General features: G+C 71.0%; 53 protein-coding genes and 1 pseudogene (1 of these 54 only partly in view). 32 read left to right on the top strand and 22 right to left on the bottom strand.

Annotation, left to right across the window (positions count from 1 at the left end):
- The 3 genes in view from ACH45E_RS34630 to ACH45E_RS34620 are tightly spaced (at most 7 nt apart) and all read right to left on the bottom strand, a layout consistent with a single transcriptional unit that may run on beyond the window.
- On the bottom strand, window positions 1-907 hold the 5' portion of the coding sequence (locus tag ACH45E_RS34630; protein ID WP_361447723.1) for an ABC transporter permease. 5 nt of this gene lie to the left of the window's left edge; the window shows 907 of its 912 coding nt (coding positions 1-907); it begins with the start codon at window positions 905-907; its stop codon lies off the left edge, out of view.
- The gene (locus ACH45E_RS34625; protein ID WP_361447725.1) at window positions 904-1,935 is read right to left on the bottom strand and encodes an ABC transporter permease; all 1,032 of its coding nucleotides are present in this window, start codon (window positions 1,933-1,935) and stop codon (window positions 904-906) included. Before ACH45E_RS34625 ends, ACH45E_RS34630 begins: the two co-directional genes overlap by 4 nt.
- A gap of 7 nt (window positions 1,936-1,942) precedes the next feature.
- The gene (locus tag ACH45E_RS34620) at window positions 1,943-3,814 is read right to left on the bottom strand and encodes an ABC transporter substrate-binding protein (protein ID WP_361447727.1); all 1,872 of its coding nucleotides are present in this window, start codon (window positions 3,812-3,814) and stop codon (window positions 1,943-1,945) included.
- Window positions 3,815-4,292: 478 nt separating this feature from the next.
- Here ACH45E_RS34620 and ACH45E_RS34615 point away from each other — a divergent pair, with 478 nt between their 5' ends.
- The 5 genes from ACH45E_RS34615 to ACH45E_RS34595 all read left to right on the top strand — a co-directional run bounded on the left by ACH45E_RS34615 (window position 4,293) and on the right by ACH45E_RS34595 (window position 10,045).
- Window positions 4,293-5,930 (top strand): ABC transporter substrate-binding protein, encoded by a 1,638-nt coding sequence (locus ACH45E_RS34615; protein ID WP_361447729.1) that lies wholly within the window; start codon window positions 4,293-4,295, stop codon window positions 5,928-5,930.
- Window positions 5,931-5,936: 6 nt separating this feature from the next.
- Window positions 5,937-6,860, top strand: a complete 924-nt coding sequence (locus tag ACH45E_RS34610; RefSeq protein WP_361447731.1) for an ABC transporter permease — start codon at window positions 5,937-5,939, stop codon at window positions 6,858-6,860.
- Complete coding sequence (locus ACH45E_RS34605) at window positions 6,853-7,836, top strand: ABC transporter permease (protein ID WP_361447733.1); 984 nt, start codon at window positions 6,853-6,855, stop codon at window positions 7,834-7,836. Before ACH45E_RS34610 ends, ACH45E_RS34605 begins: the two co-directional genes overlap by 8 nt.
- Before the next feature lie 147 nt (window positions 7,837-7,983).
- Window positions 7,984-8,970: an ABC transporter ATP-binding protein gene (locus ACH45E_RS34600; RefSeq protein WP_361447735.1), complete on the top strand. Its 987-nt coding sequence runs from the start codon at window positions 7,984-7,986 to the stop codon at window positions 8,968-8,970.
- The gene (locus ACH45E_RS34595) at window positions 8,951-10,045 is read left to right on the top strand and encodes a dipeptide ABC transporter ATP-binding protein (protein ID WP_361447738.1); all 1,095 of its coding nucleotides are present in this window, start codon (window positions 8,951-8,953) and stop codon (window positions 10,043-10,045) included. Before ACH45E_RS34600 ends, ACH45E_RS34595 begins: the two co-directional genes overlap by 20 nt.
- A 128-nt stretch (window positions 10,046-10,173) precedes the next feature.
- Here ACH45E_RS34595 and ACH45E_RS34590 read toward each other — a convergent pair whose 3' ends face one another.
- The gene (locus ACH45E_RS34590) at window positions 10,174-12,333 is read right to left on the bottom strand and encodes a prolyl oligopeptidase family serine peptidase (protein ID WP_361447741.1); all 2,160 of its coding nucleotides are present in this window, start codon (window positions 12,331-12,333) and stop codon (window positions 10,174-10,176) included.
- A 192-nt stretch (window positions 12,334-12,525) separates the two neighbouring features.
- Between ACH45E_RS34590 and ACH45E_RS34585 the strand changes: the two genes are divergently transcribed.
- Entirely contained in the window at window positions 12,526-12,720 is a 195-nt protein-coding gene (locus ACH45E_RS34585) for a hypothetical protein (protein ID WP_361447744.1), read from the top strand.
- A gap of 2,008 nt (window positions 12,721-14,728) precedes the next feature.
- Here the strand turns inward: ACH45E_RS34585 and ACH45E_RS34580 are convergent.
- The 3 genes and pseudogenes from ACH45E_RS34580 to ACH45E_RS34570 all read right to left on the bottom strand — a co-directional run bounded on the left by ACH45E_RS34580 (window position 14,729) and on the right by ACH45E_RS34570 (window position 15,365).
- Window positions 14,729-14,929 (bottom strand): DUF397 domain-containing protein, encoded by a 201-nt coding sequence (locus tag ACH45E_RS34580; RefSeq protein WP_399042219.1) that lies wholly within the window; start codon window positions 14,927-14,929, stop codon window positions 14,729-14,731.
- Between the two features lie 173 nt (window positions 14,930-15,102).
- Window positions 15,103-15,213, bottom strand: a pseudogene (locus tag ACH45E_RS34575) (transcriptional regulator); the annotation flags it as partial.
- 8 nt (window positions 15,214-15,221) lie between these two features.
- Window positions 15,222-15,365: a hypothetical protein gene (locus ACH45E_RS34570; protein WP_399042158.1), complete on the bottom strand. Its 144-nt coding sequence runs from the start codon at window positions 15,363-15,365 to the stop codon at window positions 15,222-15,224.
- Window positions 15,366-15,409: 44 nt separating this feature from the next.
- Between ACH45E_RS34570 and mshB the strand changes: the two genes are divergently transcribed.
- The 7 genes from mshB to ACH45E_RS34535 all read left to right on the top strand — a co-directional run bounded on the left by mshB (window position 15,410) and on the right by ACH45E_RS34535 (window position 22,873).
- Window positions 15,410-16,294 (top strand): N-acetyl-1-D-myo-inositol-2-amino-2-deoxy-alpha-D-glucopyranoside deacetylase, encoded by an 885-nt coding sequence (gene mshB, locus ACH45E_RS34565; RefSeq protein WP_361447747.1) that lies wholly within the window; start codon window positions 15,410-15,412, stop codon window positions 16,292-16,294.
- On the top strand, window positions 16,291-16,707 hold the full coding sequence (locus tag ACH45E_RS34560) for a DUF6113 family protein (protein ID WP_361447750.1): 417 nt from the start codon (window positions 16,291-16,293) through the stop codon (window positions 16,705-16,707). The genes mshB and ACH45E_RS34560 overlap by 4 nt, the downstream gene beginning before the upstream one ends.
- A gap of 158 nt (window positions 16,708-16,865) precedes the next feature.
- Window positions 16,866-19,244 carry a hypothetical protein gene (locus ACH45E_RS34555; protein ID WP_361447753.1) on the top strand — a complete coding sequence of 793 codons (2,379 nt, stop codon included), beginning with the start codon at window positions 16,866-16,868 and terminating at the stop codon, window positions 19,242-19,244.
- A 143-nt stretch (window positions 19,245-19,387) separates the two neighbouring features.
- Entirely contained in the window at window positions 19,388-20,323 is a 936-nt protein-coding gene (locus ACH45E_RS34550; RefSeq protein WP_361447755.1) for an ABC transporter ATP-binding protein, read from the top strand.
- Window positions 20,320-21,060: an ABC transporter permease gene (locus ACH45E_RS34545; protein WP_361447758.1), complete on the top strand. Its 741-nt coding sequence runs from the start codon at window positions 20,320-20,322 to the stop codon at window positions 21,058-21,060. The genes ACH45E_RS34550 and ACH45E_RS34545 overlap by 4 nt, the downstream gene beginning before the upstream one ends.
- 5 nt (window positions 21,061-21,065) lie before the next feature.
- Entirely contained in the window at window positions 21,066-22,262 is a 1,197-nt protein-coding gene (locus ACH45E_RS34540; RefSeq protein ID WP_361447812.1) for a histidine kinase, read from the top strand.
- Window positions 22,259-22,873 carry a response regulator transcription factor gene (locus tag ACH45E_RS34535; protein WP_361447761.1) on the top strand — a complete coding sequence of 205 codons (615 nt, stop codon included), beginning with the start codon at window positions 22,259-22,261 and terminating at the stop codon, window positions 22,871-22,873. The genes ACH45E_RS34540 and ACH45E_RS34535 overlap by 4 nt, the downstream gene beginning before the upstream one ends.
- 18 nt (window positions 22,874-22,891) lie before the next feature.
- Here ACH45E_RS34535 and ACH45E_RS34530 read toward each other — a convergent pair whose 3' ends face one another.
- Complete coding sequence (locus tag ACH45E_RS34530; RefSeq protein WP_361447815.1) at window positions 22,892-23,743, bottom strand: transglutaminase-like domain-containing protein; 852 nt, start codon at window positions 23,741-23,743, stop codon at window positions 22,892-22,894.
- Window positions 23,744-23,760: 17 nt separating this feature from the next.
- Window positions 23,761-24,867 (bottom strand): GNAT family N-acetyltransferase, encoded by a 1,107-nt coding sequence (locus ACH45E_RS34525; RefSeq protein ID WP_361447764.1) that lies wholly within the window; start codon window positions 24,865-24,867, stop codon window positions 23,761-23,763.
- A 140-nt stretch (window positions 24,868-25,007) separates the two neighbouring features.
- Between ACH45E_RS34525 and fdxA the strand changes: the two genes are divergently transcribed.
- Window positions 25,008-25,328: a ferredoxin gene (gene fdxA, locus ACH45E_RS34520; RefSeq protein ID WP_018561461.1), complete on the top strand. Its 321-nt coding sequence runs from the start codon at window positions 25,008-25,010 to the stop codon at window positions 25,326-25,328.
- Window positions 25,329-25,447: 119 nt separating this feature from the next.
- Window positions 25,448-26,569: a bifunctional succinyldiaminopimelate transaminase/glutamate-prephenate aminotransferase gene (locus ACH45E_RS34515; RefSeq protein WP_361447767.1), complete on the top strand. Its 1,122-nt coding sequence runs from the start codon at window positions 25,448-25,450 to the stop codon at window positions 26,567-26,569.
- 240 nt (window positions 26,570-26,809) lie between these two features.
- Here the strand turns inward: ACH45E_RS34515 and ACH45E_RS34510 are convergent, their stop codons facing one another.
- Both ACH45E_RS34510 and ACH45E_RS34505 read right to left on the bottom strand, forming a co-directional pair.
- The gene (locus ACH45E_RS34510; protein WP_361447770.1) at window positions 26,810-27,328 is read right to left on the bottom strand and encodes an ATP-binding protein; all 519 of its coding nucleotides are present in this window, start codon (window positions 27,326-27,328) and stop codon (window positions 26,810-26,812) included.
- 289 nt (window positions 27,329-27,617) lie between these two features.
- A complete protein-coding gene (locus ACH45E_RS34505) occupies window positions 27,618-28,619 on the bottom strand; it encodes a heavy metal transporter (protein WP_361447773.1) in 1,002 nt (333 codons plus the stop codon).
- 69 nt (window positions 28,620-28,688) lie between these two features.
- On the opposite strand from ACH45E_RS34505, the gene dapE reads away from it, so the two are divergent.
- Window positions 28,689-29,768, top strand: a complete 1,080-nt coding sequence (gene dapE, locus ACH45E_RS34500; RefSeq protein WP_361447776.1) for a succinyl-diaminopimelate desuccinylase — start codon at window positions 28,689-28,691, stop codon at window positions 29,766-29,768.
- A gap of 104 nt (window positions 29,769-29,872) precedes the next feature.
- Entirely contained in the window at window positions 29,873-30,631 is a 759-nt protein-coding gene (locus ACH45E_RS34495; protein WP_361447779.1) for a TIGR00730 family Rossman fold protein, read from the top strand.
- A gap of 272 nt (window positions 30,632-30,903) precedes the next feature.
- Here ACH45E_RS34495 and folP read toward each other — a convergent pair whose 3' ends face one another.
- The gene (gene folP, locus ACH45E_RS34490) at window positions 30,904-31,764 is read right to left on the bottom strand and encodes a dihydropteroate synthase (RefSeq protein ID WP_361457738.1); all 861 of its coding nucleotides are present in this window, start codon (window positions 31,762-31,764) and stop codon (window positions 30,904-30,906) included.
- Window positions 31,765-31,922: 158 nt separating this feature from the next.
- Between folP and ACH45E_RS34485 the strand changes: the two genes are divergently transcribed.
- A complete protein-coding gene (locus tag ACH45E_RS34485; protein ID WP_361457741.1) occupies window positions 31,923-32,273 on the top strand; it encodes a DivIVA domain-containing protein in 351 nt (116 codons plus the stop codon).
- On the top strand, window positions 32,270-32,854 hold the full coding sequence (locus tag ACH45E_RS34480; protein WP_361457744.1) for a DNA-3-methyladenine glycosylase I: 585 nt from the start codon (window positions 32,270-32,272) through the stop codon (window positions 32,852-32,854). Before ACH45E_RS34485 ends, ACH45E_RS34480 begins: the two co-directional genes overlap by 4 nt.
- 46 nt (window positions 32,855-32,900) lie before the next feature.
- Here ACH45E_RS34480 and ACH45E_RS34475 read toward each other — a convergent pair whose 3' ends face one another.
- Window positions 32,901-33,704: an enoyl-CoA hydratase-related protein gene (locus tag ACH45E_RS34475; RefSeq protein WP_361457747.1), complete on the bottom strand. Its 804-nt coding sequence runs from the start codon at window positions 33,702-33,704 to the stop codon at window positions 32,901-32,903.
- Window positions 33,705-34,079: 375 nt separating this feature from the next.
- Here ACH45E_RS34475 and ACH45E_RS34470 point away from each other — a divergent pair, with 375 nt between their 5' ends.
- Complete coding sequence (locus tag ACH45E_RS34470) at window positions 34,080-34,247, top strand: DUF3117 domain-containing protein (RefSeq protein ID WP_018544333.1); 168 nt, start codon at window positions 34,080-34,082, stop codon at window positions 34,245-34,247.
- Between the two features lie 186 nt (window positions 34,248-34,433).
- On the opposite strand, the gene ACH45E_RS34465 is transcribed toward ACH45E_RS34470, so the two are convergent.
- A complete protein-coding gene (locus ACH45E_RS34465) occupies window positions 34,434-35,051 on the bottom strand; it encodes an O-methyltransferase (RefSeq protein ID WP_361457802.1) in 618 nt (205 codons plus the stop codon).
- A gap of 313 nt (window positions 35,052-35,364) precedes the next feature.
- Between ACH45E_RS34465 and sigE the strand changes: the two genes are divergently transcribed.
- From sigE to ACH45E_RS34440, 5 genes are all read left to right on the top strand, one after another.
- Window positions 35,365-36,069 carry an RNA polymerase sigma factor SigE gene (sigE, locus tag ACH45E_RS34460; protein WP_361457805.1) on the top strand — a complete coding sequence of 235 codons (705 nt, stop codon included), beginning with the start codon at window positions 35,365-35,367 and terminating at the stop codon, window positions 36,067-36,069.
- Window positions 36,066-37,055: an anti-sigma factor gene (locus ACH45E_RS34455; protein WP_361457750.1), complete on the top strand. Its 990-nt coding sequence runs from the start codon at window positions 36,066-36,068 to the stop codon at window positions 37,053-37,055. Before sigE ends, ACH45E_RS34455 begins: the two co-directional genes overlap by 4 nt.
- A gap of 134 nt (window positions 37,056-37,189) precedes the next feature.
- Window positions 37,190-38,863 (top strand): trypsin-like peptidase domain-containing protein, encoded by a 1,674-nt coding sequence (locus tag ACH45E_RS34450; protein ID WP_361457753.1) that lies wholly within the window; start codon window positions 37,190-37,192, stop codon window positions 38,861-38,863.
- 203 nt (window positions 38,864-39,066) lie between these two features.
- Window positions 39,067-39,516, top strand: coding sequence for a sec-independent translocase (locus ACH45E_RS34445; protein ID WP_361457756.1), 450 nt, complete (start codon window positions 39,067-39,069; stop codon window positions 39,514-39,516).
- 216 nt (window positions 39,517-39,732) lie between these two features.
- Complete coding sequence (locus tag ACH45E_RS34440) at window positions 39,733-40,404, top strand: hypothetical protein (RefSeq protein WP_361457759.1); 672 nt, start codon at window positions 39,733-39,735, stop codon at window positions 40,402-40,404.
- Window positions 40,405-40,463: 59 nt separating this feature from the next.
- On the opposite strand, the gene ACH45E_RS34435 is transcribed toward ACH45E_RS34440, so the two are convergent.
- Window positions 40,464-43,040 (bottom strand): DUF6185 family protein, encoded by a 2,577-nt coding sequence (locus tag ACH45E_RS34435; protein WP_361457762.1) that lies wholly within the window; start codon window positions 43,038-43,040, stop codon window positions 40,464-40,466.
- Window positions 43,041-43,223: 183 nt separating this feature from the next.
- Between ACH45E_RS34435 and ACH45E_RS34430 the strand changes: the two genes are divergently transcribed.
- Entirely contained in the window at window positions 43,224-43,625 is a 402-nt protein-coding gene (locus tag ACH45E_RS34430; protein ID WP_361457765.1) for a hypothetical protein, read from the top strand.
- Window positions 43,626-43,710: 85 nt separating this feature from the next.
- On the opposite strand, the gene ACH45E_RS34425 is transcribed toward ACH45E_RS34430, so the two are convergent.
- From ACH45E_RS34425 to ACH45E_RS34415, 3 genes are read right to left on the bottom strand one after another with little or no spacing between them, the layout of a single operon-like run.
- Entirely contained in the window at window positions 43,711-44,844 is a 1,134-nt protein-coding gene (locus ACH45E_RS34425; protein WP_361457768.1) for an Mrp/NBP35 family ATP-binding protein, read from the bottom strand.
- A 42-nt stretch (window positions 44,845-44,886) separates the two neighbouring features.
- Entirely contained in the window at window positions 44,887-45,492 is a 606-nt protein-coding gene (locus ACH45E_RS34420; protein WP_361457771.1) for a DUF1003 domain-containing protein, read from the bottom strand.
- Entirely contained in the window at window positions 45,476-46,771 is a 1,296-nt protein-coding gene (locus tag ACH45E_RS34415; protein ID WP_361457774.1) for a magnesium transporter MgtE N-terminal domain-containing protein, read from the bottom strand. Before ACH45E_RS34415 ends, ACH45E_RS34420 begins: the two co-directional genes overlap by 17 nt.
- Window positions 46,772-47,147: 376 nt before the next feature.
- Here ACH45E_RS34415 and ACH45E_RS34410 point away from each other — a divergent pair, with 376 nt between their 5' ends.
- The gene (locus ACH45E_RS34410) at window positions 47,148-47,897 is read left to right on the top strand and encodes a hypothetical protein (protein ID WP_361457777.1); all 750 of its coding nucleotides are present in this window, start codon (window positions 47,148-47,150) and stop codon (window positions 47,895-47,897) included.
- A 285-nt stretch (window positions 47,898-48,182) separates the two neighbouring features.
- On the opposite strand, the gene ACH45E_RS34405 is transcribed toward ACH45E_RS34410, so the two are convergent.
- Both ACH45E_RS34405 and ACH45E_RS34400 read right to left on the bottom strand, forming a co-directional pair.
- Window positions 48,183-48,701: a hypothetical protein gene (locus tag ACH45E_RS34405; protein WP_361457780.1), complete on the bottom strand. Its 519-nt coding sequence runs from the start codon at window positions 48,699-48,701 to the stop codon at window positions 48,183-48,185.
- A 24-nt stretch (window positions 48,702-48,725) separates the two neighbouring features.
- Entirely contained in the window at window positions 48,726-49,844 is a 1,119-nt protein-coding gene (locus ACH45E_RS34400) for a magnesium and cobalt transport protein CorA (RefSeq protein WP_361457783.1), read from the bottom strand.
- Between the two features lie 480 nt (window positions 49,845-50,324).
- Between ACH45E_RS34400 and ACH45E_RS34395 the strand changes: the two genes are divergently transcribed.
- A complete protein-coding gene (locus ACH45E_RS34395; protein ID WP_361457786.1) occupies window positions 50,325-50,909 on the top strand; it encodes a suppressor of fused domain protein in 585 nt (194 codons plus the stop codon).
- A 30-nt stretch (window positions 50,910-50,939) separates the two neighbouring features.
- Here the strand turns inward: ACH45E_RS34395 and ACH45E_RS34390 are convergent, their stop codons facing one another.
- Window positions 50,940-52,163, bottom strand: a complete 1,224-nt coding sequence (locus ACH45E_RS34390; protein ID WP_361457789.1) for an MFS transporter — start codon at window positions 52,161-52,163, stop codon at window positions 50,940-50,942.
- 158 nt (window positions 52,164-52,321) lie between these two features.
- Between ACH45E_RS34390 and ACH45E_RS34385 the strand changes: the two genes are divergently transcribed.
- The 3 genes from ACH45E_RS34385 (at window position 52,322) to ACH45E_RS34375 (ending at window position 54,604) form a co-directional block, all read left to right on the top strand.
- A complete protein-coding gene (locus tag ACH45E_RS34385; protein ID WP_361457792.1) occupies window positions 52,322-52,963 on the top strand; it encodes a DUF6758 family protein in 642 nt (213 codons plus the stop codon).
- A 109-nt stretch (window positions 52,964-53,072) separates the two neighbouring features.
- Window positions 53,073-53,930: a PHP domain-containing protein gene (locus tag ACH45E_RS34380; RefSeq protein ID WP_361457795.1), complete on the top strand. Its 858-nt coding sequence runs from the start codon at window positions 53,073-53,075 to the stop codon at window positions 53,928-53,930.
- Window positions 53,931-53,998: 68 nt separating this feature from the next.
- The gene (locus tag ACH45E_RS34375; protein WP_361457798.1) at window positions 53,999-54,604 is read left to right on the top strand and encodes a MarC family protein; all 606 of its coding nucleotides are present in this window, start codon (window positions 53,999-54,001) and stop codon (window positions 54,602-54,604) included.
- A 103-nt stretch (window positions 54,605-54,707) separates the two neighbouring features.
- On the opposite strand, the gene ACH45E_RS34370 is transcribed toward ACH45E_RS34375, so the two are convergent.
- The gene (locus ACH45E_RS34370; RefSeq protein ID WP_355935990.1) at window positions 54,708-54,860 is read right to left on the bottom strand and encodes a hypothetical protein; all 153 of its coding nucleotides are present in this window, start codon (window positions 54,858-54,860) and stop codon (window positions 54,708-54,710) included.
- Window positions 54,861-55,053: 193 nt separating this feature from the next.
- On the opposite strand from ACH45E_RS34370, the gene ACH45E_RS34365 reads away from it, so the two are divergent.
- Entirely contained in the window at window positions 55,054-55,959 is a 906-nt protein-coding gene (locus tag ACH45E_RS34365; RefSeq protein WP_361457808.1) for an NYN domain-containing protein, read from the top strand.
- The last annotated feature ends 120 nt before the right edge of the window (window positions 55,960-56,079 follow it).

Raw genomic sequence — 56,079 nt, 5'->3', positions numbered from 1 at the left:
GGGCCACCCCCAGCCTGGGATCGAGCACGGACTCCACCGCCCGCCCGCACAGCGTGAACGCCAGCGCGACCAGGGCGATCGCGATGCCGGGCGGCACCAGGTACCACCAGTCGCCGGCGCTCACCGCGCCCGCCTCGCGCGCGTCCTGGAGCAGCCCGCCCCAGGAGACGACCGTCGGATCGCCGAGCCCGAGGAAGGCCAGCGTCGCCTCGGCGAGGACGGACGAGGAGATCATCAGGGTCGTCTGGGCGAGCACCAGCGGCATCACGTTGGGCAGCACGTGCCGGGTCATGACGTGCCAGTGCCCGCCGCCGAGGGCCTTGGCCCGTTCGATGTACGGCCGCGATTCCACCGCCAGCGTCTGGGCGCGCACCAGCCGGGCCGTCGTCGGCCACGAGGTCACGCCGATCGCGAGGATCACCGTGCCGAGGGAACGGGACATCACGGTGGCCAGCGCGATGGCGAGCACCAGCGTCGGCATCACCAGGAACCAGTCCGTGATCCGCATCAGCACGGTCGCGTACACGCCCTTGAAGTGCCCGGCGGTGACGCCCACGACGGCACCGATCGCCACCGACAGCACGGCCGCGAGCAGCCCGACCAGCAGCGAGACCCGCGAACCCCACACCACCAGGCCGAGCACGCTGCGCCCGAACCGGTCGGTGCCCAGCGGGAACTCACCGCTGGGCGCCTGGAGCGGATCGCCCGGGGCGTCGGTCACACCGGTCACGCCGGAGCCGGCCGTCAGCGGTGCGGTCAGCGCCACCAGCGCGAACAGCACGAGCGCGGCCAGGCCGACCAGCCCGGCGCGGTGGGCGCGGTAGCTCCGCCAGAACCGTACGGCGGAGCGGCGGCGGCGCTGCCGGGCGAGCCGGGCGGAGGTCGCCGGTGCCGCGTCGGCCGTCATCGGCCCACCCGCGGGTCGAGCAGCGGATAGACCAGGTCGGCCAGGGTGTTCATGACGATCACCGCCGAGGCGAAGAAGAGGAACAGCCCCTGTACCAGGGGCAGGTCGGGGACGCTCAGGGCCTGGTAGAACAGTCCGCCCAGGCCCGGCCAGGAGAAGACGGTCTCGACCAGGATGACGCCCGCGACGGTCCGGCCGAGGTTGACGAAGACGAGGGTGACCGTCGGCAGCAGCGCGTTGGGCACGGCGTGCCGGCGGCGCACCAGGTCGTCCCTGAGGCCCTTGGCGCGGGCGGTCGTCAGATAGTCGCTGCCCATCTCGTCCAGCAGCGCCGAGCGGGCGACCAGCAGCGTCTGGCCGTACTCGACCGCGACCAGCGTGATCACCGGTAGGACCAGATGGTGGGCGACGTCGACGGCGTAGGCGAAGCCCTCCTTGCCGCCCGACTCCATGCCCCCGGTCGGGAACAGCCCCGGTACCGGGCCGAGGCCCACCGCGAAGACGATGATGAGCAGCAGGCCGAGCCAGAACGACGGGACGGAGTACAGGGTCAGCGCCAGCCCGGTGTTCAGCCGGTCGCCCGGGCGGCCGTGGCGCCAGGCCGAGCGGGTGCCGAGGAACATGCCGAGCGTGGTGTAGAGCACGAAGGCGGTGCCGGTCAGCAGCAGGGTGTTCGGCAGCGCCTCGGTGATCTTGTCGATGACCGGGGTGCGGAACTGGTACGACGTGCCCAGGTCGCCGGTGAGCGCCTTGCCGCAGTAGGCGGTGAACTGCTCCCACAGTGGCAGGTCGAGCCCGAATTCCTTGCGGTACTCGGCCAGTTGAGCCGCCGATACCGGGCGGCCCCCCGTCATGGTCCTGACCGGGTCACCCGGGATCAGCCGGAACAGGAAGAACCCGGTGACCAGGACGGCCAGCAGTGAGACGAGGGCGCCGCCCACCTTGCCGGCCACGTATGTCGGGTAGGCGGTGTCGGCGCCGGCGCGTCTGCCCTTGGCGACGGGCGCGGATACTGCGTCGGAGACCATGAACCACCTACTCGCGGTCGTCGGCGGTGCTGCGGCGGCGCATCACGATGAACGCTCCGGCGCCGGCGAGGACGACGACCCCCGCGACGACCCCGACGATCACCCCGGTCGAGGAGTCCCCGGAGGAGGAGCCGGAGTCCGCCGGGACGGCCGACCACCAGCTCCAGTAGCCGTCCTGGCCGTAGATGTTGCCGGCGGCCCTGGGCATGGTCTCGATGGACTTGATCTGGTCGGTGCGGTAGGCCTCGACGGCGTTCGGGTACGCCATGACGTTCATGTACCCCAGGTCGTACAGCCGCGACTCCATCTGCTTGACGATGTCGGCCCGTTTGGCCGAGTCGTACTCGGCGAGCTGCTTGGCGTACAGCTCGTCGTAGGTCTTGTCGCAGACGAAGTTGTCGGTCGCGCCGGTGTCCTTCGGGGTGGCGGGCAGGGCCGCGCAGGTGTGGATCGACAGTACGAAGTCGGGGTCGGGGTTGACCGACCAGCCGTCGAAGGCGAGGTCGTACTTGCCCGCGAGCCACGGGTCGGTGACGTTGTCGAGGCAGTCGAGCGTCATGCCGATGCCGAGCTTGCCCCACCACTCCTTCAGGTACTGGCCCACCGCCTTGTCGTTCGGGTCGGTGGCGTGGCACAGGACGCGGTAGTCCAGCGGCTTGCCGTCCTTGCCGACCCGCTTGCCGTCGGCGTTCTTCCTGTAGCCGGCCTGGTCGAGGAGCTGGGCGGCCTTGGCGGGGTCGTAGGCGAGCTCCTGGCCGGCGGACGGCTTCCAGAAGTACGTCGAGAAACGCGGCGGGATGTAACCCCGGCCCTCGACGGCGTGCCCCTGGAACACCCTGTCGATGAGGACCTTGCGGTCCACGGCCATGAACAGCGCGTGCCGCACCCGCTCGTCCAGCAGGGACGGGTCGCCGTCGCCGAACTTCCTGCCGTTCTTCGCCTTCGCGCCCGGGTTGGTGGCCAGGGCGTAGAAGCGGCGGCCGGGGCCCTCGTTGACGTGGATGTCCTTCTGCCCCTTGAGGGAGGCGGCCTGCGCCGGGGTCAGGGCGGGCTGGCCGGCGACGAAGGAGACCTCGCCCTTGCGCAGGGCGGCCACGGCGGCGTCCTGGTCCTTGTAGTACTTGAAGACCAGCTCGTCGAACTTCGGTGCCCCGCGCCAGAAGCTCTTGTTGGCCTTGAGCCGGACGTAGCTGTCCGCCTTGTAGTCGGTGAGTACGAACGGCCCGTCACCGACGACGGGGAAGGACTTGTCGTTGTTGAACTTCGAGAAGTCCTTGACGTCCTTCCAGACGTGCTCGGGCACGATCGGCACGTCCAGCGCGGTCATCGTCGCCTGCGGCTTCTTCAGCTCGATGACCAGCTGGGTGGGGCTCGGGGCCGTCACCCTGCGGAAGTTGGTGACGAAGCTGCCGTTCGCGGTGGCGGCCGCCTTGTCGGTCATCAGCTTGTTGAACGTCCAGGCGGCGTCCTCGGCGGTCACCTGCTGCCCGTCCGACCACTTGGCGCCGGAGCGGATCGTGTACGTCCAGGTGAGCTTGTCGGCCGACGGCTTCCAGCTGGTGGCGAGGCCCGGCACCGGGTGCGCGTCCCCGGGGTCGTAGTCGGTCAGGTATTCGTACGTCAGCCGCAGGATGCTCGTGCTGAGCAGACGTACTGCCAGGAAGGGGCTCAGCGAGTCGACGCTCTGCGCCGCGGCGACGGTGAGGACCTTGGGGCCCTGCGCGGCCTGCGCCCGTTGCGGAGCCGGGTCGAGCGGAGTGGTGAGCGCCGCCGTGGCGGCCAGGGCGAGGGCGCCGCCGGCGGCGGCGAGCCGGGTGAGACGCTGTCGCGGGCTTCTCGGGTGCGGACGGGTTCTGCCGGGCCGGTCTGGTGTACTCATCAAACGTGACCTCGCGCCTGGTGACACCGGGTGGGTGATGAGAGTGTCCATGCGGCGACTGTGCGCGTCAACGGCGCCTGCACCTGGTGTGGCCTGCGGAAACGCCGAGTTGATGTTCCGTCGGTCCAAACATTGGTCCATACCGGTGAAGGGGGTCTGGTGGAGCGCTGGCGGCGGTCGGCGAACGGTCCCGGCCGCCGTGACGATCTCGTGACCACGGCGGGATCGCGATGCGGCACGGCCGGTGCGGGCGTCGCCGGGCAGGACCCGGCCCCGAGCCGACCGCGACGGTCCCCTCCCGGGAGGGGCGTCCGCCCGGCGGCAGACGGGAGGGCCACCCCTCGTTCGGGTGCACTCTCTCGCGGACGGGCCGACCGAGTGTGCGCTGCGTACTGTTTGCGGTGATATTGACCCATAAGCACCGGAGGTAGGCGCTGGCGCCGCAGCGCAGGCATGCGCATTCCCGAGGAGGCACTGCATGCGTGGAACCACGTACGCCCGACGACTCGCCTGCGCGACGGCGGTGGCGATGGCCGTGGCGCTCGCCGCGACGGCCTGCGGCGGCGGGAGCACGGGCAGCGGGGCCGGCGGCTCGGTGCTCTCCTCCTCCTGGGGTGATCCGCAGAACCCGCTGGAGCCGGCGAACACCAACGAGGTGCAGGGCGGCAAGGTCCTCGACATGATCTTCCGGGGTCTGAAGAAGTACGACCCGAGGACCGGCGCGGCCCAGGACATGGTCGCCCAGAAGATCGACACCCCGGACTCCCAGAACTTCACGATCACCATCAAGGACGGCTGGACCTTCTCCAACGGGGAGAAGGTGACGGCCAAGTCCTTCGTCGACGCCTGGAACTACGGCGCGAGCCTGAAGAACCACCAGCGGAACGCGTACTTCTACCGCTACATCCAGGGCTACGACAAAGCCCACCCGGACAGCGGCTCACAGAGCGCCGGCACGCTCTCCGGCCTCAAGGTCGTCGACGACCGGACCTTCACCGTCAAGCTGGCCCAGAAGTTCTCCAGCTTCCCCGACACCCTGGGCTACCCGGCGTTCGCCCCGCTGCCCACGGAGTTCTTCACCGACCACGCGGCCTGGCTGAAGAAGCCGGTGGGCAACGGGCCGTACGCCGTCGACTCCTACGTCAGGGGCTCGCAGATGTCCCTAAGGAAGTGGGCCGGCTACCCCGGCGCGGACAAGGCGCGGAACGACGGCGTGGACCTCAAGGTCTACACCGACAACGACACCGCCTACACCGACCTGCTGGCCGGCAACCTCGACCTGGTCGACGACGTCCCCGCCGCGCAGCTCAGGAACGTCAAGAGCGACCTGGGCGGCCGCTACCTCAACGCCCCGGCCGGCATCATCCAGACCCTCGCGTTCCCCTACTACGACAAGAACTGGGACAAGAGCGGCTCGGAGAAGGTCCGCAAGGGCCTGTCCATGGCGATCAACCGCAAGCAGATCACCGACACGATCTTCCTGAAGACCCGCATCCCGGCCACCGACTGGACCTCGCCGGTGCTCGGCGCGGAGGGCGGCTTCAAGGACGGGCTGTGCGGGGCCGCCTGCGACTACAACCCCGGCGAGGCCAAGAAGCTGGTGCAGGAGGGCGGCGGGCTCCCGGGCGGGCAGGTCAAGATCACCTACAACGCCGACACCGGCTCGCACAGGATGTGGGTGGACGCCGTGTGCAACTCCATCAACAACGCCCTCGGCAACGACAAGGCCTGCGTGGGCAACCCGGTCGGCACCTTCGCCGACTTCCGCAACCGGATCACCCAGCACAAGCTGTCCGGCCCGTTCCGCGCCGGCTGGCAGATGGACTACCCGCTCATCCAGAACTTCCTCCAGCCGCTCTACTACACCGGCGCCTCCTCCAACGACGGCCAGTGGTCCAACCAGGACTTCGACAAGCTCGTCGACCAGGCGAACGCCCAGACCGACACCGCCCAGGCGGTACGCACCTTCCAGCAGGCCGAAGAGGTCGTCCGGGACCACATGGCCGCCATCCCCCTCTGGTACCAGAACGGCAGCGCGGGCTACTCCGAACGGCTGTCCGACGTGGCGCTCAACCCCTTCAGCGTCCCCGTCTACAACGAGATCAAGGTCGGCTGAGCCGCCATGGGGCGCTACGTCGTCAGGCGTCTGCTCCAGATGATCCCGGTGTTCTTCGGGGCCACGCTGCTGATCTTCCTGATGGTGAACGTGATGGGCGACCCCATCGCGGGACTGTGCGGCGAGCGGCAGTGCGATCCGGCGACGGCCGCCCAGCTCAAACAGGAGTTCGGCCTCGACAAGCCGCTCTGGCAGCAATACCTGACCTACATGGGGAACGTCTTCACCGGCGACTTCGGCACGGCGTTCAACGGCCAGCCCGTCACCGAGCTGATGTCGACCGCGTTCCCCGTCACCGTCCGGCTGACCATCGTGGCGATCGTCATCGAGATCGTCATCGGCGTCACCCTGGGCGTGCTCACCGGGCTGCGGCGCGGCCGGCCCGTCGACACCGGGGTGCTGCTGGCGACCCTGGTGGTCATCTCCGTGCCCGTCTTCGTCACCGGCCTGCTGCTCCAGCTCCTGCTCGGCGTGGAGTGGGGCTGGATCAAACCGTCGGTGCCGCCGGAAGCCACCTTCGGCGAACTGCTCGTGCCCGGACTGGTCCTGGCCTCCGTCTCGCTCGCCTACGTCACCCGGCTGACCCGCACCTCCATCGCCGAGAACAAGCGGTCCGACTACGTCCGCACGGCCATCGCCAAAGGGCTGCCCAGGCACCGCGTGATCACCCGGCACCTGCTGCGCAACTCGCTCATCCCCGTCGTCACCTTCATCGGCACCGACATCGGCGCCCTGATGGGCGGCGCGATCGTCACCGAGCGGATCTTCAACATCCACGGCGTCGGCTACCAGCTCTACCAGGGCATCCTGCGCCAGAACACCCAGACGGTCGTCGGCTTCGTGACCGTCCTCGTGCTGGTCTTCCTCATCGCCAACCTGCTCGTCGACCTCCTCTACGCCGTACTCGACCCGAGGATCCGCTATGCCTGAGCAGCCGTTCGAACCCCAGGGCGCCATCGCGGGCACCGGTGCGGGCGGCGCGATGGACCTGGCGGCGAGCGAGGCGACGACGCTGGAGCGGACGCGGCCGGGCGGGCCGCTTGGCACCGGCCCGCAGGGCAGGCCGCGCTCCCTCTGGTCGGACGCCTGGCGGGACCTGCGCCGCAACCCCGTCTTCCTCCTCTCCGGGCTGGTCATCGTCTTCCTCGTCGTCATCTCGCTCTGGCCCGCGCTCATCGCCTCCGGCAGCCCCCTCCAGTGCGACCTCGCCAAGGCCCAGGAGGGCTCCCAGCCGGGCGCCCCCTTCGGGTACGACGGCCAGGGCTGCAACGTCTACACACGGACCGTCTACGGCGCCCGTACGTCCGTCACGGTCGGCGTCTGCGCCACGCTGGGGGTGGCACTCCTCGGCTCCGTGCTGGGCGCGCTCGCGGGCTTCTTCGGCGGGGCGTGGGACTCGCTGCTCTCCCGCCTCACCGACATCTTCTTCGCCATCCCGGTCGTGCTCGGCGGCCTCGTCCTGCTCTCCGTGGTGACCAGCAACACGGTCTGGCCGGTCATCGGGTTCATGGTGCTGCTCGGCTGGCCGCAGATCTCCCGCATCGCCCGCGGCTCCGTCATCACCGCCAAGCAGAACGACTACGTCCAGGCCGCCCGCGCGCTGGGCGCCTCCGCCCCGCGGATCCTGCTGCGGCACATCGCGCCCAACGCGGTCGCCCCGGTGATCGTCGTGGCCACCATCGCGCTCGGCACCTACATCGCGCTGGAGGCGACGCTGTCGTACCTGGGCGTCGGCCTGAAACCACCCAGCGTCTCCTGGGGCATCGACATCTCCGCCGCCTCCCCCTACATCCGCAACGCCCCCCACGCCCTCCTGTGGCCCTCCGGCGCCCTGGCGATCACAGTCCTGGCCTTCATCATGCTCGGCGACGCGGTACGCGACGCCCTGGACCCGAAACTGAGGTGAGCGGCGGTGCTGCTGCAAGTGCGGGAGGCGCACGGGGGGTTCGGGAGCGGGTACGGGGCGGCCCGGGCCATTCCCGTACCGGGCTTGGCCCCACTGGGCGGCACGGCGAGCGGTGTCCCCGACCAGCCGAAGCCGAGGTGAGCCGCCGTGTTGCTGGAGGTGCGGGACCTGTGCGTGGAGTTCCGGATGCGGGACGGGGTCGCCCGGGCCGTGAACGGGGTGAGTTACGGGGTGGACGCGGGGGAGACGCTCGCGGTGCTCGGGGAGTCCGGGTCGGGGAAGTCGGTCACCGCTCAGGCGGTCATGGGGATCCTCGACATGCCGCCGGGGCGGATCACCCGCGGGGAGATCCTCTTCCGGGGCCAGGACCTGCTGAAGCTGAAGGAGGAGGAGCGCAGGAAGGTCCGCGGCGCCGGGATGGCCATGATCTTCCAGGACGCGCTGTCCTCGCTGAACCCGGTGCTCTCCGTGGGCGACCAGCTCGGCGAGATGTTCGTGGTCCACCGGGGCATGTCGAAGAAGGACGCGCGGTCCCGGGCCGTCGAGCTGATGGACCGGGTCCGCATCCCCGCCGCCGCCCAGCGCGTGCGCGACTACCCGCACCAGTTCTCCGGCGGCATGCGCCAGCGCATCATGATCGCCATGGCGATGGCCCTCGAGCCGGCGCTCATCATCGCCGACGAACCGACCACCGCCCTCGACGTCACCGTCCAGGCCCAGGTGATGGACCTGCTCGCGGAGCTGCAGCGCGAGTACCACATGGGGCTGATCCTGATCACCCACGACCTGGGGGTCGTCGCCGACGTGGCGGACCGGATCGCCGTGATGTACGCGGGCCGGATCGTCGAATCGGCACCCGTCCACGACATCTACAAATCCGCCGCTCACCCCTACACCCGAGGCCTGCTGGACTCCATCCCGCGCCTGGACCTCAAGGGCCGGGAGCTCTACGCCATCAAGGGCCTGCCGCCGAACCTCACGCACATCCCGCCCGGCTGCGCCTTCCAGCCGCGCTGCCCGATGGCCCGCGACGTGTGCCGGACCGACGAGCCGCCGCTGTACGAGGTCGACGCGGACCGGAGAAGCGCCTGCCACTTCTGGAGGGAGTGCCTGCATGGCAGCCTCGACGACTGAGCCGGTCCTGACCGAGCCGGTCCCGATCGAGCCGATCCTGGAGGTCAGCGGGCTCGTCAAGCACTACCCGCTGACCCGGGGCATCCTGTTCAGGAAGCAGATCGGCGCGGTGAAGGCCGTCGACGGCGTCGACTTCGCCCTCGCCAGGGGTGAGACGCTCGGCATCGTCGGTGAGTCCGGCTGCGGCAAGTCCACGGTCGCCAAGATGCTGTGCAACCTCGAACGGCCGACCGCGGGTTCGATCCGCTTCAAGGGCGAGGAGATCACCCGGCTGTCCGGCCGTGCCCTGAAGGCCGTACGCCGCAACATCCAGATGGTCTTCCAGGACCCCTACACCTCCCTCAACCCCCGGATGACGGTCGGCGACATCATCGGGGAGCCGTACGAGATCCACCCCGAGGCGGCCCCGAAGGGCGACCGGCGCCGGAAGGTGCGGGAACTGCTCGACGTGGTCGGCCTCGACCCCGAGTACGTCAACCGCTACCCCCACCAGTTCTCCGGCGGCCAGCGCCAACGCATCGGTATCGCCCGGGCGTTGGCCCTCCGGCCGGAGGTGATCGTCGCCGACGAACCGGTGTCGGCCCTGGACGTCTCGATCCAGGCCCAGGTGATCAACCTCCTGGACCGGCTCCAGACGGAGTTCAAGCTCTCCTACGTCTTCATCGCGCACGACCTGTCGATCGTGCGGCACATCTCCGACCGGGTCGGTGTGATGTACCTCGGCCGGATCGTGGAGACCGGCACGGAGACGGAGATCTACGACCACCCCACGCACCCCTACACCCAGGCACTGCTGTCCGCCGTGCCCGTCCCCGACCCGGACGCCCGCGAACACCGCGAACGGATCATCCTCACGGGTGATGTGCCGTCCCCCGCCGACATCCCGTCCGGCTGCCGCTTCCGCACCCGCTGCTGGAAGGCCCGGGAGCGCTGCGCCCTGGAGGTGCCGGCCCTAGCCGTCCCGGAGGCGTTCCGCCTGGAGACCGGCCCGGCCGCGCACGACTCGGCCTGCCACTTCGCCGAGGAGAAGCAGGTCGTGCCGGTGGAGGAGCACAACGGCAACGGGCCGGGGTGACAAGGAGCACCCCGGCCCGTTCACGGCACCCGCACGGCCGTACGCTGTTCAGCCTCGCGCGTCCGTATATCGGTACCGCTTCCGTGGAGTTGCCTGCGTGTTAACGCAGTTCATTGTGGTTTGCTCCGCTATGCGCGCGGTTGGGCCAGTGCACGCTTCAGGAAGTCCACCTGGAGCAGCAGCAGGTTCTCCGCGACCTGCTCCTGCGGGGTCATGTGCGTGACGCCCGACAGCGGGAGCACCTCGTGCGGACGGCCGGCGGCGAGCAGGGCCGAGGACAGCCGCAGGGCGTGCGCGACCACCACGTTGTCGTCGGCCAGCCCGTGCACGATCATCAGCGGGCGGTGCGGGTCCGCGGGGGCGGACAGGCCCTCGTCGGTGACGAGGCTGCTCTTCTCGTACGCCGCCCGGTCCGCGGCCGGGTCGCCCAGGTACCGCTCGGTGTAGTGGGTGTCGTACAGCCGCCAGTCCGTCACCGGCGCGCCCGCGATGCCCGCGTGGAAGACGTCCGGCCGGCGCAGCACGGCGAGGGCGGCCAGATAGCCGCCGTAGGACCAGCCGCGGATCGCCACCCGGGTCAGGTCGAGCGGGTACTCCCGGGCGAGGTCCTTCAGCGCCTCGATCTGGTCGTCCAGGGTGAGGGCGAAGTCCCGGTGGACGGCCTTCTCCCAGGCGGGGGAGCGGCCCGGGGTGCCCCGGCCGTCGGCCACGACCACCGCGAATCCCTGGTCGGCGAACCACTGCGAGGTGAGGTGCGCGTTGTGTGCGGCGACCACGCGCTGGCCGTGCGGTCCGCCGTAAGGGTCGAGCAGTACCGGAAGGGGAGCGCCCCCGGCAGTGTCCCCGGGGTAGTCCGTAGGCATAAGCACGGCGCACGGAATTCGGCGTGCGCCCCCCTGAGTGAGCGTCACGCGCGGGGACAGACCGGGATCTTCGGCGTACGACATGACGGTCGCCGCCTGCTTTCCGTCACGCAGCACCCGGACACGGGCGCCCGGGCGGTCCAGCGTGGCCGAGACCAGCACGGTCACGCCCCCGGCGCGCACCGCCGAGTGCACGCCGGGCTCCTGCGACACGCGCTCCACGCCCAGCTCGTTCACCCGATAGACGTGCACCTCACCGATCTCCGGCGCGCCCGCCTGCGTCCTCGTCTCCGTCTCCGCCTCCTCGCCCGCCGAGGCCGAGACCAGCACGTCGTCGGCGGTCACGTCCAGCACCGCACGGATGTGCAACTGCGGCCCGGTCAGCGGCCGCTCGCCCACCGTCAGTACCCGGGCCCCGCCCTCGTCAGCGATCCGGACCAGCTGTCCGGAGGGGCTCCAGCACGGTACCCCGGGGAAAAGTTCAAGCCATGTTGGATCTTCATCGGCATGGACCATCCGAGTCGCCCCCGACTCCGCGTCCACGGCCAGGAACAGCTGGCTGCGCTGATCCCGCGCCTGCACCAGGAGCAGCGGTGCCCCCGCGTCTGACCAGTGCACACGCGCCAGGTACGGGTAGCGCGCCCGATCCCATACGACCTCCGTGCGCGTGCCGTCGAGGCCGATCACGAACAGCCGTACATCCGCGTTTCCGGTCCCCGCCGCCGGGTACGCGACGCGGTTCGGCTCACGCTCCGGATGGGCAGGGTCGGCGATCCACCACCGCCCCACCGGCGTGTCGTCCGCGCGCGCCACGAGCAGCCGGTCCGACCGCGGGGACCACCAGAAGCCTCGCGAACGAGCCATCTCCTCGGCCGCGATGAACTCCGCCAGCCCATACGTGACCCCCTCCGACTCCGGCTCCGCCAGCGCCCGGTCGCTCTCACCCTCGGCGCCCACCACCCGCAGGGCACCCCCGGCGACATACGCCACGTGCCGTCCGTCGGGCGCCGGCCGCGGATCGATCACCGGCCCCGGAACGGGCAGTTCACGCGCGGTCCCGGCCCGCAGCTCCGCCGCGAAGAGCCGCCCTGACAAGGTGAAAGACGCCAACTCGACAGCCGCGTCGGTGGCATAGCCGACGATGCCGGCGCCGCCCTCACGGCTGCGCTCGCGGCGTGCTCGTTCCTCGGGTGAGAGCTGTTCCGAGGCGCCTTGCAGCAGAGCGCGCGGGTCGGCCGCCACGCGCTCCCCGCCGTCCGCCACATCGATGACCCACAGGGAGTTCGCCCGGTCCGTACCGGAGGTCGAGCGCAGGAACGCGACACGCGAACCATCGGGTGCCACGGTGAACGAGCGCGGCGCGCCGAGGGCGAAACGCTGGGTGCGGGCGTGCCGTCGGGGGAAGGAGACAGGCTCGGTCGTCATGCCCTGACCATATTGGCCATGCGCCCCCTTGTGCGGCCGTGCGCCCAGCGATGCACAAGGGCGGATAGTTATGATCACTACCGCCATGTGGGTATGAACCTGCTGGCTTGTGTATGGATTTGCTGGATCGATCTACAACCCCCATAGTCCGTCCCACCCCCCGCGTCCCTGGATCTTTGGAGGTGAGCCGCCGTGGCACTCTCGATTTCGGCGGTGGTGCTGCTGGCGATCATCGTCTTCTTGCTGGTCAAGAAGTCAGGCCTGAAGGGCGGTCACGCGGTCGTCTGCGTCCTCCTCGGCTTCTACCTCGCCTCCTCGACGGTCGCGCCCACGATCAGCGAACTGACGACCAACGTCGCCAGCATGATCGGAAGCATCAAGTTCTGACGGGTGCGGTGGCTGGTGGCGGGTGACCGGTGGCGGTGACCGGTGGCGGTGACCGGTGGCCCGGAGCTTCTGGGGGCGTCTGACGCTGAGCGAGAGCCCAGCGCCAAGTGACCGTGGGGGCCGCTCGCTTCTTGGCATTGTCGTGCTTCCACGATCCGAGTAAAGGGCGCTGCGTTCCGCTTCGCTGCACTCCGCGTCGCCTGCGGCGATCGGCCTTGCGGCCGACCCTTGACTCGGCTCGCTCCAGCACGGGTGAGAAGCGAGCGAGCGGCCCGGAAAGGCGGTGGCCGAGGCTGGCGTTCCCTTCCGTCGGCTGGGTGGTGGGGCGGGGTCGGGGCGCGGACGCGCCTCGCCTGCACGCCGGGGCGGCTTAGCGGCGATCGGTGAGTGGGGGTTGGGGGCGGAGCGCAGTCGGCAGGGGGCGGCATGCCGTGTCGGATTGGCGGCTTGCGGCCGGTGGGTGGTGCGCACTGGGTAGGTGGCGGCACGCCGGGAGGGCTTAGCGACTTGCGGTGAGTGGGATGGGGGCGCGCTCGGCAGGTGGCGGCACGCCGGGGTGGCTTAGCGGCGATCGGTGGGTGGGTGGCGGCACGCCGGGAGGGCTTACCGACTTGCGGTGAATGGGCGGGGTGGGCGCGCTGGGTGGGTGGCGGCACGCCGGGGTGGCTCGGCGGCTTCCCGGGCGGCAACCTTCTTCCGTACCAGGACAAATGGGGCGCGCGGGTGGGGTGGTGGGAGCGATTGGCAGATATGTTTCACCCCGAATCCCGGCGACCAGGGGCTTTGCTTCCCACCCCTGAGACATATCTGCCAATCACCGGTCGAATGGGGCCGGTGGGGCCCTTGTGACTCCAGTGTGGCGTGACCTGCTTCCGCACCAGGACAAATAGGGCGCAGGGGTGGGGTGGTGGGCGCAATTGGTAGATATGGGCCACGCCCAGGCGCTGCGACCTGCGGATTCGTCCCCCGCCCGTGGCCCATATCTGCCAATCACCGGTGACTGTGGCGGGTGAGGTCAGTGTGACGCAGGTGGTATGCCGCACGGCTGACGGCTGACGGCTGACGGCTGACGGCTGACGGCTGACGGCTGAGGGCTGAGGGCTGAGGGCTGAGGGCTGAGGGCTGAGGGCTGAGGGCTGAGGGCTGAGGGCTGAGGGCTGACGGCTGAGGGCTGAGGGCTGACGGCTGAGGGCTGACGGCTGACCGCTGACGGCTGACGGCTGAGGGCTGCGGGCTGTGCGAGTCGTGGGCCGGGGGACCGCGGGTCGAGGTTCGCCAGCCCCCGGGCAGTCACCCGCCCCAGGCCCGACCTCCACCGCACCCCACCGCACCCCACCGCACCCCACCGCACCCCACCCACCAGCCGCAGCCGCTAAGTCAGACCGGCGTGCCACCACCTACCCAGTGCGCACCGTGCGCACCACCCACCGACCGCCAGCCGCCAATCCGACACGGCATGCCGCCCTCTGCCGACTGCGTCCCGCCCCCAGCCACCCACCCACCGATCGCCGCTAAGCCACCCCGGCGTGCCGCCACCCACCCACCGATCGCCGCTAAGCCACCCCGGCGTGCCGCCACCCGCCGAACGCGCCCCCATCCCACTCACCGCAAGTCGCTAAGCCCTCCCGGCGTGCCGCCACCTACCCAGTGCGCACCACCCACCGGCCGCCAGCCGCCAATCCGACACGGCATGCCGCCCCCTGCCGACTGCGCTCCGCCCCCAGCCACCCACTCACCGATCGCCGCTAAGCCACCCCGGCGTGCAGGCGAGGCGCCTCCGCGCCCCGACCCCGCCCCACCACCCAGCCGACAGAAGGGAACGCCAGCCTCGGCCACCGCCTTTCCGGGCCGCTCGCTCGCTTCTCACCCGTGCTGGAGCGAGCCGAGTCAAGGGTCGGCCGCAAGGCCGATCGCCGCAGGCGACGCGGAGTGCAGCGAAGCGGAACGCAGCGCCCTTTACTCGGATCGTGGAAGCACGACAATGCCAAGAAGCGAGCGGCCCCCACGGTCACTCGCAAACGCCGGACACGAAAAACGCCCAGGCCTCCGGCTTCAGTGCGAGCTGGGGGCCGGCGGTGTGCTTGGAGTCGCGGACGTGCACAGAGCGGGGTGCCATCGCGATCTCGACGCAGGAGTCGCCGTCAGGGCCGCCGCTGTAGCTGCTCCTGCAGGCCCGGATGTACTCCGGTGTCTGCGACAGGCCGTGGATTTGCTGGTTTTGTACACGCCGATCTCGACGGCTTGAGCTTCCAACTCCGCCAAAGCCCGCACCTTCTTCGGATACCGGGCCTTCTCCACATCCTCCTTCATCGCCGAGAGCAACCCACCCGCTCCCAACACCTCGTCCGCCTTGTCCAGATACTCGGGCCGGGGGATCCGCTTGCCGCCTTCGATCTTGTAGACCAGGTCCTCCCCGTGGCCGACCGCCGCTCCGAACTCGCCGGCCCGTATCCCCGCAGCCTCCCGCCGCAGCTTCAGCTGTCGCCCCGCCACCGTGGTGATCACGGCCACGCCCAGTCGTCGTCCGGGTCCACCTCCCAGCCCGGTTCGTCCGCCTCGGCCCTGAGTCGTACCGCCTCGCCGTCCACCGGCATCCGCGCCCCACCAGCCGGATAGTCGTTGTACGTAATCGTGTAATCACACACGGTCAAACTGATCGACGGGGGCGAGGAACTCGTAGGCTGGGCCCATGACGGAACTGCCCGCGCGGCGTCTGCTGCTGGTGCACGCGCACCCGGACGACGAGTCGATCAACAACGGCGCGACCATGGCGCGGTATGCGGCCATGGGTACCCGGGTGACGCTGGTCACCTGCACGCTCGGGGAGCTCGGTGAGGTCATTCCGCCCGAGCTGCGGCATCTGAGTGGTGCGGCCCTCGGCGAGTACCGGCTGCGGGAGCTGGCCGCCGCGATGGGTGAGCTGGGTGTCGCGGATTTCCGGCTGCTCGGTGGCGCGGGGCGCTACTTGGACTCCGGCATGATGGGTATTCCGGACAATGAGGACCCTGGCTGTTTCTGGCAGGCCGATCTCGATGACGCTGCCGGGCATCTTGTGCAGGTGATTCTCGAGGTCCGCCCCCAGGTTGTCGTCACCTATGACGAGAACGGGGGGTACGGCCATCCTGATCACATCCAGGCCCACCGCGTCGCCATGAGGGCCGTGGAGCTGGCCGGTGAGGCGGGCTGGCGGGTTCCGAAGGTCTACTGGAACCGGGTTCCGCGTCCCGTCGCCGAGGCCGCGTTCGGGCGGCTGGCCGATGATCTGCCCGGTCTGCCGTTCGCGAAGGCCGCTGCCGTGGATGACGTGCCTGGTGTGGTGGATGAGGGGCGGATCACCACCGCGATCGACGGTGGCGCCTACGCCGCCGCCAAGGCCGCCGCCATGCGCGCGCACGCCACCCAGATCGAGGTCGCCGAGCCTTACTTCGCGCTCTCCAACGAGCTGGCGCAGCCCCTGTTCACCACGGAGTACTACGAGTTGGTGAGCGGTGAGCGGCCGGACGCCGTCGGGCAATCCGTGCGGAAGAGTGAGCGGGAGACCGATCTGTTCGCCGGGATCGAGGAGGCGTCATGAGTGGGGCGGAGCGGGGTTCGATGCTCGCGCAGCCTTTGCGGCGGCCCTCGGGTGGGCGGATCGCCGGCCTGGTGGGGTTGTTCGTGCTGGGTGTGGTGGTTGCCATGGCCGGGGCGTTGGTGCAGGCGGGGTGGTTCCCGGGAGGGCTGCTGCTTGCCCTGGCGGGCGCGGCCGGGGTGTTCCTCGGGGGGGCGTACGCGATGGGCAGTCGCGCCGGGGCGGTCGCGCCGGTGGTTGGCTGGATCGTGACCGTCATCTTCCTCACCACCAGCCGTCCCGAAGGGGATTTCCTGTTCGGCGCGGGCGGCGGGTCCTACCTGTTCCTGCTCGGTGGCATGGCCCTCGCTGTGATCTGCGCCACCCTTGGGTCAGGGCGGCAACCTGGGGGCGGCGCCGCCCGACTTGGCAAGTGACGTACCACTTCGCCACGCGGCGCGCGTGCGAGTCCGGTGTGGGTTTCCCCAGCGGTCGTGGGATAAGCGCCAGAAGTGGCCAGTATGGTGGTGCGCGCCGCCGAGTCGCCCGAGAGAGGTCGTAACGCGGGCGGCGGAGCCAACCGGGAGAACCTGCCTTGAGTCGTGAAACTGACACTCCGTCCTCCGGGCCCAACGGGCGCGGCGGAGCCGCATACCCCTCGGGCACGCCGCCGTACGGGACCCCCATGGTTTCCGACGACGGTGCGGACGCGGGCCGTTCGGCCGCGCAGCCGGAGGAACGCAAGACCGAGACCACCCTGACGACCCGCATCCGGATCAACATCCCCGGATCGCGGCCCATCCCGCCGGTCGTGATGCGCACGCCCGTCGCGGCGGACACCGAGGGCAAGACCGACGACGCGGTCAAGGACCCGCAACCCGCGGCCCCCGCCGCGGCGTCCGCGGGCACCGTGGAGCCGTCCGCCGAGCCCGCCGCGCAGGGCGAGGAGAAGCCCAGCGACTGGTTCGCGCCCCGCAAGTCCGGCGCGCCCAAGGGCGGTCCGGGCGGCGGCGGCACGAACGGCGCCGGTCTGCCCGGCGGTTCCGCCGCCGGCGCCGCCACGGCGCCGGGCGCGGGTGCCGCGGGCGGTACCCGTCCGAACGGTTCCGGGGGTTCGGGCGCCGCGCGTCCGGGCGGCTCCGGTTCCTCGGGCGGTACGCGTCCGGGCGCGAGCCGTCCCGGTGGTGTGGTCGGCTCGATGAGCGTGCCGGGCGCGTCCCGGCCCGGCGGGACGAACGGCGCGGGGCTTCCCGGTGCCACCGGCGGCCCCGTGGCCCCCGGGCACGGCGGCGGCACCGGCTCCTTCGACGTCACCGAGGCACTGGCCGCCGGCCCGCTGGGCACCGGGAAGGGCAGTGGCCCCCGTCCCGGCGCCGGTGGCAGCGGCGAGCCGCGCCGTGACGATCTGCCGTACTTCGCGGACAACGGCCGCGGCGCTCCGAACGGCCAGGGCGGCCCGGCCGGGCCCGGTGGCCCCAGCAACTTCAACGGTCCGGGTGGCCGTGGTGGCGCCGGCGGGCCGCAGGGCCCCGCGGGTCCCACCAGCGGCCCGGTCACGGGTGACGGCCCGCTGATCCCGCCCGTCGGCGGCGCCCCGGCCGGTTCGGGTGGGTCTGGTGGCCCGGGTGGTCTGGGCGACATCGGTATGGACCCCGGTATGGCGTTCGACGCCCCGGCCGGTTTCGGCGGCCCTGGCGTCGCCGCTGCCCCCGGTGCCACCAGCGCCCCCGGTGCGCCCCGTACGCATCCCGGCGCGGGCACTCGCGGCCCCGGCGGTGGCATGAGCGACGACACCGCCATCCTCACCCCGCAGAAGCCCGCCCCCGAGCGGGGTGCCCCCGGCCGCAGGTCCCCGGCGGAGAACGTCTCCGGGCAGACCGTCACCAGCGGCATCCCCGTCGTCCCGCCGGGCGTCACGTCCCCGTTCGGGCCGGGCACGCCCGCCGACGGGCCGCTGCCGCACACGCCCCCCAAGCTGCCCGAGCCGGTCTCGCGGAACGTGCCGGAGAGCAAGCCGAAGAAGGCCAAGAAGCAGGGCCGCAGCAAGCTGGTGCTGCTCGGTGGCGGCGTGGTCATGGTCGCCGGTGTCGCCTACGGCGCCGGGCTGCTGATGAACCACTCCGACGTGCCCAAGGGCACCACCGTGCTCGGCGTCGACATCGGCGGCGGCACCCGCGACGAAGCCGTCAAGAAGCTCGACGACGCCTTCGGCGAGCGGGTGAACAAGCCGCTGAAGCTGTCGGTGGGCGGCAAGACGGTCTCCCTCACGCCGGACCAGGCGGGCCTCCAGTTCGACTTCCAGTCCACGGTCGGCGCGGCGGCGAAGAGCGACTACAACCCCGTCTCCGTGATCGGGTCGCTCTTCGGTCAGAAGCGGGTCGTCGAGCCCGCGATGCCGGTCGACGAGGAGAAGCTCCAGGCGGCCCTGGAGGGCGTCGGCGGCGGCTCCGGCTCGGTCAAGGAGGGGACGATCGAGTTCAAGTCCGGGAAGGCCGTCGCCGTCTACGGCAAGGCCGGCAAGGCCATCGACGCCGCCCGGGCCACGCAGTCCGTCGAGGACGCGTACCGCGCGGAGGTGGAGACCGGCAAGGGGGCCGCGGTGACCGTGCCGACGACCACCAAGCAGCCGGCGGTCTCCAACGCCGAGGTCGACCGCGAGATGAAGAAGTTCGCGGAGCCGGCGATGTCGGCGAACGTGACGGTGCAGACGGACGCCGCGCACTCGGTCCCGATGAGCCCGCAGAACTCGCTGTGGAAGTTCCTCAGGGTGACGCCGGTCAACGGCAAGCTGGTCGACAAGCCCGACCTGGCCGCCCTGAAGGAGCTGTACGGCCAGACGTTCGACGGCGTGCTGATCACCCGGGCCAACGGCAAGAAGACCCCCCTCACGCCGGAGGAGGTCTACATCAACCTGCGCACCGCGCTGATGAGCAAGACCAACCGGATCGCGGTCATCGACACGAACCCGAGCTGAGCGGGACCGACGCGGAGGGGGCGCCCGGTGATCACCGGGCGCCCCCTCCTGTCATGTCACGCCGTTCGCATGACATCTGTCATCCGGCACTCGGGACCGCCGACACTGACACCGGCCCGGGCCCGGAAGCCAGCATGTACGTCATGACAACGACAGCGGCGACCACCACCACCCCGGTGGTCGGGTTCGACCAGGTGAGCAAGACGTACGGGAGTACGCGGGCCGTGGACGGGCTCTCGCTCCAGCTGCACCCGGGGGAGACCGTGGCCCTGCTGGGCCCGAACGGTGCGGGCAAGTCCACCACCCTCGACCTGCTGCTCGGTCTCAAGCAGGCCGACGGCGGCACGGTCAGCGTCTTCGGCACCAGCCCGCGCGAGGCCATCGTCGCCGGGCGGGTCGGCGCCATGCTGCAGAGCGGCGGGCTGATGGACGAGGTCACCGTCGCCGAGCTGGTGAAGCTGGCCTGCTCCCTGCACCCGAAGCCGTACAAGGCCGCCGACGTGCTCGCCCGCGCGGGCATCTCCCAGATCGCCGACCGTAAGGTCAACAAGCTCTCCGGCGGCCAGGTCCAGCGCGTCCGCTTCGCCCTCGCCACGGCCGGCGACAGCGACCTGATCGTCCTGGACGAGCCGACCACCGGCATGGACGTCTCCGCCCGCCAGGCCTTCTGGGCCACCATGCGCGAGCAGGCCGACCAGGGGCGGACCGTGCTGTTCGCCACGCACTACCTCGAAGAGGCCGACGCCATCGCCGACCGCGTGCTCGTCCTGCACCGGGGCCGGCTGCTGGCCGACGGCACCGCCGCCGAGATCAAGGCCAAGGCGGGCGCCCGCCGGGTCTCCTTCGACCTGGAGGGCGAGATCGACGAGACCGGGCTGCGCGGTCTGCCGTTCCTCAGCACGATCGACATATCCGGGCAGACCATCCGCATCCAGTCCACCGACGCCGACGCCACCGTGCACGCCCTGTACGGCCTCGGCGTCTACCCCCGCAACCTCGAAGTCGCCGGGCTCGGGCTCGAGCAGGCCTTCGTCGCCATCACGCAGGCCGAAGAGGCCAAGGAGGCCGCGCAGTCGTGAACAGTCTCGTCAAGCTGGAACTCGCGCGCTCCCTGCGCAACCGCAAGTTCCTGTTCTTCTCGGTGATCTACCCGTCGGCCCTGTTCCTGCTCATCGCGGGCAACGCCGACAGCCACACCAAGATCGACGGCACGGGTCTGACCGTGCCGACCTACATGATGGTGTCCATGGCCTCCTTCGGCGCTCTGACCGCCGTACTCATGGGCAACAGCGAGCGCATCGCCAAGGAGCGGGAGAGCGGCTGGGTACGGCAGCTGCGGCTCACCACGCTGCCCGGGCGCGGGTATGTGCTCGCCAAGACCGCGAGCGCCGCCGTGGTCAGCCTGCCGTCCATCGTCATCGTGTTCGTCGTCGCCGCGGCCGTGAAGGACGTACGCCTCGACGCCTGGCAGTGGCTGGCGCTCACCGGCTCCATCTGGGCCGGCAGCCTGGTCTTCGCCGCGCTCGGCGTGGCCATCGGCTACCTCGCCACCGGCGACGCGGTCCGTCCGATCACGATGATCACGTACTTCGGCCTGTCGATGCTCGGCGGCCTGTGGATGCCCTCGACGACCTTCCCGCAGTGGCTCCAGGACATCGCCAAGTGGCTCCCCACGCACGCGTACGCTGCTCTCGGACGGGCGATCGAGCAGAGCCAGGCCCCGCACGCCCAGGACATCGCCATCCTCGCCGTGTTCTTCGTGCTCTTCGCGGGCAGCGCGGCCTGGCTGTACCGGAAGGACACGCTGAAGGCGTGAGCACCATGACGGAAGACCTGGAGGCCGCCGACGAGGCCCGGGCGGAGCGGCTGATGCGCATGGGGGAGGCGCCCCGCAACAGGAGCGAGGCCGTGCGCAAACTGGTGTGGATCCTGCCCTGGCTGATCTTCCTCGGCTCCCCGGTGAGCGACCTGACCGGGGGCCACCACACCACCGGCGCCACCGTGGCCGGCTGGGCGGGGTTCGTCTCCTTCACCGGGATCTACCTGGCCGTGGTCTTCCGCAACATGGGGCGGCCTTTCGGCGGCCCGGTCGTCGGGGCCCTGGTGGGCGTGCTCTTCGTACTGGCCGTCGTCCTGTCCTTCACCCTGGGCAAATCCTGGCTCGGCCTGTTCGTGTACGTCTCGGTCACCTGCGGGGCGACCCTCCCGCTGCGCGTGGCGTACTGGACGATCCCGGCGACCACCGCCGCGCTGATCCTGGTCGGGCTGCGCGTCGGCCAGGAGACCGCCTGGGGGCTGTTCATCATCGTGCTGCTCGTCGGCTACTCCATGAGCGGTGTACGCCAGCTCGTCCACATGACCGTGGAGTTGCGCAAGGCCCGGGCCACCGTCGCCCAGCTCGCCGCCAACGAGGAACGGCTCCGCCTCGCCCGTGACCTGCACGACCTGCTCGGCCACTCGCTCTCCCTGATCACGCTCAAGAGCGAGCTGGCGGGCCGTATGCTCCCCGGCCACCCCGACAAGGCGGCCCAGCAGGTCGCCGACATCGAAAAGGTCAGCAGGCAGGCGCTGGTGGACGTACGGGAGGCCGTCACCGGCTACCGCCGCCCCCGTCTGGCCGCCGAACTCGCCGGCGCCCAGGTCGCCCTGACCGCGGCCGGAGTCGTCGCCGACGTGCCCGCCGAACCGGACCTCGCCGGCGTCCCCGAGGATGCCGAGGCCACCCTCGCCTGGGCGCTGCGCGAGGCGGTCACCAACGTCGTACGGCACAGCGGCGCCGGCCGCTGCACGGTGGAGGTGCTGCGCCGCCAGACCCTGGACGGCCCCGTCCTCGAACTCTCCGTCGAGGACGATGGATCGGGCGGCTCCGGCCAGGGGCCCGGCAACGGTCTGACCGGTCTGACCGAACGTCTGGAGAAGGCCGGCGGCACTCTTGAGGCGGGCCGGGTCAGGCACGGCTTCCGGCTGGTCGCCCGCGTGCCCACGGCCACCGCGGCCGACGTAGTATCCGGGGCATGAGCAGTACGATCAAGGTTCTCCTCGCCGAGGACCAGTCGATGGTCCGGGAGGCGCTGGCCGCCCTGCTCGGCCTCGAGGACGACATCGACGTCGTCGTCCAGGTGTCACGCGGGGACGAGGTGCTGGCCGCCGCCCGCGCGCACGGCGTGGACGTCGCCCTGCTCGACATAGAGATGCCGGGCTGCACCGGTATCGAGGCCGCCGCGCAGGTCCACAAGGAGCTGCCCGCGGTCAAGCTGGTCGTGCTCACCACCTTCGGCCGCCCCGGCTATCTGCGCAGCGCCATGGAGGCGGGCGCCGACGCCTTCCTGGTCAAGGACGCCCCCGCGGCCCAACTCGCCGCAGCGGTACGCAAGGTGCTGGCCGGTGAGCGCGTCATCGACCCCGTACTCGCCGCGGCGGCCCTGGCCGAGGGCGCCAACCCCCTCACCGACCGCGAACGCGAGGTCCTCCGCGCCGCCGCCGACGGCTCCACCAACGCCGAACTGGCAGCCGCCCTGCACCTGTCCCAGGGGACGGTACGCAACTACCTCTCGACGGCGATCCAGAAGCTCGCGGTCAGGAACAGAGCCGAGGCGGTACGGATCGCGCGGGAGAAGGGCTGGCTGTGACGCCCCGCGCGCCCCGGCTCAGTTGAGCATGGCGCGTGCCGCGTGGGCCTGCTTCCGTACCCGCTGCGCGGTCGTCTCGTCGACCACCTCCACCAGCTCGGCGTACGCGTCGAGTTCGGCCGCGCCCCCGACGAAGTCACCGCGCTGCACGAGCAGTTGCGCCCGGTCGTAGCGCAGCCGGGCCGGATGGTGGGGCAGCAGCAGTGACAGCTCCACGCCCCACAGCGCCACGTCCGACCGCTCCGGCCGGGCCGCGGCCCACGCCCGGACGTTGTTCAGGATCCGCACCATGACGTCCAGCGGATCGGTCGGCTCCAGCATCTCCGGGACCGGCGGAGCCCCCGTCGCCCCGACGACGAGCAACTCCGCGTCCGTCCCCGTCAGGACCCGTCCTCCGTCGAACGGATCGGCGAGCACCTGCTCCGCCGCCGGCCCGAACCCCACCACGAAGTGCCCGGGCAGCGCGACGCCGTACACCGGCGCGCCGGCCCGCCGGGCGACCTCCATCCACACCACCGACAGCAGGATCGGCAGCCCGCGCCGCCGCCGGAGCACCTCGTGCAGCAGCGAGGACTCCAGCCGCTGGTAGTCCGCGGCGCAGCCCCGGAAGCCGTACCGGTCGCCGAGCAGCTCGCACAGCGCCGTGGCCCACGCGCGCGGCCCGCCGGGCCGGAACGGCAGCTCGCCCGCGAGCCGGTCCAGCTCCATCTGCGCCGCGTCCATGCCGGCCTCGTCCAGGGTGCCGTCCGCCTGCGCGGCGAGCAGCAGACACAGCGCCGACAGGTCGGGCCGCTCGGACCGCGCCTCCTCGGCGAACCGCTGACGCAGCTCGGCGGAGCGTTCCGGGGGCGGGGGAGAGGGGGGACGCATCATCGGTACCTGCCCCTTCAGGCGGATCCGTACCGGGCGTCGGGGACATCCGGCGCCCGGTAGTGGTGGTAGGCGTGGTGCGCCGCGAAGCCCATCCCGGCGTACAGCGCCCGCGCCGCCCCGTTGTCCGCCTCGACCTGGAGCCAGGCCGCCGAGGCACCCTCGTCCAGGGCCCGGCGGGCGAGGGCGGCCATCACGACGGTGGCCAGCCCGCGGCGCCGCTCGGCCGGGTCGACTTCGACGGCGGCGAACCCGGCCCACCGCCCGTCCACGACACACCGGCCGATGGCGAGCGGCTCGCCGCCCCCCTCCCGGGGGACCGTCGCGAACCACACGGACGGTCCACCGCCCAGCACCTTCAGGGCCACCTCACTTACCCCTTTGCGCTGATACCGCGCCAGCCACGCCTCGTCCGCCGTCCGGGCCAGCAGCACCCCGGTGCCCTCGGCCCGGTCGGCGACCGGAGCCAGCGCGCCGATCCACAGCTCGGCGGTCACCTCGCGCACCCAGCCGCGCCGCTCCAGCTCCGCGCAGAGCAGCTCCTGCGTGCCCTCGGCGCCGGTCGCGGTCTGGATGTACGCGGGGAGCCCGCGCTCGTCGTACCAGCGTCGTACGGCCGTGAGGGCTTCGTCGAGAGGCAGCCCGGGATCGCCGAGCGGCAGCACACTGTTCGCCCTTCGAGTGAAGCCCGCCCGTCGCCCGACCACCGCCCCCCACGGACGCTCCCCCAGAGCCGAATGCCTGGGGGGACCCCCATCGCGCGGCACCTGCTGCACTGCCGCCCGCAGCTCCCACTCGCCCAGCCGCTCGCTCTCCACCGGACGCCACGCCCGGGACGCGACGTGCGCGAGCTCCGCGTAGGTGGCCGCGGGGCCACGCCGACGCGCCGGAGCGGCCGGCACCACCTTGCCCGCCACCAGCGCGGATTCCGGGATCCGGACACTTTGGCCGTCCCGCTGTGTGATCAGCAGCACGCCGTTGTCCCATGATGTGAGAACACCCACCGTGTCGGTGAACTTCTCTCCCGGAGCTTCAGCCTCACTCAAGCGTCGCACCGAGACCCGTTTTCCCACGTCAGCGGCGGTGATACGGACCTCGAAGCGCCCAGCGGCCGAGATTTCCACAGGTCAGTTCACCCCTCCTGTTCGGATCATGCCCGAGAACGGAGATACTAGGGGCGGGCATCGACGACGCCGCGCTCCCGCGCGCCAGGCGGCGGAGCCTGAGGAGGCCCGCCAGCGCCCTATCGAGGAGGAACGACAGCGTGACCTACGTCATCGCGCAGCCTTGTGTCGACGTGAAGGACAAGGCGTGCATCGAGGAGTGCCCGGTCGACTGCATCTACGAGGGCCAGCGGTCCTTGTACATCCACCCGGACGAATGCGTCGACTGTGGTGCCTGTGAGCCGGTCTGCCCGGTCGAGGCGATCTTCTACGAGGACGACACTCCGGAGGAGTGGAAGGACTACTACAAGGCGAACGTCGAGTTCTTCGACGAGCTCGGCTCCCCGGGCGGCGCCAGCAAGCTGGGTCTGATCGAGCGGGACCACCCCTTCATCGCCGCGCTGCCGCCGCAGGGCGAGTAACCCGTAGGCGGTCCAGCGGCCCGCATCCGCGCCGCCTCGGTCCCGTACGGCCTGATCGCCCGATCACGGCCGCACGGGACCGAGGCGTTTGCCGTACCGACGAAAGTGAGCCTGATCCCGTGTCCGCAGTCTCCGACCGCCTCCCGACGTTCCCGTGGGACAAGCTGGAGCCCTACAAGAAGACGGCTGCCGCGCACCCTGACGGCATCGTCGACCTGTCCGTGGGCACCCCGGTCGACCCGGTCCCCGAGCTCGTCCAGAAGGCCCTGATCGCCGCGGCCGACTCTCCGGGCTATCCGACGGTCTGGGGCACCCCGGCGCTGCGCGACGCCATCACGGGCTGGCTGGAGCGCCGCCTCGGCGCCCGCGGGGTCACCCACCGCCACGTCCTGCCGATCGTCGGCTCCAAGGAGCTGGTGGCCTGGCTCCCCACCCAGCTGGGCCTCGGCCCCGGCGACAGGGTGGCCTTCCCCCGGCTGGCCTATCCGACGTACGAGGTCGGCGCCCGGCTCGCCCGGACGGAGTACGAGACCTACACGCTGACATCAGGCGCTGACGCGCCGGGCCCGACCGAGCTGGACCCCGAGGGCCTGAAGCTCCTCTGGCTGAACTCGCCCTCCAACCCCACCGGCCAGGTGCTGGCCAAGGACGAGCTGACCCGGATCGTCGCCTGGGCCCGCGAGCACGGCGTGCTGCTGGTGTCCGACGAGTGCTACCTCGAGCTGGGCTGGGAGGCCGACCCGGTCTCGGTGCTGCACCCCGAGGTGAACGGCGGCTCGTACGACGGCATCGTGGCCGTCCACTCGCTCTCCAAGCGCTCCAACCTGGCGGGCTACCGTGCGGCCTTCCTGGCCGGTGACCCGGCCGTCCTGGGCCCGCTCCTGGAGATCCGCAAGCACGGCGGCATGATGACCTCCGCGCCCACCCAGGCGGCGGTCGTGGCCGCGCTGGGCGACGACACCCATGTGCATGAGCAGCGCGAGCGCTACGCGGCCCGCCGCACCGCCCTCCGTGACGCCCTCCTCGCCCACGGCTTCCGCATCGAACACAGCGAGGCCAGCCTCTACCTGTGGGCCACCCGCGACGAGTCCTGCTGGTCCACGGTCGCCCACCTGGCCGAACGCGGCATCCTCGTCGCGCCGGGCGACTTCTACGGTCCGGCGGGTGAGAAGTTCGTCCGCGTGGCGCTCACGGCCACGGACGAGCGCGTGGCGGCGGCGGTACGAAGGCTGGCCGAGTAGCCACCCTGGCGGCTACGCACGCGAAGGCGACGGGGCCCCAGGACGCTTCCTGACGGCCGTCCCCGGGCGGCCGACGGCCGGGCGAGCCGTGGACCCGGCAGCCGGCCTCGGGCCGCGCCGGGCCGGAGCCGTCCCGGGCAGCAGGCCGCACTGGCCGCTGCCCGGCGTACGCACGCGAAGGCGGCGGGGCCCCAGGACACTCCCTGGGGCCCCGCCGCCGTAGGCGAGTGGCGGCCGGGCTCAGCCGCCCAGCGACACACCCTTCGTGGCCGGCAGCGAAGACGTCGGCAGCCCGCCCTTGGTGGGCAGCCCCTTGGTCGGCAGTCCCTTGGTGGGCAGTCCCTTGGTCGGCAGTCCACCCTTGGTGAGAGCGTCCGTGGGCAGTCCGCCCTTGGTGGCCGACGCGGCGGTGTCACCGAGGACACCGCCGGCGGCTCCCGCCACGTCCCCGGCGGTCTTCTGCGCGGCCGGCGTCGCCTGCTTCAGCGCCTTGCCACCGGTCTTGCCCGCGGCCGGCACCGCCTTCTTGACCGCCTGGCTGCCGGACTCACCCGCGACCCCGGTGACATGCTGCGTGGTGCTGTCGACCGCGTTGCCGGTGCTGGCCCCGTCCAACGCGGTCAGCCCGCCGAGGTCCGGCGTGGTGGCGGGCAGGTTCGTGGCCGCGCCGGCAGAGCCGGCCGCACCGACCCCGGCGGCCGCTCCCGCTGCGACGAGCAGCGCGGCACGGGCGATCCGGCGGGTCAGGGGGAGGGACATGATGCTCCTTCGACGGGAGGGAACGATGAACTGATCGTCCGGACTCGGACGCAGTGACTACCGCTCGAGTCCCCCGAAGGTTGCGGAGGCCGAAGGTAAAGAATTGGCAACGCATCGCATTATCTACTGCGGGTGAAAACGGGCAAAAGGTGCCCGCTCGTGCCTCCCGCAGAATCCTTACGGCCCCGGTCTCCCAAGGAATCGAGCGCCCCTGAGGGAAGAGCGCGAATACCTGTGCACCCCGCATCCGCGACCCGCGCCGCGTGACCCCGGCGAGTGAGCGCCCGTACTACTGCCCGGTCACGATCCGCACGGCACCCGCGGACGCCTCGGCCCCGTGGGTGCCCGTCGGCGCGGCGCTGCGCCACCGGCTGTCCGTGCTCCCGGCGGCCCACTGCCGCCCGGCGTACGACACCTGTTCGATGTGCAGGGCGGAGGAGTTGGCCACCGCCCAGTGCGCCAGCTGCCAGCCGCGCTCCGCTTCGGTCCGTTTCGTCCGCGGCTTCGTCCGCGTGCCGTCCTTCGGCGTGTCGTCGGCGGGTACCGGGACGGTCACGGTCCGGCCGTGCGCCTCGGCGGTCACGCTCGGGGACGGCGTCGCCGGCTCCTTGCCGCTCACCTCGTCTCCGGCCTCCTCGAAGGCGTCGCGCCCGAAGTCCCGTACCAGCGCGGCCCGTACCGCGTCCGGGCCGGTGGCCGCGACCTGGGACTCCGGCCGCCCGTCACAGGTCAGCGTGGCCGCCGCGGTCCCGGTCAGGGCGGCGGCGAGCAGGGTGGCGTCCGGCTCGTGCTTGGCGTACGCCTCCGGGTAGCCGCTGCGCTGCACGCGCTGCGCGGCCACGGTGAGCGGCAGCGTCGTGTAGCCGGGGATCTTGCCCAGGTGCTCGTAGAAGATGCCCGCCGCGTACGTCGGGTCCATGATCTGCTTCGGGGAGCCCCAGCCCTGCGAGGACCGCTGCTGGAACAGGCCCAGCGAATCCCGGTCGCCGTGCTCCAGGTTGCGCAGCCCCGACTCCTGGAGCGCGGTCGCCAGCGCGATGGTCACCGCCCGCTGGGGCATGTCGCGCCCGGTGCCGACGGCGGCGATCGTCGCCGCGTTCACCGCCTGTTCGGGCGTGAACTCGTACGACGTCCCGTCCTGGGCGGACGAGACGACCTTGCAGCCCGGACCGCTGCCTGCGGTGATGTACTGCACCACGAGGTAGCCCGCGACGGCCAGCAGTACCAGGAAGGCCGCCCCGAAACGGAAGAGGCGGCCGCGACGTTTGGGAGTGGGGGACGGCTCTGACACGCGTTGAGGGTACTGGAGGCCGCCGCGGTCCCCGTTCCGGGTGCCGGATGGCAGGTTAGGGTCGACGACATGGCCGACAGCACCCTTGACCTGACTCTGGACGCCGCCGAGCTCACCGCGCGGCTGGTCGACTTCCCTTCGGAGAGCGGCACCGAGAAGCCGCTCGCGGACGCGGTCGAGGCCGCGCTGCGGGCCCTGCCGCACCTGACGGTCGACCGGTACGGCAACAACGTGATCGCCCGTACGAACCTCGGCCGGACGGAGCGGGTGATCCTGGCGGGCCACATCGACACGGTCCCGATCGCCGGCAACGTGCCCTCCCGGCTGGACGACGACGGTGTCCTGTGGGGCTGCGGCACCTGTGACATGAAGTCGGGCGTCGCGGTCCAGCTCCGTATCGCGGCCACGGTCCCGGCCCCCAACCGCGACCTCACCTTCGTCTTCTACGACAACGAGGAGGTCGCCGCCGAGCTGAACGGCCTCAAGCACGTGTCCGAGGCCCACCCGGACTGGCTCGCGGGCGACTTCGCGGTGCTGCTGGAGCCGTCGGACGGACAGGTCGAGGGCGGCTGCCAGGGCACCCTGCGGGTCCTGCTGAAGACCAAGGGGGAGCGGGCCCACTCCGCGCGCGGCTGGATGGGCTCCAACGCGATCCACGCGGCGGCCCCCATCCTGGCCCGCCTGGCCGCCTACGAGCCGCGCTACCCGGTCATCGACGGCCTGGAGTACCGCGAGGGCCTGAACGCGGTGGGCATCGGCGGCGGCGTGGCCGGCAACGTCATCCCCGACGAATGCGTGGTCACGGTCAACTTCCGCTTCGCGCCCGACCGTACGGAGGAGGAGGCCGTCGCGCACGTCCGCGAGGTCTTCGCCGACTGCGGTGTCGAGGAGTTCGTGGTGGACGACCTCAGCGGCGGGGCGCTGCCGGGGCTGTCCCACCCGGCGGCGGTGGAGTTCATCGAGGCGGTGGGCGGCACCCCGCAGCCCAAGTACGGCTGGACGGACGTCTCCCGCTTCTCGTCCCTGGGGGTCCCCGCGGTCAACTACGGTCCCGGTAACCCGCATTTGGCACACAAGCGGGACGAAAGGGTAGAAACAGCGAAGATCATCTCGGCCGAGGAACGCCTGCGGGGCTGGCTCACCCGGTGACGGCCCGCCATGCCGCTTCATGGCGGACATGCTCAGGTCCCCCGTCCGTAACCCCCGGCGATCTAGGCTGAGGTGGAAAGACCCTGCAAGCGGAGGGAGCGCACATGGCTACCGGGAATCCCGAGGGCAAGAAGCAGCCACCGGAGGAGCAGCGGCTGGGACCGGTCCTCAGGCGGCGCGGCCAGGTGACCGCGAGCACGACGGACCAGCGGCTGCTGGACGAGCGCGCCCCCACCGACTGGGTGCACACCGACCCGTGGCGGGTCCTGCGCATCCAGTCGGAGTTCATCGAGGGCTTCGGCACCCTCGCCGAACTCCCGCCCGCCATCAGCGTGTTCGGCTCGGCGCGGACGCCCGTCGACGCACCGGAGTACGACGCCGGCGTGCGCCTCGGCCGCGGCCTGGTCCAGGCGGGGTGGGCGGTCATCACCGGTGGCGGCCCGGGAGCCATGGAGGCGGCCAACAAGGGGGCCAGTGAGGCGGGTGGCACCTCGGTCGGCCTCGGCATCGAGCTGCCCTTCGAGCAGGGGCTCAACCCCTACGTCGACATCGGGCTCAATTTCCGGTACTTCTTCGTCCGCAAGATGATGTTCGTCAAGTACGCCCAGGGCTTCGTGGTCCTCCCGGGCGGCCTCGGCACCCTCGACGAACTCTTCGAGGCCCTCACCCTCGTCCAGACCCAGAAGGTCACCCGCTTCCCCATCGTCCTCTTCGGCACCGACTACTGGGGCGGCCTCGTCTCCTGGCTCCGGAACACGGTCGTGGCCCAGGGCAAGGCAGCCGAGAAGGACCTCCTCCTCTTCCACGTCACGGACGAGGTGGACGAGGCGGTAGCCCTGGTGTCGAAGGAGGCGGGCCGCTGACCGCTGGCGCGGGGCCGGAACCGACCATCAGGTCGAGGCCCACGCAGCGGCCCCCGCTGGGGGCTCCGCCCCCAGACCCCCGGCCTATGCCCACCCACCACCCGTGCGAGTGGGCTGAAAGGCACGGCTCTCGATTATCAGCCCGTCCGGCGCTTGAGGACGAGGCCGTTCAGGCCGAAGCGGGGGTCCAGGGGGCGCAGCCCCCTGGCGGGGTCGAAGGGGCGGAGCCCCTGGGGACGGGAAGGGCAGGGGCGGCGGGGGCGAGAAAAGGGCTAGGCCAGCCCCCGCCGGGCCACCGCCGGTGGGCGGTGGCCCGCGATGGACGCCACCATGTCCAGCACCTGCCGCGTCTCCGCCACCTCGTGCACCCGGTACACCTGCGCCCCCAGCCACGCCGACACGGCAGTCGTGGCCAGCGTCCCCACCACCCGCTCCTTGACCGGCCGGTCCAGCGTCTCCCCGACGAAGTCCTTGTTCGACAGCGACACCAGCACGGGCCACCCCGTGTCGACCATCTCCCCGAGCCGCCGTGTCGCCTCCAGGCTGTGCCGGGTGTTCTTCCCGAAGTCATGCCCGGGATCGATCAGCACCGACTCCCGCGGCACCCCGAGCGCGACCGCCCGCTCGGCCAGGCCCACCGTGACCCGCAGAATGTCCGCCATGACGTCGTCGTACGCCACCCGATGCGGCCGGGTACGCGGCTCGGCACCCCCCGCGTGCGTACACACCAGCCCCACCCCGTACCGCGCCGCGACCTCCGCCAGCCCCGGATCCACGCCGCCCCACGCGTCGTTCAGCAGATCCGCCCCGGCCTCGCAGACCGCCTCCCCGACCTCGGCCCGCCAGGTGTCCACGCTGATGATCACGTCCGGGAAGCGGCGCCGCACCTCCGCCACGAACCCGACCGTCCGCCGCGCCTCCTCCCGCGCCGACACCTCCTCGCCGGGCCCGGCCTTCACCCCGCCGATGTCGATGATCGCGGCTCCCTCGGCCACCGCCTGCTCCACGCGCGCGAGGGCCGGTTCGTCCCGGAACGTGGCCCCCTGGTCGTAGAAGGAGTCCGGGGTCCGGTTCACGATCGCCATGACCACCGGCTCGTGCGGCCCGAATTCCCGCTTGCCCAGCCTGAGCATCCCCTGTGACCTCTCCTAGTACATACCGGTCAACGGCCGCCTGCGACCCTAACCGTCAGCGTCGCATGGCACGATCGGACCCAGACACTTCAGCAGTCGGTGTTCGGCACCCAGTACACCGAGTACACCGAGCACACCGAGCGTGGGGACCCTCAGCGATGGTTATGTTCTTGTTCCTGGTCGTCGCGCTCGCCGTCGTGGTCGCCGCGGTGACACTCGCCGTGGTGGGCGGCGGCGAGAGCGGTCCGCTGCCCGAGGCCGCGCCGGAGCGCCTGGACGACCGGTTGCCGCCGGACCGCCCGGTCGGCCGCGCGGACGTGGAGAGCCTCCGCTTCCCGCTCGCCCCCCGCGGCTACCGCATGGCCGACGTGGACGACGCGCTCGGCCGCCTCGGCGCCGAACTCGCCGAGCGGGACGCCCGTATCGCCGACCTGGAGTCCGCGCTGGCCGGTGCCCGGGCCGCGGCCCCCGCTCCGGCCGACAAGCCCGCCCAGGAGGGACAGCAGTGAGCGACGGCACCGCCCTCGCCGGCCCGGACGGCGTGCTGCGCTGCCCCTGGGCCCTGTCCGCCGCGGAGTACGTGACGTACCACGACGAGGAGTGGGGCCGCCCGGTCCACGGCGACGACGCCCTCTTCGAGCGCCTCAGCCTGGAGGCCTTCCAGTCGGGCCTGTCCTGGATCACGATCCTGCGCCGCCGCCCCGGCTTCCGTGCCGCGTTCGCCGACTTCAAGATCGCCGCGGTGGCGGCCTTCACCGACGAGGACCGCGAACGCCTCCTCGCCGACGTCGGCATCATCCGCAACCGCGCCAAGATCGACGCGACGCTCGCCAACGCGCGCGTGCTCGCCGACTGGTCCCCGGGCGAGCTGGACGAGCTGATCTGGTCCCACGCACCGGACCCGGCCGGCCGCCCCGTCCCGAAGACCCTGTCCGACGTCCTGCCGGTCACCCCGGAGTCGACGGCCCTGTCCAAGGCGCTGAAGAAGCGGGGCCTGCGCTTCGTCGGCCCGACGACGGCGTACGCCCTGATGCAGGCGTGCGGCCTGGTGGACGACCACCTCCAGGCGTGCGTGGCCAGACGGGCCTGAGCGGCCGGACGCCCCCGAGGGGCCGCACCGCCCAGGCCTGCGGCCCTCACCGACCCAGGTACTTCGGCCTCTCCTTGTTCACGAAGGCCTGCACCGCGATCGCGTGGTCCTCGGACCGGCCGGCCCGCGTCTGGAGCTCGTCCTCCTTCTCGAGGGTCTCGGCGAGCGAGTGGTCGAGCCCGTACGCCACGGCCTCCTTGAGCGCCGCGTACGCCACGGTCGGCCCCTCCGCCAGCGCCCGCGCCACCTTCTCCGCCTCGGCCCGCAGCTCACCGGCGGGCACGAGACGGTTGGCGATCCCCAGCTCGTACGCCTCCCGCGCGGTGATGCTGCGCGGGAAGAGCAGCAGGTCGGCCGCCCGGCCCGGGCCGACGACCCGCGGCAGCGTCCAGGAGATGCCGGAGTCGGCGGTCAGGGCCACGCCCGCGAAGGACGTGTTGAAGGCCGCCGTCTCCGCGACCAGCCGGTAGTCGGCCGCGAGCGCGAAACCGAAGCCCGCCCCCGCCGCGACCCCGTTGACCGCCGCGACCACCGGCTTGGGCGCCTCGGCCAGCGCCCGCACGATCGGGTTGTAGTGCTCCCGTACGGTGCTCATCGTGTGCCCCGACCCGGTCTCCCGGTCGGCGGCCAGCAGTCCGATGTGCTCCTTGAGGTCCTGCCCCACGCAGAACGCCCGGTCCCCGGCCGCGGTCAGCAGCACCGCCCGCACGGCGTCGTCGGAGGCCGCCGCCTGTGCCGCGTCCCGGAGGGCGACCTTGGCCGCGATGTTCAGCGCGTTCATCGCCTCGGGGCGGTTCAGCGTGATCGTCGCGAGCCCGTCGCTGACCTCGTAGAGCACGGTGTCGGCCATGGCGTATCCCCTTCGGTGTCACGGCTGGACGTACCGCTCGGTACGTCCTCTGTCTGAAGGACAGCATGGCCGAGATCATCGTCGGCGTACCGGACCGGACGTGTGACCTGCGTCAAAGAAAGCCGTTCCGGATCAGGCGGGCGGAATGACCGTGGGGGTGCGCAGTATCGCAGTCACATCCCCGAATTGGGTGGTTTTGCTCGCGCGCGTTGCCCAAGCGATGCCTACTGATGTTGGTCATCGGGTCCTGAGATGCGGGATAATGGCTTGGAAGCAATGTGTTCGATGCCGGTGTCGCGTGTCCTGCCGGACCGCGCGTGCCCTCCCAGGGCCGTCGGCTGACGGGTGAGCTGGGTTTCAGGAAGGGGAACGAGCATGGCGGCCATGAAGCCGCGGACGGGTGATGGCCCGCTCGAGGTGACCAAGGAGGGGCGGGGCATCGTCATGCGCGTTCCGCTCGAAGGCGGCGGTCGGCTCGTCGTCGAGCTGACCCCCGACGAGGCGGAGGCGCTCGGCGACGCCCTCAAGAAGGTCGTCGTCTGACGCGCAAGCGACGCAATCCTTCCGGCTGCCCCGACACCGCCCCGGTGCCGGGGCAGCCGCGTTCCCGGACTATCCCGCCCGTCGCGTACCCGCGCGCACGGCCTTCACGCCTCCCGGATGACCCGGGCCCGGGACCCGCACCGGTCGGCGCGCGGGCCGCTCATCGCTTGACCGCGCGCAGACCGCTCATCGCTTGACCGCGCACAGCAGCCCGTCGCCCACCGGCAGTAAGGACGGCACCAGGTCCTGGCTCTCCCGGACCGTGCGCAGCAGCTCCCGCAGGCGCAGCACCTCGGTGGGCTGCGGTCCCGAGTCCACCGTCCGGCCGTTGCCGAAGACGCCCTCGAAGACCACCACGCCGCCCGTACGCAGCAGGCGCAACGATTCAGCGAGGTAGTCGAGGTACTCGAGGCGGTCGCCGTCGCAGAAGACCAGGTCGTAGCCGGCGTCCGCGAGGCGGGGCAGTACGTCCAGGGCGCGGCCGGGGATGAAGCGGGCGCGGTTGCTGGCGAAGCCGCAGGCACGGAACGCCTGCCGGGCGAACTGCTGGTGCTCCGGCTCCGGATCCACGGTGGTCAGCACCCCGTCGGGCCGCATCCCGTGCAGCAGATGGATCCCGGAGACACCGGTCCCGGTCCCGATCTCCGCCACCGCCTTGGCGTCCACGGTGGCGGCGAGCAACCGCAGCGCGGCGCCCGCGCCGGGCGACACCGAGCGCAGCCCAGCCTCCCGGGCCCGGTCGCGGGCCCAGCGCAGCGCGTCGTCCTCGGCGACAAAGGCGTCGGCGAACGCCCAGCTCGTCAGCCGGTTGCCGGTAATGACCCTCTCCTGTCCCGTGGTTGCCTGGGCGTGACTGTATCCGTTGCCCCGGGAACCCGCAGATGGGACCGGGCGTTTATAGGGAAGAGCGAGTGGCGCGGGACCCGGCGGGGGGTAAGAGGTGGATCAGAGCGACGAGCAAGTGCTGACGCAGCCGGATGAGCCGTATCAGCCCAGATCAAATTCTTGTAAAACCGCTTATCCGGAGCTAACGGACGAGGTGGCTATGGTAGGGACTCCACTGGACACCACCAGAGCCGACAGGGGAGGTGCGGCTACGCCTGTGGATCGCAGAGGAGTGCTACGGCGCTTCCTCGGATCGGCGGGCAGGCCGAAATCCGTGAACGACACCGCTGCCGACCACGGCCACACGGCCGACGTCGCCCAGACCGCGACCTTCTCCACCGACGCGGACGGGCAGGCGTGGACTCCGCCCACCTGGGAGGAGATCGTCAGCACGCACAGCGGCCGGGTCTACCGGCTGGCGTACCGTCTCACGGGCAACCAGCACGACGCCGAGGACCTCACCCAGGAGGTCTTCGTCCGCGTCTTCCGCTCCCTGTCGACGTACTCGCCCGGCACCTTCGAGGGCTGGCTGCACCGCATCACCACCAACCTCTTCCTGGACATGGTCCGGCGCAAGCAGCGCATCCGCTTCGACGCCCTCGGCGAGGACGCGGCCGAGCGGCTGCCCAGCAAGGAGCCGACCCCGCAGCAGGCCTTCAACGACGCGCACTTCGACGCCGACGTCCAGCAGGCCCTGGACACCCTCGCGCCTGAGTTCCGCGCCGCGGTCGTCCTGTGCGACATCGAAGGACTGTCGTACGAGGAGATCGCCGCGACCCTCGGCGTGAAGCTCGGCACGGTCCGCTCCCGCATCCACCGCGGCCGCTCCCAGCTCCGCAAGGCCCTGGCGCACCGCTCGCCCCAGGCCCGGGCGGCCGAGCGGCGCTCCTTCGTGGCCCGCGTCCCCGTCCTCAGGGGAGGGAGCGCGACCGCGTGAGTGGATCACGGCCGAAACCTGCCGAGGGACAACTGGCAGATGAGCACCTGGGAGACCGACTCTCCGCCTTGGTGGACGGAGAGCTCGGTCATGAGTCGCGTGATCGTGTCCTGGCCCACCTGGCCACCTGCGCCCGGTGCAAGGCTGAGGCGGACGCGCAGCGCCGGCTGAAGAACGTGTTCGCGGAGGCTGCCCCTCCGCCGCCCTCCGAGAGTTTCCTGGCCCGCCTCCAGGGGCTCCCCGGGGGAGGTGACCCGGACGGCGGTGGTGCGCCGCTGGGCGGGGGCGGATTCCCCGGACGAGCCTCCGGCGCCGGGGTCTTCGGAGTGAGCCGGGGCGAGCCGTTCGAGTTCGGTTACGTCCCCGCCGGACCGCACACCCCCGCCGCCGACCCCGCCGACCGCGGTTTCCGCATCCACCCCGTCGGCCGGCCGGACACCGACCGCTCCGCCTCACGCGGGCGGCGGTTCGCGTTCGTCGCCGCCGGGGCGGTTTCGCTGGCCGCGGTCGCGCTGGGCGGGGTGACCGTCGGCTTCCCCGCCGACCCGACCGCCGACGTCCGCGGCGGTTCCGGCACCGGCGGCAGCGTGGCCCCGGCCCGCACGGCGGGCACGGGAGCGACGCCGGCGGCCGAGAACCAGCGCCGCCGCTCGAACGCGCCGCTGCTGGCGCAGAGCACGCGGCTGGCGACCCCGACGGCACCATCGGCGCCGACTGCGGGTTCCGCGCCGCTGCTCCCCGGGCAGCCGTCGCCCACCACCGGCCGGGGCCAGAGGGCCACGCTGACCACACCGGTGGTGGTCGGTGCCGCCGTCATGTCCCCGTTGATACGTCCGCTCGCTCCGACCCCGCCGTTCGCCCTCACCTCGTGGTCCTCGGCCCCCGAGGCCACCGGCCCCGGCCTGCTCGCCGCACCGGTCCCGGACACGACGTCCGCGCCCTCACCGTCCCCCTCTTCACACCCCGCTTCACGCTTCGCCCCCTGACCGGCCTCTGCGCCCCGGCCCGCACACCTGGTTGAATCCTGTGTGGGTCGCGCCCGCGGTGTAGTCCGGGGCGCGGAATCGACGATCCGCGGCCACCATCGACGAGCCGGGCCGCGGCGAGCCGTGGGGAGAACATGAACGAGGGGAACGGGGCCCGGCCGGGGGAGACCGAGAAGGGCGAGCCCACGCCGGGTGGCGTGCCGACCGACGGCGACTTCGAGCTGGCACGGCCCACGACGGGCCCCGGCGGTCCGGCCGGGGACGACTTCGAACCGGCCGGCCCGTCGACTCGGGAGGCGGGCGAGCCGCTGGGCGGGGAGCGGGAGGCGGTGACCGGGTCCGAGGCACCCACGGCGGCCGCCCCGGCGCCCTCGTCCGCCGATCGCCCCAAGCCCCTGCACGACCCGGACCCGTACAGCACCCCGCCGTACGGCCGGCCGGGCCCGTGGGCGCCTGCCCCGCCGGTCCAGCACCCGGCGGCGACACCGGCCCACGGCACGGCGTTCCCGGCCCCCACCCTCGCCCCCGACGCAGCCACCCCACCCCCACCCCCACCCCCCGTCGACCCGTGGCACCGCTACGACCCCTGGGCAGATCCGGCACCGGCCTCGGCACCGGCCTCGGAACAGGCCTCGGTTCCCGCCCACGCTCCGCTCCAGCAGACCGGTGCCGCCGTGCCCACGGTGCGGCAGCGGCGCAGCCGGGCCAGGCGGATCCTCGTGGCCGGGGCGTTGGCGCTCGCGCTGGTCTCCGGGGGCATCGGCGGTGCCGTGGGCGTGTATCTGGAACGCGAGGGCGGGATGGGGAGCGTACGGCTGCCGCAGGCCGCGAAGGAGCCCGCCGGGCGCCCCGCGGACAGCGTGGCGGGGATCGCCGCCCGCGCGCTGCCCAGTGTCGTCACGCTGCATGTGAAGGCGAGCGACCAGCAGGACACCGGCACCGGCTTCGTCCTCGACACGCGCGGCCACATCCTCACCAACAACCATGTCGTCCAGCCCGCCGCGGCCGGCGGCGACATCACGGTGACCTTCAGCGGCGGCGACACCGCCAAAGCCCGGATCGTCGGCCGGGACACCGGCTACGACCTGGCCGTCGTCCAGGTCAGCGACGTACGCGGGCTCACGCCCCTGCCCCTCGGCAACTCCGACAACGTCCGGGTGGGCGACCCCGTCGTCGCCATCGGCGCCCCCTTCGACCTAGCGAACACCGTCACCTCCGGCATCATCAGCGCCACGGAACGGCCCATCACGGCGGGCGGTGAGCAGGGGGACGGCAGCGACGTGTCGTACGTCGACGCGCTCCAGACCGACGCCCCGATCAACCCCGGCAACTCCGGCGGGCCCCTGCTCGACTCACGGGCCCGGGTGGTCGGCATCAACTCGGCCATCCGCTCCGCCGACAGCGGCTCGGACTCCGGTGCCGGCCAGGCCGGCTCCATAGGCCTCGGCTTCGCCATCCCCGTCAACCAGGCCCGACGCGTCGCCGAGGAGCTGATCAACACGGGGAAGGCGACCCATCCGGTGATCGGCGTGACCCTCGACATGGACTTCGCCGGCGACGGCGCCCGCATCGGCACCAAGGGCGGGAACGGCGGTCCCGCGGTCACCGTGGGCGGCCCCGGTGACCGGGCCGGCCTCGAGCCGGGCGACGTCATCACCGCGGTCGACGGCAAGGCCGTCCACTCCGGCGACGAGCTGATCATCAGGACCCGCGCGCACCGCCCCGGCGACCACCTGCGCCTCACCGTCCGGCGCGACAGCCGTACCCGGGAGGTCTCCCTCGTGCTGGGGTCGTCGGACAGCAACTGACAGAAACCCCACAGCAAGGGCCGGACGTATGGCCCGACAAGGCAAACAACCCGGAAAACCGGCCGCCCACACCCGGTCGGACACCTCGGGACGGTACCGGTCGGACAGGTACGCCGGGTACCGTGGATCCGGCCCGGACCACGGAAGACCCGCACCGCAGACCGCTGAGGGCCGAGGACCGAGGACATCGCGAGGAGCTTCAGGTGTTCAATGACATAGGACCACTCGAGCTGGTGACGATCGTCGTGCTCGCCGTGCTCGTCTTCGGTCCGGACAAGCTCCCCAAGGTCATCCAGGACGTCACGCGTACGATCCGGAAGATCCGTGAGTTCTCCGAGAGCGCCAAGGCGGACATCCGGCAGGAGATGGGCCCCGAGTTCAAGGACTTCGAGTTCGAGGACCTCAACCCCAAGACGTTCATCCGCAAGCACCTGGACAGCGACGAACTGGGGCTCCAGGAGATCCGCAACGGCTTCGACCTGAAGAAGGAGATGGCCGAGGTCACCGACGCCGTCAACAGCCGCGAGAGCGAAGCCTCCGCGTCGCCCTCCTCGCCTTCCTCCTCGTCGTCCGGCGGCCGTGTCGACATGACGAAGAAGCCGGAGGACGCCGACAAGGACGACCGGCCGCCCTTCGACGCCGACGCCACCTGAGCCTCGTACACCAGCGCGGTTCGTGACGCGTCTCACTACTCCGGACGTGCTCGTGCGCGGCACGAACCGCCCGCCGTGCGACCTACGCGCCGGGCGGCTCCCCATCCTCGCTCAGCAGTGTGGATATGCTGCCGAGTTGTTGTGCGGACCGGGCGAGTACGTCCGAAGGGGGGCGGGCCGCCCCGGTCCGACGAGAGCTAGGAGGCGTCCGGGCACATGGAGACGACAAGTCGGTCAGTCGCGCAGACGCCGGCCGCGGAGGGCGGACAACGGTTCGCCTCCGCCCGGCGCACGGTCGACGGCTACCTGCTGGCGCCCTTCCCTTGGTACGGCCTCGACGAGGCGTTCACGGGACCGCGCCGGCTGATGCAGGTCGGGATGGCGGCCGACGGCGCCGTCGAGCACGGGTCGATCGGGCACGGCGACGAACCCTCCGTACGCAACGAGCACACCGCCGCGTCCGGGGACGAGCCGAGGGAGAAGTTCGCGGTCGTGGTCACCGTCGCCGCGAATCCGTCCCGCAGGAGCGCCGACGGCACGGGGCTGCTGGAGGCCACCTCGGTCTCCTCGGCGGCCTGGCTGGCCGGCGTGGGCCTGCTGTCCTTCACCTGGCCCGGCCAGATGGACCACAGCCTGCGCGACGACTGGCTGGACCAGCAGACGGAGACGGCCTGGGCCCTGGCCGACGACCTCTCCGGCCCGGAGTGGTCCACCCTCTCCCTGCCCGTGGACGGCGTGCCCACGCCCTTCCACTACCGCGAGTCGGAGTTCGGCTGGGTACTCGCCGGGTCCACCGAGGCCGGGGTGCACCTGGGCGCGTACGGCAGGGGCATGAGCGCGTACGGGCTGGGCTTCGCCGTGGTGAAGGACATCGCGGCGTACGCGTAGCGCGGTGCTTCACCGGCTCGGGTCCGGAGGCCGAGCGGCATCTGGACCCGGTGCACGTCCTAATGGCGGGTCAGGTTGTACCAGATCCCCACGGCGGCCGTGACCTGTACCAGAATCCAGGCGACCTGACTGGAAAAGCCTCGCAGCTGGTAGATCGACATCAGCAGGGCGGAGCGGCTGGGCCAGTACTGCCGTTCTCCCCGAAACGTCGCCATGTCCATCCAGATGCTGGTGAGCGTAAGGACGGACAGCAGGAGCACCATGTACAGGGAGAACTGCCCGGGGTCCGTGCCAGTGATGCGAATGAGGAGAAAAGCCAGGCAGATGGGGCCGCCATAGGCGGCTGTGAGGCTCCAGGCGCGTAGGGGACCTTGACGTCCGGGCAGCAGACGCCACAGCGCGCCCAGGGTGAAACCGGCTACCGCCCATGCCAGCTGGTAGACGATGAAATTCGCAACGAATTGGGGAAGGCCGGTGGGGCTGAAATAGATTTGCAATTGCCCCAACGTGTCCTGCACCTGGTAGTAGGTGAGGGCGCCACTGGCCGGGATGCCGAAACAGAAGGCCAGTCGTGCCGCGCGCATCGCATTGTCCCACCAATGCGCCTCCGGTCCCAGGCTCAGCGCGACGTCCAGCACGGAAACCTGTTCCGGTGGACTGGTTCCCCCGCATCCTGAAACCAGCCACTGGTGCAGTCCGTGCAGCTTTTCCTCCAGTTGTTCGCAGGTGGCACTGCTGGCCCGGCCCTGATCCAGCAAGTACATCTGGTGATTCAACTGGCGGTACTCGTGGGCTTTCTTCATCAATTCGCGCCTGCATCTCTTGCTGTTCAGTTTCTGCACGCAGAAGCGATCTCCCAGCTGGTTGAGTGTCGAATACCGCCGCCCTACGGTAAGGGCGATGTACAAGGTGAAGACGCTCAGTAGGAGCCAAGCGCCGTTCAGTGCGCTGAAACCTGAGAAGATGGCGGCCCTGATCCCCACGAACAAGGAGAACGCCGAGACGATCAGCAGAAGATCGGAGTTGCTCGGCCCGATGGAGAAGTATGCGCTATCGTGCGGGGATCGTGGCGGCTGACGGGCCCGAAAATGCAGCAGGGCCACCAGCGCGATACCGGTCAGAACCCAGCTGTAGGCGAAGACCCATGTGAGGTCGGTGAGGGCGAAGTTCGCCAGTACCTTGTTCACCTGCCTCCCGTACTGAGCCGAATTCGCTTGCTCGGTCAGCCACGTGCTGCGCTCCCACCGACGTTGCGTCGCCCACCACAGGCACACGAGCAAGGCCCCCGAGACGGCCGCCAGCGCGGCTCCCACGACAGCGACACACCGGCCCGGTGACCTGTCCCACTCGGCGATCCAGCCGGCCCGGACCAGTCCTCCTTCCCGGGCGAAACGCCATGCCCAGGCAGTCATCGCGGCCAGCCACAGCCACATGGTCGCAAGCCCCAGCAGGACAAGCGCGCAGCGACCGAAGAGAGTCGCCGTTTGTGGTTCCAGGGTCTCGGGCAGCCCGAAGAGGTCATGGGCCAGCACCACCAGAAAGCCGGTTCCCGCCACCGATGAAGCGGTTGCGATGACAACGCGAGCCTGACGGCGCCGCAGACCTCCGGAGTCGGTGGGCTCGGCGGGCACGGCGCCGGGGGACCCGCCTCGGTTCCAGGGGCAGGCGGCGAGCACCAGGGCCCAGCCCGCGGGGATGCAGATGAGAGCGTGCCACCGGGCTGAGATGCCCTGCAGCTGAATGAGCAGCAGCAGTGTCAAGGCGACTGCCACATTGAGCAAGGTCCAGTACACCAGTGTCTGCGTAAGAGCCCGTCCCCGCGGCGGCTCCTGAGGCACCCGCGGCCCGGCGGCCGGTTGTTTCCGCTGGGCACGGAGTGCGGCCAGTGCGATCACGGCCGAGGCGCATACCCACCATGAGGCGATCGCCACTGAACTCCACAGCGGCGATCCCGACCCGGTGAGACTCAATGCCAGGGAACGTTGCCAGGGAAGGTCGACGTCGATCCGGACACTGCTGGGGAACTGACCGCTCCATGTCAGGGTGTCCGAGCTGACGGACGACGCCCGGTCGGAGAGGTCGTTGAAATCGAGGCCGCTGAGCTTGGCGTCGATCAACTTCCAGCGAATGTTCTGAAGCGCCGGCGGCTGAAGGAGAACACGCCACTTCATTCCGCCGGCCTTCTGGATCACCCAGGGGCCGACTTGGATGTTTTTCGGGCCGGTATTGCTGGTGTCGATCGGGTTGAACGCGGTGTAGTTCACCGTCACGGTGTCGTTCCTGGCATTCACCAGCGGATTGTGCGGGCGCCACTCGTTCTGTGTGCCAGGGTTGTGCTGTCTCCGGAGCAGGCACCCCATCGCCTCTCGATAGGGAACGGATCCCTCGCTGTATGTCAGATGACTGGCCAAGGGCCATGTCTTCGGTACTTCGATCTCCATGTCCGAAGTGGCCATGGCGGCAGCCGGGGGGTGTTTGTCGAACCGGATGTGCGCGGTGACCTGGCTGGAGCCGAGCAGATCCGCTCGGCAGCCGTCCCGAGCATTCACCTCGGCCTGCGCGGTCCCGCAACCCCACCCCACGACCGTGAGGACGACAAGCCACAGAAGCCGCCAGCACCACCGGGTCTTCCTCATCGCGCCCACACCTCTCCCTGTCCCCGGCGAATTTAGGCAGGGTGTTGTACATGTCATGCGCAGACACACAGTGCGAGCTCGAACGCCCACTCCATCGGATGCTGCCGGTGGCATTTGCGCGAGTACGATCACCGGCCGAGAATGGAAACGTCCGGTGACCGTCAACCGTTTGACGGAGGAACCATGACCGACGCAGAGGTGACCGTTTCAACGAATCCGCTGCCTCGCTTCGAGGAAGCCGAGGGGCTGGGACCAGGGGACGCGGAATTCGTCGGGGATTTGGTGGCAGTGCTGGAGAAACACGGAAACCTGAACCGCTTCGGCCTGTGCCTCCTGCACGACCATTTCCCGGTCGCCGCGGACGAGGTACTGGTGGAGACGAACGACCCCCGGTCCCGCACGCTCCAGACGCATGTGGAGAAGGCGGACAGGACGCGGCACACCAAGGCCTCGCAGTGGCGGTTCGTGCCGCATGAGGAGGCCGGGCCGGCCGCGGGGGCCGGGGGAGGCTCTTACCGTGTGATCCAGCTGTGCACGCCGCTCGATCTGTGCCCCGGGCGCGAGGGCGGGCAGCGGGGCCACTGACCGCGACCGCGCGGAGGCATACGACGAGGGGGCCACCGTCCCTGAAGACGGCGGCCCCCTCGTCGTACGTGTCGCAGAGGCAGCCCTAGAACTTGTTCTTCGGCGTGATTCCCAGTGACAGCCCCGAAAGCCCCCGCTGCCTGCCGCCGAGCTTCCCCGCGATCGACAGCAGTGCGGAACCCGCAGGGGAGTCCGGGTCGGTGAGGACGACCGGCTTGCCCTCGTCGCCGCCCTCGCGGAGGCGGACGTCGATGGGGATGTTGCCGAGGACCGGGACGGTCGCACCCGTGGTGCGGGTGAGGCCGTCGGCGACCAGCTGGCCGCCGCCCGTGCCGAAGACGTCGACCATCTCGCCGCAGTGCGGGCAGGGCAGCCCGGACATGTTCTCGACGACGCCGACGATCTTCTGGTGGGTCTGCACGGCGATGGAGCCCGCGCGCTCGGCGACCTCGGCCGCCGCCTGCTGGGGGGTGGTCACGACCAGGATCTCGGCGTTCGGGACCAGCTGGGCCACCGAGATGGCGATGTCGCCGGTGCCGGGCGGCAGGTCCAGGAGCAGGACGTCGAGGTCGCCCCAGTAGACGTCCGCGAGGAACTGCTGGAGGGCGCGGTGCAGCATCGGGCCGCGCCAGACGACCGGCGCGTTGCCCGGGGTGAACATGCCGATGGAGATGACCTTCACGCCGTTCGCGGACGGCGGCATGATCATGTTCTCGACCTGGGTGGGGCGGCCGTCGGCGCCCAGCATGCGCGGCACCGAGTGGCCGTAGATGTCGGCGTCGACGACGCCCACCTTGAGACCGTCGGCCGCCATCGCCGCCGCGAGGTTCACCGTCACCGAGGACTTGCCCACGCCGCCCTTGCCGGAGGCGACCGCGTAGACACGGGTCAGGCTGCCGGGCTTGGCGAAGGGGACCTCGCGCTCGGTCTGGCCGCCGCGCAGGGCGGTCGCCAGCTCGCGCCGCTGCTCGTCGCTCATCACGTCGAGCGTGACGTCGACGCGGGTGACGCCCTCGACCCGGGAGACCGCCTCGGTGACGCGCTGCGTGATCGTCTCGCGCATCGGGCAGCCGGAGACCGTCAGGTACACGGTGACCGCGACCGCCCCGTCCGCGCCGAGCTCCACCGATTTGACCATCCCCAGTTCGGTGATAGGTCGGTTGATCTCGGGGTCGTTCACCGTCGCCAGTGCCTCGCGCACCGCGTCTTCCGTAGCCATAGGACGATGGTACGGCGCCCGGAGGGGCCTCCGGGTAGCCCTTCAGCGGTCGTCTGCGTCACGTCCGGGCGACCGTTGCGACCGCTCTGCCGGGATTACGACATGCCCGTCGTGGCGCCGCCGGTCCTCGAGCTCCTTCAGCAGGTCCTGGAGCTCGGAGCGCATCCAGTCCCGGGTCGCCACCTCGCCCAGGCCCGTCCGCAGCGCGGCGATCTCACGCGTCAGGTACTCGGTGTCCGCGATGGACCGCTCGTTCTGCTTGCGGTCCTGTTCGAGATTGACCCGGTCGCGGTCGTCCTGCCGGTTCTGCGCGAGCAGGATCAGCGGGGCCGCGTAGGAGGCCTGGAGCGACAGCATCAGGGTCAGGAAGATGAACGGGTAGTTGTCGAACCGCAGGACCGCCGGCGCGGCGATGTTCCACACCACCCACAGGATGATGACGACCGTCATCCAGACGATGAAGCGCCCCGTGCCCAGGAAGCGGGCGATCTTCTCCGACAGCCGTCCGAAGGCCTCCGGGTCCCATTCGGGCAGGAACCGGCGCCGGGGCGGGCGCGGCTGGTCGAGGCGGGGGGCGCGCGGCCGGGTGGCCGCGGTGGCCCCGGCCGGGGTGCGCTCACGGACGCCGGTCTCACGCTCGGGTGCCATGCGCGTCCACCCCCTCGTCCTCGTCCAGGTGGAACTCCGTCTCCCGCCAGTCGTCCGGCAGCATGTGGTCCAGCACGTCGTCCACGGTGACCGCCCCCAGCAGCGCCCCGGCCTCGTCGACGACGGGCGCCGCGACCATGTCGTACGTGGCGAAGAACCCGGCGACGACGGGCAGCGCGGCGTCCGGGTCGAGCGTTTGCAGGTCGTCGTCGACGAGCGAGCTGACCAGGGTGTACGGGGGGTCGCGCAGCAGCCGCTGGAAGTGGACCGTGCCGAGGTACTTGCCGGTCGGGGTCTCGTCGGGCGGGCGGCAGACGTAGACCTGGGCGGCGAGGGCGGGGGACAGGTCGGGGTTGCGGACCCGGGCGAGCGCGTCGGCGACCGTCGCGTCCGGCCGCAGCACGATCGGCTCGGTGGTCATCAGACCGCCCGCGGTGTGCTCCTCGTACGACATCAGGCGCCGCATGTCGGCCGCGTCGGCGGGCTCCATCAGGCTCAGCAGCCGCTCCTTGTCCTCCTCGGGCAGCTCGGCGAGCAGGTCGGCCGCGTCGTCGGGGTCCATGGCCTCCAGGACGTCCGCCGCGCGCTCCTCCTTCAGCTTGCCGAGGATCTCGATCTGGTCGTCCTCCGGCAGCTCCTCCAGGACGTCGGCGAGCCGGTCGTCGTCGAGGGCTGCGGCGACCTCGGCGCGCCGCTTGGCGGAGAGGTGGTGCAGCACGTTGGCCAGGTCGGCGGGGCGCAGCTGCTCGAAGGTGGCGAGCAGGCTCTCGGCGCCCTGCCCGTGCTCCTCCAGGGAGAACCCGGTGACGGCGGACCACTCCACGGTCAGCGTCTCGCCCTTGGCCCGCCGGAAGGCGCTGCCCTTTCTGCCCTTGCGCACGAAGACCCGGTCGACCTCCCAGTCCCGGCGGGCCGGGAGCTGCTGCACCGCCAGATCCAGGACGGTCACCTCCTCGTCGGTCTCGACGAGCTTGACGCGCCGGTCGAGCAGTTCCCCGAAGACGAGGCGCTCGGTGGGCCGCTGTTCGAAGCGGCGGACGTTGAGGACACCGGTCGAGATGACCTGTCCGGACTCGATGCTCGTCACCCGGGTCATGGGCAGGAAGATGCGGCGCCGGGTGGTCAGTTCGACGACCAGCCCGAGCAGCCTCGGGGGGCGTCGTTTGACGCGCAGCATGACGACCAGGTCGCGGACGCGGCCCACCTGGTCGCCGGTCGGATCGAAGACGGGGACACCGGCGAGGTGCGAGACGAAGATGCGGGGGACGCCGGCTGCCATGGCTGTGCTTCCTTTACTTACGGCGTGCTTCGGGCTGTGGCGCTGGATGCGCTCCTGAGGGGTCCTTGCACCAGGCCCGCCCGGGTCGCGCGGCCTGGCACCGCACCTCGCCGCGTTGCCGAAACGCCCACGTGGCTCCGCCACGAGGGCGCTCCGGCGCCTTGCGATGCACGGCACCAGACCACGCGACCTCACCGGGCGCTCCTGGTGCAAGGACCCCTTGTTCCGAATTGCCCGCTCGGTGGGGTTCAGGCTAGCCCGTCCCGATGGCGGGCGCGCTGGTGGGCGGTCCGGACGGACTGGCTCCGCCCGTGGTCCGCCGCCCCGGTACGCTGCCGTACGCCGCTCAGGATCCGTCAGAAAGGCAGCCCCACCTGTGACTGCGATTCCCCAGGGCCGTACTCGGCGGGCCGCGCTGCTGAGCGCGACGTGCGCACTGGTCGTGACAGGGGCGGCGCTCGCGGGATGCAGCGGCAGCGAGGATCCGGACGCGGGCACGAACGGGGTCGGCAAGCTGGCCCCGGACAAGATCCAGTCGCAGACGCGTACGGTGGCCCGGTCCGCGCGGGCGGTGCGGCTGTCGGGGACCGTGGTCACCAGCGGGCGCACGTACACGCTGGACATGCGGCTGAAGGACGGCGGCGGCACGGGCTCGGTGACCTCGAAGGGGGCGACCTTCCGGCTGCTGCGGGTCGGCGAGCAGCTGTATCTGAAGGCCGGCGCGGACTTCTGGAACCACGCCGACGGCAGCGACGGGAACGCGGGGACCGCGGACAAGCTCGGCGGCAAGTACGTCAAGGTGCCTACGGGCGACCCCGCGTACAAGAAGTTCAGCGGCTTCACGGACAAGGACCTCCTCCTCGACGGTCTGCTGACCCTGCACGGCGAGCTGGCGCGGGACGGCCATTACGAGCAGTCCGGCGTCCGCACCATCCGCATCACCGGCGACAAGGGCTCCGGCGGCACGCTGGACGTCTCCCTCGAGGGCAAGCCGTATCCGCTCCGCCTCGTCCGCGCCGGCGGAGCGGGGACGCTCCGCTTCTCGGACTGGGGCAAGGACTTCTCGGTCTCCGAACCGGCCAAGGGATCGACGGTGGACTACGGGAAGCAGCTGCCGGCGTCGTAGGGGCGTCGCCTGTGAGGTGCGGCTGCCCCTCGGTGTGGCTGCCCTGTGCGGCAAGTTGGGCTGGTGGCCGGGGTTCTTGGTCCCGCGGTCGCAAGACCTTCCCGCGCCCGATCGACCCACGGTCGAGGAAAACCGCCGCGACGGCGCTCGACCACGATGGCGGCCCCCGGCGGAGCCGAACCGCTCAGCCCCGGCTGCTCACGCTTGCCCGTTCGACCCGCGGTCGAGGGATACCGCCGCGGTGGTGCTCAGCCGCGACAGCGGCCTCCGGCGGAGCCGAACCGCTCAGCCCCGCTTACGCCGCTTCGCGAGCAACCGCGGCAGCCCCGCCGGGATCGGCCGGCGCGTGGTCGCCGGCGTCGGTACCGGCGGCTCGGCCAGGCTGCCCTCGGGCAGCGGCAGCGACGGCCCCGCCGGCACCAGGCGGAGCACCCGGCACTCGCTGAGCCAGCGCCGCGTCATCGCCTCGCCGTCCGGCGCGTTCAGGCGCTTGCCCTTCAGTTCGGCGACCGCCGCCTCCCACGCCTCGGAGCCGGGCGCGAGCTCGGACACGGTGGCCGTCCAGGTGACCAGCCGGCCGCCCTTGTCCTTGCTGCGCACGGTGACCTCGGCCGAGCCGCCGTCGGCCAGCCCGGGCAGCGGCTGCTCCCCGGGCCCGTCGCCGACCAGGCACACCGCACCCTCGTGCCACACGTGCCACAGCGCACGCGCGGCGGGGGCGCCGGCGCCCTTGACCCAGACGAGGCCGGACTTCTTGGTGGCCTCCTCGACGAGGGCCCGGTCGAGCAGCTCAGGACTTGTCATGGCACCCAGCCTATCCAGCGGGTCCTACAGCCAGCCGTTGCGCTTCAGCGTGCGGTGGATGCCGAGGCAGATCACCACCGTGACGCCCATGATCACCGGGTAGCCGTACTTCCAGTGCAGCTCGGGCATGTACGTGAAGTTCATCCCGTACACCCCGCACACCATCGTCGGCACCGCGATGATCGCGGCCCAGGCGGTGATCTTGCGCATGTCCTCGTTCTGCGCGACGGACGCCTGCGCGAGGTTGGCCTGGAGGATGGAGTTCAGCAGTTCGTCGAAGCCCAGCACCTGCTCCTGGACCCGGGCGAGGTGGTCGGCGACGTCCCGGAAGTACTTCTGGATGTCGGGGTCGATCAGCCGCATCGGCCGCTCGCTCAGCAGCTGGAGGGGCCGCAGCAGGGGCGACACCGCACGCTTGAACTCCAGTACCTCACGCTTGAGTTGGTAGATCCGAGCCGAGTCCACGCCACGGGACACCCCGCCCTTGCGGCCGGGCGAGAAGACCTCGTTCTCCACCTCGTCGATGTCGTCCTGCACGGCGTCGGCCACCGCGATGTACCCGTCGACGACGTGGTCGGCGATGGCGTGCAGCACCGCCGAGGGGCCCTTGGCGAGCAGCTCGGGGTCGTCCTGCAGCCGGTGCCGCAGCGCCCGCAGCGAGCCCTGCCCGCCGTGCCGGACGGTGATGAAGAAGTCCCGGCCGGTGAAGCACATGACCTCGCCGGTCTCCACGACCTCGCTGTCGCCGGTGAGCCGGTCGTGCTCGACGTAGTGGATGGTCTTGAAGACGGTGAAGAGCGAGTCGTCGTACCGCTCCAGCTTCGGCCGCTGGTGGGCCTGCACGGCGTCCTCGACGGCCAGCGGGTGCAACCCGAACTCACCGGCGATTCCTGCGAATTCGGCCTCGGTCGGCTCGTGCAGCCCAATCCACACGAAGCCCCCGTCGCGCCGCACCTGGCGCATCGCCTCCTGCGGGCTCAGCGACTTGCCGAAGTCCACGCGGGCGCCGTCGCGGTAGACGGCGCAGTCGACGACGGCCGACGGGGTGGCGGGGTCACGGGTGGTGTCGTACACGCCGGTGTCCTTGCGCAGCGACACACGGGAGGGGCGGACGACGGCGCGCAGGTCGCGGATCATCGACATGGGCAGGCTCCTTCGCGGGGCGAGCAACGAAAGACCGCTGGCGACGGGTGGAACTACCCGGAATGAGGACGTATTCACTGCGGATGTTTGGCACGTCCACAAAGCGGGGAGCACCGCACCGTCGCGGTGGCGGTTCCGCTACTGATTCAGAACTGATGCAGATCAGACGAAAATCAGGCAAAGCGAAACGAAGTGCTCTTCCGGACGACGGCCGAACGACGACCCGACGACGCGAACGTGAAGGTGGCAGCCAGCCAGAAACTCATCAGCAGCCGGAAGAGCGAGTGGTACTGCACGGTCGACTTCGATCCATGACAGCCCCACCTCCTCCGGCCGGTCCCTCGTAAGGGAGTCTCATCGGCGTCGGGACTCGATAGCGACGCTTCTGCGTGCTGCCCCGAACCACCGGCTCAGAGTACCAGCCGCCCGAAGTGTCAAGGCGCCGCTTTGCCCGGAGCTGACGAGTTCTATGCTCACCGCATGGTTGATGTTCTGCCTCTTGTCGAGGCCCGGTTGAGTACCGCGCTGGGAGAGCCGGGCGCGCGCGCCGCGGTCACCTTCCTCGGCACGGACCGCATCGAGGTGCTCCGCTTCCAGGAGGGGGACGTCGTCCGCTACGCCACGCTCGGGATGTCCGCGCACCCCATGACCGACCCCACGGCGATGCTCGCCGACCCCGTCAAGGGCCCCCGCGCCGAACTGTTCCTGTCCGTCCGCGCGGGCCTGGCGGAGACCGACAAGGTGCTGCGCCCGCTGGCCGTACTCGCCGCGTCCCCGCAGGTGGAGGGTGTGGTGGTGGCGCCGGGCGCTTCCCTGGACGTGGGCGAACCGCTGTGGCCCGGCGCTCCCTTCACCTCGGTGCTGGTCGGTGAGCCGGGCGGGCTGGTCGAGGATCTGGAGCTCGACGAACCGATGGACCCCGTACGGTTCCTGCCGCTGCTGCCGATGACCCCGAACGAGGCCGCCTGGAAACGGGTGCACGGCGCGCAGGCCCTCCAGGAGCGCTGGCTGACGAACGGGACGGACCTGCGAGATCCCTCTCGCAGGTCCGTCCCGCTGGAGTGAGCAAGCTCACCAAGCGCCGCTCACCAGCGGTCAGTTGGCGAAGACGGTGACTCCGTCCTCGACGGCGTGCGGGGTCTCGAGCTCCTCCGCCTCGTGGACGAGGGCGTGGCGCCGTACGAGGACGACGAGCGCGCCCAGTACCGCGGTGACCGCCGCGACCGCGAACGGGACGTGGATGTCGGTCCACTCCTCGATCTTCGGCGCGAAGTAGGGCGCCGCCGCGGCGGCGAACCACCGCACGAAGTTGTAGCCCGCGCTCGCCACCGGCCGCGGCGCGTCCGACACGCCCAGGGCCAGCTCGGTGTAGACCGTGTTGTTCACGCCGATGAACGCGCCGGACAGGATCGTGCAGACGATCGCGGCGGTGTGGCCGCCGTACCCGAGGACGAGCACGTCGGCGGCGAGCAGCAGCAGAGAGCCGCCGAGCACCTTCAGCGAGCCGAACCGCGCCTGCATCCGCGGCGCCACGATCACCGAGAAGACGGCGAGGAGCAGGCCCCAGGCGAAGAACACGGCACCCGAGCGGTACGGGGTCATGTTCAGCACGAACGGGGTGAAGGCCAGCACGGTGAAGAACGTGTAGTTGTAGAAGAACGCCGAGACCGCCGCCGAGGCCAGGCCGCCGTGGCCCAGTGCCTTGATCGGGTCCAGGACCGAGGTCTTGCGGGCGGGCTTCGGCTGCTCCTTCAGGAACGCCGTGATGCACAGGAAGCCGATCGCCATCAGCGCGGCCGTGCCGAAGAAGGGGTAGCGCCAGCTGGCGTTGCCGAGCACCGCGCCCAGCAGCGGGCCGCAGGCCATGCCGAGGCCGAGGGCGGACTCGTAGAGCAGGATCGCCGCGGCGCTGCCGCCGGCCGCCGCCCCGACGATGACCGCGAGGGCCGTCGACACGAACAGGGCGTTGCCGAGCCCCCAGCCGGCCCGGAAGCCGACCAGCTCGGCGACCGAGCCCGAGGTGCCGGCGAGCCCGGCGAAGACCACCACGAGGGCGAGGCCGAGCAGCAGGGTCTTGCGGCCGCCGATGCGGCTGGAGACGAAGCCGGTGAGCAGCATCGCGACGGCGGTGATCAGGAAGTACGAGGTGAAGAGCAGCGAGACCTGGCTGGGGGTGGCGTCGAGGCCCTGGGCGATGGACGGCAGGATCGGGTCGACCAGGCCGATGCCCATGAAGGCGACGACGGATGCTCCGGCCGTCGCCCAGACCGCCTTGGGCTGCCGCAGGAGGCCGCCGGCTCCCGCATCGAAGGTGTCCATGCCCTCTCTCCTGTCCGCTGAGGTAGTTGGTATATACACACGATACGTTAGGGTGGCTAATTAATGCAAGCTACATCTAGTTCTTGCTGGTCAGGCGCCGCCTCCGGACGGGTGATCGTCCTTGACGTGGCGCGGTGCGGGTAGGACCGTGGAGCCCTATGAGGGGCGAACCCAGTTGCCCGAAGTGTGGTGGCCGGGTCAGGGCTCCCGGCCTCTTCGCCGATTCGTGGCAGTGTGATGTGCACGGGGCGGTGCATCCGCTGCAGCCCGTGATCCCGCCCAGCGTCGAGGCGCTCAGCGTGGTCGTGCACCGCACCCAGGTGCCGGTGTGGATGCCGTGGCCGCTGCCGGTCGGCTGGCTGTTCACCGGCGTGCGGTACGCGGGCGACGACCGCAGCGGCGGCCGCGCCACCGCCGTGGCCTGCTCCGGACCCGGCCCGCTCGGCGGCGTGGGGGAGCTGATCCTGGTCGCCGAGGAACTCGGCGTCGGTCTCGGCGCGCGCTACGCGGGCATCGACGCCCCGGACCCGGGGCCGTACATGAACGTGGAGAAGCCGCCCCAGGCCAAGGTCCTGGCCGCCGGCCGCCCGACCCCGCTCTGGCACGTCTACCGCACCCCCGACGACCGTGCCGTCTTCGCGGGCGAGGCGCTCGGGCTGTGGGTGTGGGCGGTGGTGTGGCCGGAGACGACCGGGCTGCTGATGTACGACGAGCTGGTGCTCACGGACCTGCGGGACGCCGGGGCGGAGCTGGACCTGGTGCCGTGCGGCGCGCTGTCCCCGCGGCTGCTGGAACCCTGAGGGCCGGCTGTAGGGGGCGCAGCGGGGTTGCGGGTGTGACAGGGCAACCGCTCCGTGCCGCTATCCTTAGGTGTCCCCTTCCGTACCGTCCCTGCCTGGAGTCCGCGTCGTGCGCATCGATCTGCACTGCCACTCCACGGCCTCCGACGGTACGGACACCCCGGCCGAACTGGTGAAGAACGCCGCCGCGGCCGGTCTGGACGTCGTCGCGCTGACCGACCACGACACCACCCGCGGGTACGCCGAGGCGATCGCCGCGCCGCCCGAGGGCCTCACCCTGGTCACCGGCGCCGAGCTGTCCTGCCGTGTCGACGGCGTCTCGATGCACATGCTGGCCTACCTCTTCGACCCCGAGGAGGCCGCCCTGCTCGCCGAGCGCGAGCTGGTCCGGGACGACCGGGTGCCCCGGGCCAAGGGCATGATCGCCAAGCTGAACGAGCTGGGCGTGCCGGTCACCTGGGAGCAGGTGAAGCGCATCGCCGGAGACGGCTCGGTCGGGCGCCCGCACGTCGCCTCCGCGCTCGTCGAGCTGGGTGTCGTGCCCACGGTGAGCGACGCGTTCACCGACCAGTGGCTGGCCGACGGCGGCCGGGCCTTCGTGGCGAAGCACGAGACCGACCCCTTCGAGGCGATCCGGCTGGTCAAGGGCGCGGGCGGAGTCTGCGTCTTCGCGCACCCGGCCGCCGCCAAGCGGGGCCGTACGGTGCCCGAGGCCCGCATCGCCGAGCTGGCCTCGGCCGGCCTGGACGGCATCGAGGTCGACCACATGGACCACGACGCCGACGCCAGGGCCCGGCTGCGCGGGCTGGCGCGGGAGCTGGGGCTGCTGGTCACGGGGTCCTCGGACTACCACGGCAGCCGGAAGACCGTGGCGCTGGGCGAGTACACGACGGACCCCGAGGTGTACGGGGAGATCACGCGGCGCGCGACCGGGGCGTTCCCGGTGCCGGGGACCGGCGGAGCCTGAGGCCCGGCCCTCCCCCCCTCCCGTACTTCACCCCCCGTACCTCTTCCAGCAAGGCCTGTTGCTCACCCATGTTCGATGTCGCCGTCTTCGGCTCCCTGTTCCTCACCCTTTTTGTCATCATGGATCCCCCCGGGATCACCCCGATCTTCCTGGCGCTGACCGCCGGACGCCCCGCCAAGGTGCAGAAGCGGATGGCTTTCCAGGCCGTCTGCGTGGCCGGCGGGGTCATCGCCGTGTTCGGTGTCCTCGGCCACCAGATCCTGGACTACCTGCACGTCTCCGTTCCCGCGCTGATGATCGCGGGCGGCCTGCTGCTCCTGCTGATCGCGCTCGACCTGCTCACCGGCAAGACCGACGAGCCCAAGCAGACCAAGGACGTCAACGTCGCCCTCGTACCGCTCGGCATGCCGCTGCTGGCGGGCCCGGGGGCCATCGTGTCGGTGATCCTGGCCGTGCAGAAGGCGGGCAGTGTCGCCACCCAGGTGTCGGTGTGGACCGCGATACTCGCCATCCACGTCGTGCTGTGGCTCGTGATGCGCTACTCGCTGCTGATCATCCGGGTCATCAAGGACGGCGGCGTCGTCCTGGTCACGCGGCTCGCGGGCATGATGCTGTCCGCGATCGCCGTGCAGCAGATCATCAACGGCGTCACGCAGGTGATCAAGGGCGCCTGAACGCCTGAGCGCCCGAACGGCGCGCGTGTCCGCCATGCGCAGAGCCCCCGTACGGCATCGGTGCCGTACGGGGGCTCTGAGGCTTCTGCGTACTACGCGTCTGTTATGAGGCCGGGGTTTCGGCCGGTCGGATCCACAGTCGCTGCCCTACGGCGGCGGCCTGCTGCACGATCCGGTTGACGGAGGCGGCGTCCACGACGGTGCTGTCCACGGTGCTGCCGTCGACCTCGTCGAGTCGCATGATCTCGAAGCGCATGGCTTCTCCCTTCGTCTGGTCATCCTCCTGCGGAGAACTACTGGTGTCGTCGTGACATACGTATTCAACGGGCTGCGTGTTACAAACATTCCCTACGCTAAAGAAATTTTTCGAACGACTAACTACTGACCGGTAAGGCGTCTTCAGGAGACTGACCGGGACCGGTTGTGTTCGCAGCGTGACCGCCGGGACAATGGAGGCGATGAACGACGACCTCGCGACCCTGCAAGCCGGCATCGACCGCACGAACGAGCTGCTCCAGCGCATGCTCGCCGAAGTGGCGAAGACGCCCTCGACCCATGCGATCTTCGTCGACGCGGGGTACCTCTACGCGGCCGCGGGCCGCCTGGTGGCCGGGACCGAGGACCGTCGGGCCTTCGACCTCGACGCCGAGGGTCTCATCGACGCGCTGATCGACCGTGCCCGCACCATCTTCGCGGACAGCAGGCTGCTGCGGGTCTACTGGTACGACGGCGCCCGGCGCCGCATCCACACCGCCGAGCAGCAGTCCATCGCCGAACTGCCCGACGTCAAGGTGCGCCTGGGCAACCTCAACGCCAACAACCAGCAGAAGGGCGTCGATTCACTCATCCGCTCCGACCTGGAGTCCCTCGCCCGCCACCGCGCGATCAGCGACGCGGCCCTCCTCGGCGGCGACGAGGACCTGGTGTCGGCGGTGGAGGCGGCGCAGGGGTACGGCGCCCGGGTCCACCTCTGGGGCATCGAGGCCCCCGAAGGCCGCAACCAGGCCGAGCCGCTGCTCTGGGAGGTCGACAGCCAGCGCACCTTCGACCTCGAGTTCTTCAAGCCGTACGTCTCCCGGCGCACGGCCCACGCCTACGACGCGTCGGCCGCGGCCCGGCCCACCCGCGAGGACGTCCGCTTCGTCGGTGCCCAGATCGCGGCGAAGTGGCTCGCCGCCCGAGGCCGGGACACCCTGGTGGAACTGCTGCCCGGCCACCCCTACCTGCCCGGCTCCGTCGACCAGGACCTCCTCGTCGAGGCCGAGGGCATCCTCCAGTACTCCCTGCGCGGCCAGGCGGACCTGCGCCGCGCCCTGCGGGACGGGTTCTGGGAGCACCTGCAGACGCAGTACTAGGCGGTACTGGGCAGTATTAGGCAGTACTAGGGGGTGTTTCGAAAGTCCCGCACAGCACCCACGGCGCCCGGCACGCACTCTCGCCGCACCGGCCAAAAACCCAAGTACGTCCAGTACGAG

Origin of the sequence: Streptomyces sp. NPDC020299, assembly GCF_044387825.1 — a bacterium.
Taxonomy (GTDB): domain Bacteria; phylum Actinomycetota; class Actinomycetes; order Streptomycetales; family Streptomycetaceae; genus Streptomyces.
This window is presented reverse-complemented; position numbering and strand designations above follow the sequence as displayed.

Coding starts and splice junctions, on each gene's coding strand:
- ACH45E_RS34430 (WP_361457765.1), top strand. CDS start 43,224: ATGACCGACGCAGAGGTGACCGTTTCAACGAATCCGCTGCCTCGCTTC.
- ACH45E_RS34450 (WP_361457753.1), top strand. CDS start 37,190: ATGAACGAGGGGAACGGGGCCCGGCCGGGGGAGACCGAGAAGGGCGAG.
- ACH45E_RS34375 (WP_361457798.1), top strand. CDS start 53,999: ATGTTCGATGTCGCCGTCTTCGGCTCCCTGTTCCTCACCCTTTTTGTC.
- ACH45E_RS34620 (WP_361447727.1), bottom strand. CDS start 3,814: ATGAGTACACCAGACCGGCCCGGCAGAACCCGTCCGCACCCGAGAAGC.
- ACH45E_RS34550 (WP_361447755.1), top strand. CDS start 19,388: ATGACAACGACAGCGGCGACCACCACCACCCCGGTGGTCGGGTTCGAC.
- ACH45E_RS34390 (WP_361457789.1), bottom strand. CDS start 52,163: ATGGACACCTTCGATGCGGGAGCCGGCGGCCTCCTGCGGCAGCCCAAG.
- ACH45E_RS34435 (WP_361457762.1), bottom strand. CDS start 43,040: ATGAGGAAGACCCGGTGGTGCTGGCGGCTTCTGTGGCTTGTCGTCCTC.
- ACH45E_RS34440 (WP_361457759.1), top strand. CDS start 39,733: ATGGAGACGACAAGTCGGTCAGTCGCGCAGACGCCGGCCGCGGAGGGC.
- ACH45E_RS34615 (WP_361447729.1), top strand. CDS start 4,293: ATGCGTGGAACCACGTACGCCCGACGACTCGCCTGCGCGACGGCGGTG.
- ACH45E_RS34540 (WP_361447812.1), top strand. CDS start 21,066: ATGACGGAAGACCTGGAGGCCGCCGACGAGGCCCGGGCGGAGCGGCTG.
- ACH45E_RS34495 (WP_361447779.1), top strand. CDS start 29,873: ATGGCTACCGGGAATCCCGAGGGCAAGAAGCAGCCACCGGAGGAGCAG.
- dapE (WP_361447776.1), top strand. CDS start 28,689: ATGGCCGACAGCACCCTTGACCTGACTCTGGACGCCGCCGAGCTCACC.
- ACH45E_RS34605 (WP_361447733.1), top strand. CDS start 6,853: ATGCCTGAGCAGCCGTTCGAACCCCAGGGCGCCATCGCGGGCACCGGT.
- ACH45E_RS34610 (WP_361447731.1), top strand. CDS start 5,937: ATGGGGCGCTACGTCGTCAGGCGTCTGCTCCAGATGATCCCGGTGTTC.
- ACH45E_RS34370 (WP_355935990.1), bottom strand. CDS start 54,860: ATGCGCTTCGAGATCATGCGACTCGACGAGGTCGACGGCAGCACCGTG.
- ACH45E_RS34530 (WP_361447815.1), bottom strand. CDS start 23,743: ATGCGTCCCCCCTCTCCCCCGCCCCCGGAACGCTCCGCCGAGCTGCGT.
- ACH45E_RS34395 (WP_361457786.1), top strand. CDS start 50,325: ATGGTTGATGTTCTGCCTCTTGTCGAGGCCCGGTTGAGTACCGCGCTG.
- ACH45E_RS34420 (WP_361457771.1), bottom strand. CDS start 45,492: ATGGCACCCGAGCGTGAGACCGGCGTCCGTGAGCGCACCCCGGCCGGG.
- ACH45E_RS34485 (WP_361457741.1), top strand. CDS start 31,923: ATGGTTATGTTCTTGTTCCTGGTCGTCGCGCTCGCCGTCGTGGTCGCC.
- ACH45E_RS34425 (WP_361457768.1), bottom strand. CDS start 44,844: ATGGCTACGGAAGACGCGGTGCGCGAGGCACTGGCGACGGTGAACGAC.
- folP (WP_361457738.1), bottom strand. CDS start 31,764: ATGCTCAGGCTGGGCAAGCGGGAATTCGGGCCGCACGAGCCGGTGGTC.
- ACH45E_RS34590 (WP_361447741.1), bottom strand. CDS start 12,333: ATGACGACCGAGCCTGTCTCCTTCCCCCGACGGCACGCCCGCACCCAG.
- ACH45E_RS34415 (WP_361457774.1), bottom strand. CDS start 46,771: ATGGCAGCCGGCGTCCCCCGCATCTTCGTCTCGCACCTCGCCGGTGTC.
- ACH45E_RS34625 (WP_361447725.1), bottom strand. CDS start 1,935: ATGGTCTCCGACGCAGTATCCGCGCCCGTCGCCAAGGGCAGACGCGCC.
- ACH45E_RS34510 (WP_361447770.1), bottom strand. CDS start 27,328: ATGTCCCTCCCCCTGACCCGCCGGATCGCCCGTGCCGCGCTGCTCGTC.
- ACH45E_RS34470 (WP_018544333.1), top strand. CDS start 34,080: ATGGCGGCCATGAAGCCGCGGACGGGTGATGGCCCGCTCGAGGTGACC.
- ACH45E_RS34595 (WP_361447738.1), top strand. CDS start 8,951: ATGGCAGCCTCGACGACTGAGCCGGTCCTGACCGAGCCGGTCCCGATC.
- ACH45E_RS34560 (WP_361447750.1), top strand. CDS start 16,291: ATGAGTGGGGCGGAGCGGGGTTCGATGCTCGCGCAGCCTTTGCGGCGG.
- ACH45E_RS34400 (WP_361457783.1), bottom strand. CDS start 49,844: ATGTCGATGATCCGCGACCTGCGCGCCGTCGTCCGCCCCTCCCGTGTG.
- mshB (WP_361447747.1), top strand. CDS start 15,410: ATGACGGAACTGCCCGCGCGGCGTCTGCTGCTGGTGCACGCGCACCCG.
- ACH45E_RS34535 (WP_361447761.1), top strand. CDS start 22,259: ATGAGCAGTACGATCAAGGTTCTCCTCGCCGAGGACCAGTCGATGGTC.
- ACH45E_RS34365 (WP_361457808.1), top strand. CDS start 55,054: ATGGAGGCGATGAACGACGACCTCGCGACCCTGCAAGCCGGCATCGAC.
- ACH45E_RS34475 (WP_361457747.1), bottom strand. CDS start 33,704: ATGGCCGACACCGTGCTCTACGAGGTCAGCGACGGGCTCGCGACGATC.
- ACH45E_RS34385 (WP_361457792.1), top strand. CDS start 52,322: ATGAGGGGCGAACCCAGTTGCCCGAAGTGTGGTGGCCGGGTCAGGGCT.
- ACH45E_RS34405 (WP_361457780.1), bottom strand. CDS start 48,701: ATGACAAGTCCTGAGCTGCTCGACCGGGCCCTCGTCGAGGAGGCCACC.